Genomic DNA, 56,883 nt, shown 5'->3' on the forward strand with positions numbered 1-56,883 from the left:
TGCTGGACTTGAATCATGGCAAACACGAGCGTTCACGTCGTCGATCACCCGCTGGTCCAGCACAAGCTCTCCTTGATGCGCGAGCGTGACCGCTCGACCAAGGGCTTCCGTGAGCTGTTGAACGAGATCGGCATGCTGCTAGCCTACGAGGTCACGCGCGACCTGCCGCTCGAGCTGGTCGACATCGAAACGCCGATCGCGCCGATGAAGGCGCCGAAGATCGCCGGCAAGAAGCTGACGCTTGCGCCAATCCTGCGCGCCGGCGTCGGCTTCCTCGACGGCATGCTGGCGCTGATGCCGTCCGCGCGCATCGCCCATATCGGACTCTACCGCGATCCCAACACGCTGCAGGCCATCGAGTACTACTTCAAGGCGCCGCAGGACCTGAGCGACCGCACGGTGATCCTGATGGACCCGATGCTCGCGACCGGCAACTCCGCCTGCGCGGCTGCCGAGCTGCTCAAGACGCGCGGCGCCCGCGACATCCGTTTCGTCTGCCTGCTGGCGGCACCGGAAGGCATCGCCAAGTTCGAGAAGGAGCATCCGGACATCCCGATCTGGACCGCGGCGATCGACGAGAAGCTGAATGACCACGCCTACATCGTGCCCGGTCTGGGCGACGCCGGCGATCGGATGTTCGGCACGAAGTGATGGTGCGCGTGCAGTTCAGCAGGACGGTCGCGGTGAAGGGCGAATGACGCTGAAGATGCGACCGTCGATCACCAGCAGCGCACTCCCGATCACCAGCGCGCCGCTGATCTCTCCCAACGAGATGCTTTCGCCGAGCACCAGCGACCCGAGCAGGATTGTCGTCAACGGGATCAACAACGTCACCAGCATCACGTTGGTCGCCCCGGAGCGGCGCAGGATTTGGAAGAACACGATATAGGCGAACGCCGTCGACAGCGCCGCAAGGCTTATGACCGCGACCCAGGTCTGCAGTCCGGGAAGCGGGAGACGCCAGGGCTGGTCGACCGCGCCGGCGACCATCAGCATCATCACGCTGGACGCCGAGAGCTGGAAGGTGGCGGTTGCAAGCGGCGGCGAATGGGCGAGATGGCGGCGCACCAGCAGCGCGGCGATGCCGTAGCTGAGCGACGCGCCAAGACCGAACAGAATGCCGTAGCCGCCTGCCGAGCCGCCGAGCCCCGGTCCGCCCCGCAGGATCACGACCCCGACGAGGCCGACGACCAGACCCGCTGCCCGCCGGGCCGACAGCCTTTCCTCTCCCGCGGCGGCCATCACCACGATTGTGAACAGCGGCGTCGTCGCATTGAGGACAGCAGCAAGGCCGGAGGTGATGAACGTCTGGCCGATCACGATCAGGCAGAATGGCACGACATTGTTGAACAGCGCCACGGCAAGGAACGGCAGCCAGCCGACAATCCCCTTGGGAAAGCCGAGCCCACGCAGTCGCGCCACCGGCAGCAGAATCGCCGCCGCCAGCACGATGCGCAGCAGCACCAGCGTCAGCGGGGGCAATTCCTTCAAGGCGAGGCCGTTGAAGATGAACGATCCGCTCCACAGCAGCGAGAGCAGGCAGAGCAGCGACCAGTCCCGCGCGTCCATGCTCTCGTTCTGGGATGTCATCGCCGCAAACCGCTGTTTCATCTGCGCGAGCCTTGCAGGCGAAGCCTCGCGCCGTCCACCCGCTTTCCGTTGGTGTGCCTACGGCATGGATCTCGGCCGCGACACCAGCTCGATCATGCGGCCTTCGTCCTCATCCGGCATCGCCGCCTTCGCCCGCGCATAAGCATCGACGGCTGCCTGGGCCATGATGGGACGCTCACCAAGCAGCTGCTCGGCGAGCTGCAGCGCATAGGCTGCATCCTTGTGACGGAGCGCCGCGGTGAAGCTTGCATCGGCGAAGTTGCGCGCGATCATGCGCGGCGCGTGGCGCAGAACCTGGGGGCTCGCCGCGACGCCGCTCTGGATTGCCTCCAGCACGAGCTTCATGTCGAGGCCGGCCTGCTCGGCGATTGCGAGCCCCTCCGCAAGACCTGCGATCTGCATCGCGCCAAGCAGGTTGTTGATCAGCTTGTAGACTGTCCCGGCGCCCACGGGCCCGAAATGGCGAATGGTCGAGCCGATCGGCGCCAGATACGGCCGCGCGCGGTCGAGATCGGCAGCGTCGGCACCGACCAGCAAGGTCAGCTTGCCGCTCGCGGCCGCGTCGGGCAGCCCGGTCACCGGGCAGTCGAGATAGGTCACGCCGCGCGCATCCAGCTCGCGCGACAGACGCAGCGCATGGTCGCGCGATACGGTCGAGCATTCGATCGCGATCGTGCCGACCCGCATGGTGGCCGCGGCGCCATCCGGCCCGAGCCAAACCGCGCGCGAGGCGTCGTCATCAGCCACCATCGTAACGACCGCATCGGCATCGATTGCCGCATCAGCTGGCGAGGTCGACCAGCGCGCGCCGCGCGCGATCAGATCCTCCGCCTTCGCCCGGCTGCGATTCCAGACCGCCACGGAATAGCCTGCGTCGAGATAACGACCGGCCATACCATGGCCCATGCGCCCGAGCCCGATGAAGGCAACGCGCGCCACGCTCAATCGACGTCCTCGATCGCAGCGCCTGGCGTCGTGCCGAACGCGCGCTGCGCCAGCGTCGCCGCCATGAACTCGTCGAGATCGCCGTCGAGCACGCCGGCGGTGTCGGACGTCTGCACGCCCGTGCGCAGATCCTTCACCATCTGATACGGCTGCAGCACGTAGGAGCGGATCTGGTGGCCCCAACCGATCTCGGTCTTGGCCGCCTGGTCGGCCGCAGCTTTCTCCTCGCGCTTCTTCAGCTCGATCTCATAGAGGCGTGCGCGCAGCATGTCCCAGGCCTGGGCGCGATTCTTGTGCTGTGACCGGCCAGCCTGACAGACCACGGCAACGCCGGTTGGGATGTGCGTCAGCCGGACCGCCGATTCGGTCTTGTTGACGTGCTGGCCGCCGGCGCCACCGGACCGCATGGTGTCGACGCGGACATCGGACTCCTTGATGTCGATCTTGATGCTGTCGTCGATGACCGGGAAGATCTGCACCGAAGAGAACGAGGTGTGGCGGCGTGCATTCGAATCGAACGGAGAGATTCGGACCAAGCGATGCACGCCGGCTTCAGTCTTCAGCCAACCATAGGCATTATGCCCGGAGATCTGGATGGTCGCCGACTTGATGCCGGCCTCTTCGCCCAACGATTCTTCGAGATACTCGATCTTGAAACCGTGCTTCTCGGCCCATCGGGCGTACATGCGCAGCAGCATCTGCGCCCAGTCCTGGCTCTCGGTGCCGCCGGCGCCGGCATGGACCTCGAGATAGGTGTCGAACTTGTCGGCTTCGCCGGACAGGAGCGCCTCGAGCTCGCGCCGCGCGACCTCCTTCTTCAGCTCCTTCAGCGCATTCTCGGCTTCAGTGACGACACCGGGATCGTTCTCGGCCTCGCCAAGCTCGATCATCTCGATATTGTCGCTGAGCTCACGTTCGACCTTGCCAATGCCGGTGAGCGAATCCTCCAGCGAGGTCCGCTCCTGCATCAGCCGCTGAGCTTTTTGGGGGTCGTTCCAGAGATTGGGGTCTTCGGCGAGCTTGTTCAGCTCGGCCAGCCTTGCCGTCGATGTCTCGACGTCAAAGATGCCTCCTCAGCAGCCCGACCGACTGCTTGATCTCTTCTACGATTTTCTCGATTTCCGCGCGCATGTCGCTCTCTTCAGGCCACGGCTCGAAGCGCCGCAGCATCGTCTCTCACAGGGGATGTAACGGCGCTCGGCGCAAAGCGCAATCGCTCTGCACCGCACCGACATCAGTTTCAGCCGGCCCAATGCCTAATAGAGGCTTCCCGTGCCTGGACGGATGATGAAGCTGCCAGCATCAGGCTGGCCGCCGCTCTGCGACGGCATCACGCGTCCATCGGCGTCGGCGACACCGATGACCGAGTAGTTGTCCGGCGGCGCCGTACCAGGTTTGAACGCTTCCATGATCGTGCGGCCGCCGTCGCCAGGGCTCGCGCGCATGCCAGTCTTGGCATCGACACGGACCAGCTTGATGCCGGCCGGGATCTTGAAGGGCGTGGCCGGCTTGTCGGCCAGCGCGAGCTTCATGAAGTCTTTTGCGATCGGCGCGGCCAGATGACCGCCGGTCGCAGCATTACCCCTACCGAGCGGCCGGGGCTTGTCGTAACCCATGTAGATGGCGACGGCGAGGTCCGGCGAGAAGCCGACGAACCATGCGTCCTTGGCCTCGTTGGTGGTGCCGGTCTTGCCGGCGATCGGCTTGCCGACCTCCTTCAGCACGGTCGCCGTGCCCGCCTGCACCACGCCCTCGAGCATCGAGGTGATCTGGTAGGCCGTCATCGTATCCAGAACCTGCTCCCGGCGGTCGACCAGCTGCGGCTCGCTCTGGTTCTTCCAGCCGTCCGGTGCGTCGCAGCCGCGGCACTCGCGGGCATCATGCTTGAAGATGGTGTGGCCGTAGCGGTCCTGGATGCGGTCGATCAAGGTCGGCTTCACCCGACGGCCGCCATTGGCGATCATCGAATAGGCCGTGACCATGCGCATGGCCGTGGTTTCGCCGGCGCCGAGGGCGTAGGAGAGGTAATTCGGCAGCTCGTCATAGACTCCGAACCGCTTGGCGTATTCGGAAATCAGCGGCATGCCGACGTCCTGCGCGAGACGCACGGTCACCGTGTTCAGCGACAGACGCAGCGCGTTGCGCAAGGTCGTGGGCCCGAGATATTTGCCGTTCGAGAAGTTGTCGGGGCGCCAGACCTGCCCGCCCTGCCCCTGGTCGATCTCGATTGGTGCGTCGACGACCTGGGTCGACGGCGTATAGCCGTTGTCGAGCGCCGAAGAATAGACGATCGGCTTGAATGACGATCCGGGCTGCCGGTAGGCCTGTGTTGCGCGGTTGAACTGGCTCTGGTCGAAGGAGAAGCCGCCGACCATCGCGAGCACACGGCCGGTGTTCGGGTCCATGGCAACCATCGCGCCGGACACTTCGGGCAGTTGCTCGAGGCGATACTGGCCTTCGACCGGATTGCCTTCCTTGTACAGCGGATCGGCATAGATCACGTCGCCCGGCTGCAGCACCTGGGCGACCGACGTCGGCACCTTGCCACGGCCATTAGCCGTCGCAGCCCGCGCCCATTTCACGCCGTCAAGCGTGATCAGGCCAGTCTGGCGTTCCTTGCTGACGGCGCCGCCGAGTTCGCGCGGCGGCTGGAAGCCGATGCGGGCGGACTGGTCACTGGTCTCGAGCACCACGGCCATCCGCCACGGTGAGATGTCCGAGAGCGATTTGATGTCGGCGAGCTTCACCCCCCAATCGCCCGAAGTATCGAGCTTGGAGACAGGCCCGCGATAGCCCTGCTCCTGGTCGTACCTCACGAGTCCGGCGACCATGGCCTTGCGCGCCATGACCTGAATCTTCGGATCGAGCGTCGTCCGGACGGACAGGCCGCCTTCGTAGAGCTTCTTCTCGCCATAGCGCTCGAAGATGTCGCGGCGAACTTCCTCGGCGAAATATTCACCCGCAAAGATGTGGGCGCCGGTGTTGCGGCTCGCGATCGTCAGCGGATCCTTGCGCGCCTTGTCGGCGTCGGCCTGCTTGATCCAGCCGTTCTCGAGCAGACGATCGACGACGTAGTTGCGGCGCTCGATGGCGCGGTCGCGATTGCGGATCGGATGCAGGCTGCCCGGCATCTTCGGCAGCGCGGCGAGATAGGACGCCTCCGCCACGGTGAGCTCGTTCACCGACTTGTCGAAATAGACCAGCGACGCCGCGGCGATGCCATAGGCGCCCGAGCCGAGATAGATCTCGTTGAGATAGAGCTCGAGAATCTTGTCCTTCGAGTAGGTGCGCTCGATGCGCATCGCCAGCAGCGCTTCCTTGATCTTGCGGGCGAACGACACCTCGTTGGTCAACAGGAAGTTCTTGGCGACCTGCTGGGTGATGGTGGAGGCGCCCTGCGGACGGCGATTGGAGCCGAAGTTCTGGGCGTAGACCACGGCGGCGCGCGCCATGCCGGTGAAATCGATGCCGCCATGCTCGTAGAAGTTCTTGTCCTCGGCGGCGAGGAAGGCGTTGATCACGAGCTTGGGAACCGCCTGGATCGGCAGGTACAGCCGGCGCTCCCGGGCATATTCACCGACCAGCGAGCCGTCGACCGCGTGCACGCGCGTCATCACCGGCGGCTCATAATCCTGCAACTGGGAGTAGTCAGGCAGGTCCTTGGAAAAATGCCAGATCAGGCCGGCCGCTGCTGCCACACCGACCAGGAACAAGACGGTACCGGCCGCGAACAGGAAGCCCAAAAACCGCACCAGAAAGCGCATCGGCGAATATCCGTTCCAACTCTTGTTTCGTCTCTCGGCTCGGACGCGGCGCACCCACAGGCGCTACCGCCAAAAATCACACGGTCGGCTGCAATGCCGCGTGACCCATGCCAGAGAAACGCATGGTCAAGCCTATCAGCGGTCAAGCCTATCACAAGTCTGCCGAGAAGGAATCCTCACTGATTCCGGGTGCCTCGCAGCACGTTTATACGGATGTTGCTGTGGCCAAACTAGGGCTTTGCGCGTACCGCCGCCGGCTTGTCCGGCCTCTCGGGGCCCGCGTTGGCGATGCGCTTGGCCAGAAAGGCATCGATCGCCCGCGCCATTGCGTCCGCCGTGCGCGACCGCCATGCGTCGGAGACCAGGTTCCCCATATCGCCCTTATTGGAGACATAGCCGAGTTCGACCAGCACGGATGGCACGTCGGGCGCCTTGAGCACGCGGAAACCGGCCGATTTCAGCGGGCGCTTATGCATATGCACCGCCGTCTTCATGTCGTTCATCAGCACACGGGCGAACCTGTTGGAAAACGTGCGGGTTTCCCGGCGGGCCAGATCGATCAGGATGTCGGCGACGTCAGCCGGCTCCTCGGTCAGATTGACCCCGCCGATCTGGTCGGCCCGGTTCTCGGCCTCGGCCAGCCGTTCCGCCTCGACGTCGGACGCCTTGTCCGACAGCGTATAGATGGTCGCGCCCTGCGCAGTGCCCTCACCTCGCGGCAGCGCATCGGCGTGGATGGAGACGAACAGAGCCGCCGACTGCTTCTGGGCGATGCGGACCCGGTCTCCAAGCGGGATGAAGGTGTCGTCGTCGCGAGTCATGATCACGCGGAACTTGCCCGACCGTTCCAGCCGGTCGCGCAGCGCCTGGCCGAAGGCGAGCACCAGATTCTTCTCCGGCACCTCGCCGCCCTGGGTGCCGTAGTCGATACCACCATGACCGGGGTCGATCACGACCACGGGCCGGGTGTCCGGCGGACCATCCGTCGGAGGGGGGGCGATGGCGACCGTCGTCGGCGGCGGCCGGACTGCCGGCGCGGGGTTTCCTGCGACCGCGACCGACGCCGTCGCGGAACCTGAATCGGCAGGCCTGGGCGCAAGACGGCTGTCGCTGCCGATGGCGCGGGCGAAGGTCGCCTCGTCGACCTCCTCCAGTTCGAGCACCAGCCGCGGCGGCTGACCGTTGGCGGCATCCAGCACCGTGGAGTTGGCGATTCGAGCCGGGCCGGTGAGATCGAAGACGATGCGGGACCCACCGGGCATCACCATCCCATAGCGGAACGCCTTCACCAAACCACGGCCGCTGGTCCCGGCTCCAGTGGGCAGATGAAAGCTGACCTGGGGCAGGTCGACGACGACGCGATAGGGTTCGCTGAGCAGGAAGGTTCGAAACGGCACCGTCCGGTCGAGATCGAGCACGAATCGGGTCTGTCGGGAATCGCCGGCGACCCGTGCGTCGGTGGCGATGGGGAACCCGGGCCCGACCACGGCAGGCGGCACCTGGCCGACCGGCCCGCTCTGGGCGCGGGCCGGAATGACCGCCGCACATAACATTTGCGTGACGCACAGCGACGCGCATCCCAGCAAGGAAAGGTAATTCGCCCGGCCAATTGCCAAATCGATGCCTCCGCGGGATCGTCTTACCGCAACCAATCCCAGGGGTTAACCGCCAAATTTTGTCATTTTCGTTAAAGGCCACCGATTGTTGCGGTTCCGCGACGCTTCGCTTGCGCGACCTGACCATTCCTCGTATGTACGAAGGGCTGAAGGCTAATCCTTACTGCCGGTTGTGTCGCGTTCAACCTCCGGTGAAACGCCGGAAGCTTCGTGATCGGGGTGCTCGATATCGGGTCCTCGGTCGTTGCGAAGAGTCCAGCGCCTTTCCGACGCTCCACCAAAGCCTGCGCGATCCCGCGCGGCCGCAACGGAGAGCCGGTCACGAGCCGAGTGGCGCCTGTCAGGGCGCCTCCTCGCAGAGACCGCCCGGGCACCAGGTCAGACACGGTATAGCCTGATACCGCACCCGTGACAGGGTGGGTATTCGATCCAGGCAAGCGTTTCGGCGCAATCTGGCCTTCGGCAACAGAGAAGGCGGCACCCGCTGCCGCCCACATATTCCAGACGGGCCGACGCTTGATGCGCCAGACTGAGTTGCCAACCATGACCAGCGGACGATCCGCGCCGATGCGGGGCCAGACCCCCGTCCGGCCAATCGCCCCGCCGGCATCAGGGTTGGCGCGGCGCGACCAGCTGCGTTTAGGCCTTCCCCTCACCCCCGAATCAGGTGGACCGTCGCGTCATCCGACAGCGCGCCACGCGCTCGCGGCCAATCGCGCCCGTCGCCTCCAAGAGTTCCAATATGCCCAACAAGATGTTGATCGATGCTACCCACCCGGAAGAGACCCGGGTCGTTGTCGTCCGCGGCAACCGCGTCGAGGAATTTGATTTCGAAACGGCCCAACGCAAGCAGCTCCGCGGCAACATCTACCTGGCCAAGGTTACCCGGGTCGAGCCCTCGCTGCAGGCCGCCTTCGTCGAGTATGGCGGCAACCGCCACGGCTTCCTGGCCTTCAGCGAAATCCATCCGGACTACTATCAGATCCCGGTCGCCGACCGGCAGGCTCTGATCGAGGCCGAGGAGCGCGCGCACCGCGAAGCCGAAGAGGAAAGCGAGAACCGCTCCAACCGCCGCCGCAACCGGCACCGCAGTTCACGGCGCCGCGGCAGCGGCGAACGGGTCCAGAGCGAGATCGTCGAGGTCGCCGAGGCGGGCCTCCCTGCCCCGACCGAAGGGCACGAGGCCGACCACGAGGCGCAAGACCACCGCGCCTATGCGCAGGACGATCAGCCGCACGCCGACGCGACCGCTCCCAGCGAGGCGCAGGGCTTCTCCGAAGGCCCGGTCGAGGCTCAAGGTCGGGACGCCTCGGGCGAAGCTTGGCAGGGCGCAGCCGACGAATCGCGCGAGCATGCCGACCGCCAGCCTGATGCCGTCGCCGCGCAGGACCATGACGCTGCTGCCGAGCAGCCCTCCGGCGAAGCTGCGGAGGCCGCGAGCGCGCAGACCGGCGGCTCGCACCCTGCCGAGGCGGCCAGCCCGGCTGTCGCGGCAGACGAGCACGACGACGAGCATGACCATGAGCACCACGGTCACGACGAGCATCATGACGGCGAGCACGAGCATGATGAGCACGAACATCACGAATACCACCATCATGAGCATGATCACGATGAGCACGACGACGATGACGTCGCTGCCGTGGGCGAACATGCTGATCACGGCGTCACCATCGTGCCCGGCGACGAGAACGGCTCCGACACCGCGTCCGGCGACCATGAGGACGACGAGGACGACGGCGAGGAGATCGAGGAAGAGCTCGTCGAATCCGTCGGCGGCGATGACGTGCTGGAGGAAGTGCCGGAGCGCACCTTCCGTCCGCGCCGGCAGTACAAGATCCAGGAAGTCATCAAGCGCCGCCAGGTGATGCTGGTGCAGGTCGTGAAGGAGGAGCGCGGCAACAAGGGCGCGGCGCTGACGACCTATCTGTCGCTGGCCGGCCGCTATGCCGTGCTGATGCCCAACACGGCGCGCGGTGGCGGCATCAGCCGCAAGATCACCTCGGCGCAGGACCGCTCGCGCCTGAAGGAAGTGGTGCAGGACCTCGACGTGCCCGAGGGCATGGGCGTGATCCTGCGCACCGCCGGCGCCAACCGCACCAAGCCCGAGATCAAGCGCGACTTCGAATATCTGCTGCGTCTCTGGGAAACGGTCCGCGACATGACCCTGAAGTCGCAGGCCCCGACCCTCGTGTATGAGGAAGGCTCGCTGATCAAGCGCTCGCTGCGCGACCTCTACAACAAGGAGATCGACGAGATCCTCGTGGCCGGCGAAGACGGCTACCGCGAGGCGCACGATTTCATGAAGATGCTGATGCCGACCAATGTCCGGGCGGTGAAGCAGTATCGCGACGGCCAGCCGCTGTTCTCCCGGATGGGCGTCGAGAGCCAGCTCGACGCGATGTTCTCGCCGACCGTGCAGCTGCGCTCGGGCGGCTATATCGTGCTCAACCAGACCGAGGCGCTGGTCTCGATCGACGTGAACTCCGGCCGCGCCACGCGCGAGCATCACATCGAGGACACAGCGCTCAAGACCAATATGGAGGCGGCCGAGGAAGTGGCGCGGCAGCTCCGTTTGCGCGACCTGGCCGGGCTGATCGTCATCGACTTCATCGACATGGACGAGAAGCGCAACAACCGCTCCGTGGAACGCAAGCTGTCGGACTGCCTGCGGCAGGATCGCGCGCGCATCCAGGTCGGCCGGATCTCGCATTTCGGCCTTCTGGAGATGTCGCGGCAGCGCATCCGGGCCAGCGTGCTCGAAAGCTCGACCGAGCCGTGCGCGCATTGCGGCGGCACCGGTCACGTGCGCTCGGTGTCCTCGGTGGCGCTGCAACTGCTGCGCAGCCTCGAAGAGACGCTGATGAAGGGCGCCACCCACAATCTCGTGGTCCGCACCCGCACCGAGGTGGCGCTCTACGTGCTCAATCACAAGCGCGGCCATCTGCGTGACCTCGAGAACAGCTTCAAGGTCTCGCTCGCCGTCATCGCCGATCCGAGCGTGAGCGGCCAGCAATCCTTCATCATCGATCGGGGCGAGCAGGTGCACACGCTCGAGGCCGCCAAGGCGCTGCTCGCCGCGCAGGCCTCCGCCCCGCCGCTGGCGGCCGAGGAAATCTACGACGAGGAAGAACCGTTCGATATCGAGACGGAATCCGAGGTCGAGACCGAGGAGACCGAAGGCCTGTCCGAGGACGCAGCCGACGGCAGCGCAGCCGAAGGCGAGCGGGACGGCGCGCGCCGCAAGCGGCGACGGCGCCGGCGTGGCCGCGGCAGCGAGGCCCGCGAGGGCGCGCTCCCAGAAGGCACGGCCGGACTGCAGCCCGCCGAGCCGGGCTCTGCCGCCGAGCAGTCAGCCGAGGACACCGACGGCGAAGACGACGAGTCGGAGGAACAGCCTGCGTTCGCACAAGGCGAGCAGACGGATCAGCCTGGCGGCGAGCGGCGTCCGCGCCGGCGTGGACGCCGCGGCGGTCGTCGTCGGCGCGGTGGCGCGGAAGAAGGTCTCGCCGCGTCGATCGGCGACGAGCTCGCGCCGGCTTCGGCATCGGAGGCAGAGGCCGCCGTGGCCGATTTCGACGGCAATGGCGCTTCCCACCACGACGAGGAAGAGCCGGCAGAACCTGCGGCGCCGGTCCATGCGTCGGCCGCAACCGAGGCCGATGAGTCAGTCGCTGGCGCCTCCGTGCCCATGCCACAGGCTGCTCCGGGGCAGCCCGAAGTGCAGCAGAGCGAGGCTCCGAAGACGGAATCCGAGAAGACCCCACGCCGTTCGACGGTTCGCGAGAAGGTCAGCTTCCTCACCGAGCCGAGGCCGGAGGGCGCGGTTTCAGCCGTCAACGTCGCCGAGAGCAGCGCACCCACTCCGGCTGTCGACGTCGCGGCGTCCGGACCGGTTGCCTCCGAACCGGCGGCCACCGATTCCTCGTCCCCTGCGGCCCCGCGCCGGGCCGGCTGGTGGTCCCGCCGTTTCGGTGGCGGGCAGTAAGCCCCCGCTCTCCGACGCTTCGATGCAAAACGCCCGGCCAGATTGGCCGGGCGTTGTTCATATGGCGTTCTTCGTATGGCGATCGTTCTTGACCGTGACGACCGACCGGAGGCCGCTCAGCCGGTCGTCACGGCCGGCTCGACATCCGACGGATCGATCTGCTGATTGAGCCGTCGCTGCAGGAGATCATGGTCGAGTTCGTCTTCGCGCCACGAGACGAACACGGCGGCGATGCCGTTGCCGATGATGTTGGTCAGTGCACGCGGCTCGCGCGCCCTAGCCTAACCAGCGCGCGATCCGGGCCACCGCCTCACGCATGTCCTCGGCCGAACGCGCATAGGAAAAGCGCACGAAGCTGCGGCCGTGGATCGGATCGAAGTCGACGCCCGGCGTGGCCGCCACATGGGTCTCCTCCAGCATCCGCTTGGCGAAGTCGAAACTGTCGGAGGTGAAGTCGGACACGTCGGCATAGAGGTAGAAGGCGCCGTCGGCCGGCAGGAACCGGGTCAGGCCGGCCTTCGGGAAACCCTCGATCAGGATGTGCCGGTTCTCCTGGTAACCGTGCTTGATGGCCTCCATTTCGGTCCGGCCGTCGAACGCCGCTTCCGCCGCGATCTGCGACAGGGTCGGAACCGAGATCGCGAGGTTCTGTTGCAGACGCTCGATCGGCCGCACCAGCGCATCTGGCACCACCATCCAGCCGATGCGCCAGCCCGTCATGCAGAAGTACTTCGAGAACGAGTTGATGATCAGGGCCTCGCGCGACAGCTCCGCCGCCGTCACCGCCGGAAACGCGTAGTCCAGACCATGATAGATCTCGTCGGAGATGAAGCGGATGCCGGCGTCGCGTGCGGCTGCGATGACACCGCCCAGCGCCTCACGCGACATCATGGTGCCGGTCGGATTGGCGGGACTTGCCACCAGCACACCCTTCAGCGGCGTCTTGCGGTGCGCGGCGAGCAGCGCTTCGCCGGTCAGGGCGTGACGGTTCTCCGCCGTGGTCTCGATCAGCACCGGCTCGCAGCCCAGCGCCGTCAGGATATGGCGATAGGGCGGATAGCCCGGCACGGTCACGGCCACGCGGTCGCCGGGCTCGAACATGGCCAGGAACGCCAGGATGAATCCGGCCGAGGATCCCGTCGTGATCACGATCCGCGCCGGATCGACCTCGCAAGCGTGCGTCTCGCGATAGTGCCGCGCGATTCGCTGTCGCAGCGACAGCAGACCGAGCGCCGAGGTGTAGTCGATGCGGGCCTGATCGAGCGCGGCATGCGCGGCCGCAATGGCCGCTCGTGGCGCAGGCGCCGCCGGTTGGCCGACCTCCATGTGGATGACATGTCCACCGCCCGCCTCGATCCGCTCGGCCGCAGCCATCACGTCCATCACCATGAACGGCGGAACATTGCTGCGCGCGGACGGTGCCGTCAGGTCGGCGATCCGCTGTTCCAATGTCGGTATCACTGTCGCATCCACCATCGATATCTGCTATTGACCCCGGCTGTTCGGACCCGCTCCGTGAACCGGTCGGGGTCAGCCCATGGGCCTCGTTCGCCGCAGATGAGCCGCATTCCGCCGTTTGGTGGGCAATAGCCCGTCTCGCGCCTCGCGCCAATTGCAAAGATCGCCTGATGTCGCTCCGTATCGTGCTTCGCAAGAAACTGTCCGGCGGGCTTGCCGCGGTCGTCGCGGCGGCCGTGACGCTGGCGCCGCTCGCGCCTGCATCGGCGCAGCAAGGCAAGGGACCGCCGATCCTGCGCGACACCGAGACCGAGGTGCTGCTGCGTGAATATACCCGGCCGATCCTGCGCGTCGCCGGGCTCGAAAAGCAGAACATCCAGATGGTCATCATCAACGATGCGTCCTTCAACGCGTTCGTTGCCGACGGCCGCCGCATCTTCGTCAATTACGGCGCCATCCTGCAGTCGGAAAATCCGAACCAACTGATCGGCGTTCTCGCGCACGAGACCGGCCATCTCGCCGGCGGCCATCTCGCCAAGCTGCGCCAGCAGCTCGCCACCGCCCAGACCCAGATGATCATCGCCACCATTCTCGGCGCCGGCGCCCTCGCGGTCGGCGCGCGCGGCGGCGGCAGCGGCCTTGCCAATGCCGGCGCCGCGACGCTGTCGGCCCCGGGCGAGGTCATCCGCCGATCGCTGTTGTCGTATCAGCGTCAGCAGGAGGAGAACGCCGACCGTGCGGGGGTGAAATTCCTCACTGCGACAGCGCAATCGCCGAAGGGCATGTACGAGACGTTCAAGCGCTTCACCAATGAGAGCCTGTTCGCCGCGCGCGGCGCCGACCCCTATCTGCAATCACATCCGATGCCGGCCGATCGCGTCGAGGCGCTCGAGGGCCTCGCGCGTCAAAGCCCCTATTGGGACAAGAAGGACGACCCCGCATTGCAGCTCCGCCACGACATGGTCCGTGCCAAGATCTCGGCCTTCATGGAACGGCCGGACACGGTGGCACGGCGCTATCCATTGTCGGACACCGGCCTGCCCGCCCGCTACGCCAGGGCAATCTCCACCTACCTGCATGGCGACCTGCGCAGCGCCCTGAGCCAGATCGATGCCCTGATCCAGGTGCAACCCAACAACGCCTATTTCTACGAGGTCCGCGGCCAAGCCCTGCTGGAGGGCGGCCGCCCCACTGAGGCGATCGCTCCGCTGCGCAAGGCGGTGCACCTGTCCAATAACGCCCCGCTCATCGAGATGTTACTTGGTCAGGCCTTGGTGGCATCCGAGAACAAAGCCTACACTGACGAGGCGATCTCGATCTTGCGCGCGGCGGTCGCGCGCGAATCCGAGGCGCCGCTCGGCTATTCCCAGCTCGCGATGGCCTACGGTCGCAAGGGCGATTATGCGGAGGCGGATCTCGCCTCGGCGCAGGCCGCCTTCCTGCGTGGCGACAACAAGACGGCGCGCGAGCTTGCCTCGCGTGCAAAAACCCGCTTCGCGGTCGGCTCGCCGGGCTGGGTCAGGGCCGACGACATCGTCACGGCAAAGCCGCTTTCCGGCCAGTAGGTGTCGGACAGCGGAGTTGGCGCCCGCTGAAGTTTTGAACTACTGCTATCATCCGATCCAGAATATCAAAATACCGTCACGACCATCGACAAGGACCCGATCATTTGACCCAGAGGACCTCCTTCATGCCGTCAGTCCGCACGCTCATTCCCGCGATGTTGCTCGCGCTTTCGCTCTGCGGCGTGCCTCAGCTCGCGTCGGCGGAGAGCTTCTCCGACAGCCAGCGGGGCGAGATCGAGACCATCGTCCGAAACTACCTGATCGCGCATCCCGAGGTGCTCGAAGAGGCGATGGCCGAGCTGCAGAAGCGCCAGACGGCAGCCGAGGCGGCCAAGCACGAGGCCAGCGTCAGCAAGAACGCCGAGACCATTTTCAACTCGCCGCGCGGCGTCGTGCTCGGCAACAAGGATGGCGACGTCACCTTCGTCGAGTTCTTCGACTACAATTGCGGCTACTGCAAGCGCGCGATGGCCGACATGATGGAGCTGATGAAGAGCGACCCGAAGCTGAAGGTCGTGCTCAAGGAATTTCCCGTGCTGAGCCAGGGCTCCGTCGAGGCCGCGCAGGTCGCCGTCGCCGTTCGCATGCAGGCCCCGCAGAAATATCTCGACTTCCACCAGAAGCTGCTGGGCGGCCGCGGCCAGGCCGACAAGGCCCATGCGCTCGCGGTCGCCAAGGATCTCGGGCTCGACATGGCGCGCGTCGAGAAGGACATGGCGAGCCCCGAGGCCAAGGCGACGATCGAGGAAAACTTCAAGCTCGCCGAGGAGATGGGCATGAACGGGACGCCGAGCTACGTGATCGGCAAGCAGGTCGTGATCGGCGCCGTCGGCGTCGAGGGCCTGCGCGAGAAGATCAGCGCGGCCCGCTGCGGCAAGGCGAGCTGCTGAGCATCTCTGCCAAAGCGTCTCGCCATCACGGGATCAATCGAAGGCCGGCTGTCTCAGCCGGCCTTCTGCTTTTGCCGTGAGCCGGTGGCGAAGCGGCAGCCGGGTGGCGGCAGCGCCCTCGCCTATCCCTTCAGCTTCATGCCGAGCCGGGTTCGAAGTGCCTCGCGGATGTGCCCGCGTGCAATCGCCTCGGCCCGATCGGGATCGCGGATCGCGATCGCTTCGATCAGCTCACCATGCTCGGCCGCGGCAGTTGCCGCACGTCCTTCGGCCGCAAACGTCGTGGTTCCCAGCAGCGCTGTCGCGACATGCATGTCCTCGAGGGCGGCATCGAGGTAGCGGTTGCGCGCCGCGCGCTGGATCGCACCGTGCATCAGCCGGTTCAGCCGCGCTAGCTCGGCGGCGTCGTCCCCCCCGCTGACAAAGCGTGCATGAATGTCGCGGAGCGCCGCGATCTCGGCCGACACGGCATACTGCGCGGCGAGCCGGGCGGCGGCGCCTTCGAGAATTTCCCGCATCGCGTACAGCTCGAGGACTTCATTCTCGTCGAGACTGCGCACGATCAGGCCGCGTCCACCAGCCGGCTGCACCCACCCCTTGGCCACCAGCTTGCCGAAGGCCTCACGGACCGGCGTCCGGCTGACGTTCAGCTTCTGGGCGACCTCGTCCTCACGCAGCCGATCGCCGGAGCGATAGAAGCCGTTCTCCAGCGCATGGCACAGCGCACGAAATACCGCTTCGCCGAGAGAGACGTTGTCACGATCGATGGTGAGCGATGGCGCTTCCGAGGACATGGGGTCACCATTTCACAATCTCGTTGCGAACAACAGCCTATCTTGCATATTTTTGTATACAATAGCATACTATTTCTATGCCCACTGTAGCCTTTACTTCCGTACCATCCATCATCGCTTGGCCGACGGCTGACATGCCGATGGCGTTGCTGTGCGGACCAAAGCCGATCCAGGCCCCGCCGCCTTGCGTCCGCGAGGGCCTGCAATGACTGATCAGAGCGATCTCGCCGACCATCCCCTGACCTACGACGTCGTCGTGGTCGGCGGCGGCAACGCAGCCCTCTGCGCCGCCATTGCGGCACGGCGCGCCGGGGCCTCGGTCATCGTGCTGGAGGCCGCCTCCAAGTTCTATCGCGGTGGCAATACGCGCCACACCCGCAACATGCGCTGCGCCCATGACGCGGCGACCGCGACGTTGAGCGGCCCCTACACCGAGGACGAGTTCTGGGACGATCTCCTGCGCGTCACCGAAGGCCAGACCAACGAACAACTGGCCCGCCTGATGATCCGCGAGTCCAAGGACATGCTCGACTGGATCGTCGCACAGGGCGTGCGTTTCCAGCCGTCGCTCGGCGGGACGCTGAGCTTAGGGCGGACCAACTCGTTCTTCCTGGGCGGCGGCCGGGCCATGCTCAATGCGTTGTATCTCACCGCCGAGCGGCTCGGCGTCGACGTGCTGTATGAGGCGGAGGTCGTCGGGCTCGACATCGATGAGACCCGTTTCGACGCTGCGATCATCCGACAGCGTGACGCCAGGACGCGAATCTGCGGCAAGGCGCTGGTTGCGGCAGCGGGCGGCTTCGAAGCCAACATCGACAGGCTGGTCGAGGGCTGGGGCGAGATCGCGCGCAACTTCCTGATCCGCGGCACGCCCAACAATCGCGGTACGGTGCTCGACATGCTGCTCGGCGCCGGCGTCGACAGCATCGGCGATCCGACCCAGTGCCACGCGGTGGCGATCGATGCGCGCGCACCAAAATATGACGGCGGCATCATCACGCGGCTCGACTGCGTCGTGTTCGGCATCGTCGTCAACAACAACGCTGAGCGATTCTACGACGAAGGCGAGGACGTCTGGCCGAAGCGCTACGCGATCTGGGGACGCTTGGTTGCCGCTCAGCCGGACCAGATCGCCTACATCATCTTCGACGCGAAATCGGCGAACCTGTTCATGCCGTCGCTCTACCCCGCGATCGAGGCGGCCAGCATCACCGAGCTCGCCGGCAGGCTCGGCCTCGATCCGGACAAGCTGACCGCCACCGTCGCGCATTTCAACGCATCGGTGCGCGACGGACAATTCAATCCCGACATCCTCGACGATTGCCGCACCGAGAACCTGACGCCGCCGAAATCGCATTGGGCGCGCCGCATCGATAGCGGCCCCTACTACGCCTATCCGGTTCGGCCCGGCATTACCTTCACCTATCTCGGCGTGCGGGTCGATCACGCCGCAAAGATGATGATGAAGTCCGGCGGTCCCGCCGACAACATGTACGCCGCAGGCGAGATCATGGCCGGCAACGTGCTCGGCCGCGGCTATGCCGCAGGAATCGGCATGACGATCGGCAGCGTGTTCGGGCGTATCGCCGGCCAGGGAGCAGCGACACATGCAGCGCAGTGAAGCGTTGACCGAGGCGGATCGGCTGATGACGATCTGCAATTCCTGCCGCTATTGCGAGGGACTCTGCGCCGTGTTTCCGGCAATGGAGATGCGCCGCGCCTTCACCGGCGGCGACCTCAACTATCTCGCCAATCTCTGCCATGCCTGCGGGGCCTGCTACGTCGACTGCCAGTTCTCCCCCCCGCACGAGTTCGACGTCCGCGTCCCCTCCGTTCTGGCCCGGGTGCGGCACGAGAGCTATGCCGACTATGCCTGGCCGCGCGCGCTGGCGCCGCTGTTCAGGCGCAATGGTCTCGCGGTGTCGCTCATCGCGGTGGTCAGCATGGCCGCGTTCATCGTCGGCATCGTGGCCTTCAACGATCCCGCCGCGGTGTTTGCAAGCCGGCACGGCCCCGGCTCGTTCTACGCGCTCATGCCCCACAACGCGATGGCGCTGTTGTTCGGCGCCGCCTTCCTGTGGGCCATCATCGCCTTCATCATGGGCGCTCGGGCGTTCTGGAATGATATCGGCGAGCCGAGCTCGACCTTGACGCGCCCACGTCCACTGCTGCGCGCCGTTCGCGACGCAGCCAGCCTGCGCTATCTCGATGGCGGCGGCGTCGGCTGCTACAACGAGGACGAGCGGCCACGCGACACCCGGCGGTTCTATCACCATCTGACGTTCTGGGGCTTCATGCTCTGCGTCGCATCGACCAGCGTCGCGACGCTCTATCACTATCTTCTGCACCGTGAGGCGCCCTATCCGTTGTGGGACCTGCCGGTCGTGCTCGGCACGCTGGGCGGATTGGGCATCGTGGTCGGTCCGCTCGGACTCCACACCGCCAAGCGCAGGCGTGAGCCTGCGATGATGGATGCGGGCAGTCGCGCCATGGACGTCGCGTTCCTGGCGATGCTCGTCCTTACCGGCGCAACCGGGCTCGCCCTCCTCTTGCTACGCGAGACCAGCACGATGGGCCTGCTGCTCGCGCTCCATCTCGGTGCGGTGTTCGCGCTCTTCATCACGATGCCCTACGGCAAGTTCGTGCACGGCCTCTATCGATTCTTGGCGCTCGTCCGCTACGCGCGCGAACGTCACGGCGCGTAGCTCATGCGAGGTCGCCGGCGACACGCAACGGATCACTGTTGTCGTCATGCAGCATTCATGACCCTGAGCATCCGTTCATAAAGTTGCGATCTGCGACATTTTTCCGGAACGATCAGCGACGCACGGAACGACTCCTACCTCCTGCCGTTGTCGGCGCGGGCAGTGCAAATACGAGGAGGATAGAGGATGACCAATCGCTTGATGGTATCAGTTGCTGCAATCGCGCTCCTGGCGGGTGCAGGTTTTGCTCATGCGCAAGGTACCGGCGGTGCGGGCGGCGCAGCTGGACAGTCCGGCGGCGCAGCCATGCAGGGCGGTGCGACCGGTGGTGCTGCCGGCGGAGCATCGAGCGGTGGCATGAACGCGCCCGGCGGCGCGATGCATCGCGACAGCGGCTCGCCTGCGTCCGACATGCGCTCCAGTCAGTCCGAGCAGAAGCCCGGTGCGACCAAGGGCCAGCGCGCCGAGGAAGGCATGAAGGGTCCGAATGCCAAGGGCGCGACCTCCGAGACCGACAAGGCCGGCTCCAAGAACATGAAGGCCGAGGGTCGCGACAGCAAGAGCGGCACCAGCACGAACGCCGAAACCAAGACCGGCAGCGACCGGTCGCAGACCACCACCGGACAGGCCGGCGCCGGCGCCAAGCTCACCACCGAGCAGCGCACCAAGATCACCAGCGTGATCCGCAGCCAGCGCGTCGAGCCGGTGACCAACGTGAACTTTAACATCTCGGTCGGCACCCGGGTGCCGCGCGACGTTCACTTCCACCGGCTCCCTGCGGAAGTCGTGACGATCTATCCGGAATGGCGCGGATACGACTTCATCTTGGTGCGTGAGCAGATCATCGTGATCGATCCCCGCACCTACGAGATCGTCGCAGTTCTCGACGCCTGATCCCGACCAGGCAGGCGATGAGGACATGGGGCGGGCGGGCAGCAATGCCCGCCCCATTCTATTGCGCAAAGAGCACGTAAGGGCGATCACACGCAGCCCGTGCAGCCCCGTGGACAAACCTGGTTAACCAGCAATTTCGTACACTTAAGACGGTTTTTTCGTCTGACGGACCAAGCCTCGGGCAGCCGGCCCGGCTGCCGAAAGGCTTCCCCTTGGCGGCTTTGTTACCTATAACGCCGCCCACTGCCGCCACACCGCCGGGATGGGAATGGCCGACGCCGCGCACAACACGATCTATGTCCTCAACGGACCCAACCTCAACCTGCTGGGCACCCGCGAGCCGGAGACCTATGGCCATGCCACCCTGGCAGACGTCGAACGGCTCTGCGTCGAGACGGCCGCGCGCTTCGGCCTGACGGCGGAGTGCCGGCAGTCGAACCATGAGGGTGTGCTCGTGGATTGCATCCATGAGGCCCGCAGCCGCGGTGCGGTCGGAATCATCCTCAATGCCGGCGCCTACTCGCATACCTCCATTGCCTTGCACGACGCGCTGATGGGGGTGAAGATCCCCACCGTCGAAGTGCACATCAGCAACATTCACGCCCGCGAGAGCTTCCGGCACCATTCTTTCACCGCGAAGGCCGCGTTTGCCTCGATCTGCGGCTTCGGCATCGACGGCTACCGGCTGGCGATCACCGGCCTCGCCGCCAAGATCGGCGCCAAAGCCGTCACGCAGACCGACATCTAGCGCAAGCCTGACGTCACAGTCCTCACGCACCCAACGTTCCGGATCAGATCATGGCGCCCCAGCCCGACGACAAGACCATCGCGAAATCCGAAGACAGCCAGCTCATTCGCGAGCTCGCAGCGCTGCTGGATGAGACCAGCCTGACCGAGATCGAGCTGGAGCGTGCCGGCCTTCGCATCCGCGTTGCCCGCAACGTGACCGTTGCGGCGGCCGTCCATTCGGCCATCGGAACAGCCGCCGCTGGCGTTCCCGTGGTCGCAGCCGCCACCGCGGCAGCCGCCGGCGCGGACTTGTCAAAACATCCCGGCGTGGTGCCCTCTCCCATGGTCGGTACCGCCTACTGGGCGCCCGAGCCCGGCGCCAAGCCGTTCGTCGAGGTCGGCTCCAAGGTGTCCGTCGGTCAGACCCTGATGATCATCGAGGCGATGAAGACGATGAACCAGATTCCGTCACCGCGCGCCGGGACGGTGACGCAGATCCTGGTCGAGGACGGCCAGCCCGTGGAGTACGGCGAGCCGCTCGTCATCATCGAATAAGCGCGACTAGCGGACGGCGAAAGCGAATGGTCCACCATTCCATGTTCGCCGCTCACTACTCGCCACTCGCGCCCGAGGCACCATGTTCGACAAGATCCTCATCGCCAATCGCGGCGAAATCGCCCTTCGCATCCTCAGGGCCTGCAAGGAGCTCGGTATCTCCACCGTCGCGGTGCATTCCACCGCCGACGCCGATGCGATGCATGTCCGCCTCGCCGACGAAAGCGTCTGCATCGGGCCGCCGCCGTCGAAGGACAGCTATCTCAACATTCCCGCCCTGCTCGCCGCCTGCGAGATCACCGGCGCCGACGCCGTGCATCCCGGCTACGGCTTCCTGTCGGAGAACGCGCGCTTCGCCGAGATTCTCGCGGACCACAATCTGCATTTCATCGGGCCGAAGGCGGAGCACATCCGCCTGATGGGCGACAAGATCGAGGCCAAGAAAACGGCCAAGCGGCTGGGCATTCCCGTCGTTCCAGGCTCGGATGGCGCTGTCACTCCGGACCACGACGCGATGGCGATCGCCAAGGAGATCGGCTTCCCGGTGCTGGTCAAGGCAGCCGCCGGCGGCGGCGGCCGCGGCATGAAGGTCGCCCACACCGAGGCCGACCTGCAGCTGGCGCTGACCACAGCGGCCAACGAGGCGAGATCGGCGTTCGGCGACGCCTCGGTCTATCTGGAGAAGTATCTGCAGAAGCCGCGTCACATCGAGATCCAGGTGCTCGGCGACGGCCGCGGCGGCGCCATCCATCTCGGCGAGCGCGACTGCTCGTTGCAGCGGCGCCATCAGAAGGTCTGGGAGGAAGGCCCCTCCCCGGTGCTTGACGCAGCGGCCCGGGCCAAGATCGGCAACACCGTCGCCAAGGCGATGCAGGAGCTGAAATATATCGGCGTCGGCACCATCGAATTCCTCTACGAGGACGGCGAATTCTATTTCATCGAGATGAATACCCGCATCCAGGTCGAGCATCCCGTCACGGAGATGATCACCGGGATCGACCTCGTGCTGGAGCAGATCCGCATCGCCGCCGGCGGCGACCTGCCGATGACCCAGGACCAGGTTGTCATCAACGGCCACTCCATCGAGTGCCGCGTCAATGCGGAAAACCCTGTCACCTTCCGGCCCTCGCCGGGCAAGATCCTGCAGTACCACCCGCCTGGCGGCCTCGGCGTCCGCATCGACTCTGCCGTCTATCAGGGCTACGTGATCCCGCCCTATTACGACTCGCTGGTTGGCAAGCTGATCGTCCACGGCAAGACCCGGGTCGAATGCCTGATGCGGCTGCGGCGCGCACTGGACGAGATGGTCGTCGACGGCATCGAGACCACGCTGCCGCTGTTCAGGGCCCTTGTCCGCGAGCCGGCCATCATCGATGGCGACTATCACATCCACTGGCTCGAACAGTACCTCGCTGGCCAGAAGGCGGAGTGAGCGGCTAACCGCAAAATTCCACTGACGCGCCGGAACCCTCCAGCCCGCACTGCGTTCTGCTCTTTCGGCGGTTCCGCTGAGGGGGCAGGTATTTCAATTGGCATGCGAGTGAGCGGTGGCGCCTGAGATTGGACAAAGGCGCACGCTGGGACAAATCCTGCTGCTGTCGGCGGGATTCCTGGTGCTGGTCGTCGTCAGCACGGCCTCGGTGCTGCTCGTCAACAAGGCCCGCAAAGACAACGCCTGGGTGGTGCACACCATCGAGGCGGAGAACCAGATCAACGCTCTGCTGCTCGAGGTCCGCCGGGCCGAGAGCGGCGCCCGCGCCTACCTGCTGACCCAGGACAATACGTTTCTGACCGATCACGACGCCGCCGTCACCGCGATCGCGCCGGTGCTCGACAAGCTCGGAACACTCGTGGCCGACAATCCTGCCCAGGTCGAGCTGCTCCGCCAGGTCCGCGCCGAAATCGACACCCGCCTCGGCCAGTTCAGGCGCGAGAAGGAGCTGGCCGCGCAGGGTGACCTCGCCGCCGCCGCCGCGCTCGTGCGGAGCGCCGCTTCCGGCAACACCAGCATCAACATCCGCGATCTCGCCAATCGCATGCGGCTGGAGGAAGAGCGGCTGTTCGTGCTGCGCACCGCCAATGCCGACCGCAGCCAGCAGCTGGCGACCGTCGTGACGGTGACTGGCTCGGCCCTGGTCGTCCTGCTCGCGATCATCTCGGTGCTCCTTGTGCGCCGCTCGGCCAGCGCGCGCGACGAGGCCGAGGCCAGGCTGCGCGAGAGCAACCTCAACCTCGAAGCCACCGTCGACGAGCGCACCGCGGACCTGCGCGAGGCCAATGAGGAGATCCAGCGCTTCGCCTATATCGTGAGCCACGACCTGCGCTCGCCGCTCGTCAACATCATGGGCTTCACCAGCGAGCTCGACGAGCTGCGCAACGACATCTTCCGGCGGATCGCGACGCTGGCGCGGGCGGCCTCCGACGCGCCGCCGCCGGCGGAAGGCGCTGAGCCCGAGCTCGAAGGCGCCGACCAGCAGCTGTCGGAGGATTTCAGCGAGGCGCTCGGCTTCATCAAATCCTCGATCGCCAAGATGGACCGGCTGATCACGGCCATCCTCAACCTGACCCGCGAGGGCCGCCGCGAGTTCGTGCCGGTGCGGATCGATACCCGCGAGCTGATCGAGGGCATCGTCTCGACGCTGGCGCATCAGGCTGCGGAAACCGACACCACCATCCGCGTGGAACCGTTGCCGGCCATCGTCAGCGACCGCCTGGCGCTGGAGCAGATCTTCTCCAACCTGATCGACAACGCCATCAAATATCTCAAGCCGGGCGTTCCCGGCGACATCGCCATTCGCGCCCGTACCAAGCTCGGTTTTGCCATCTTCGAGGTTACGGACAACGGCCGGGGGATTGATCCCAGGGATCATCAACGTATCTTTGATCTGTTCCGTCGCGCCGGGACCCAGGACCGTCCGGGTCAGGGGATTGGATTGGCGCATGTCCGCGCGCTGGTGCGTCGGCTCGGCGGAACCATGTCGGTCGCGTCGGAGCTCGACCAGGGCAGCACGTTCACCATCACGCTCCCGATCAACTGGAACGCCTCAAACCGGAACTCAGACCGATGACCATGCCCGTGACGATCATCATGATCGAGGACGACGAAGGCCACGCCCGCCTGATCGAGCGCAATATCCGCCGGTCCGGCGTCAACAACGAGATCAAGCCGTTCACCAATGGTACAGATGCCGTGAAGTATCTGCTGGGTGCTGACGGCACCGGCCTCGATCACAAGGGGCACGCATTGCTGATCCTGCTCGACCTGAACCTGCCGGACATGACCGGCATCGACATCCTCAAGATGGTCAAGCAGAACAGTTTCCTGAAGAGCGCGCCGGTGGTCATCCTCACCACGACGGATGACTCGCAGGAGATCAAGCGCTGCTACGAACTCGGCTGCAACGTCTACATCACCAAGCCGGTCAACTACGAAAGCTTCGCCAACGCCATTCGCCAACTCGGCCTGTTCTTCTCCGTCATCCAGGTTCCGCCCGCCGCATGAGCTCCGCCGCCCCCACGCTGCTCTATATCGACGACGACGCAGCGCTGGCGCGGCTGGTCGAGCGCGGGCTCAAGCGATTGGGCTTCACGGTGGAACACGCCGCCGACGGCAGCGCGGGCTTGCAGCGGCTGGAGCGCGGCGGCATCGACGTCGTGGCGCTCGACCAGTACATGCCAGGCTTCGACGGACTCGAGACGCTGGAGCGCATCATGGCGCTGCCCGAACCGCCGCCGGTGGTGTTCGTCACCGCCTCACAGGATTCCAAGATCGCGGTCACGGCCCTGAAGGCCGGCGCGGCCGACTACCTCGTCAAGGACGTGCAGGGCGAGTTCATTCCCCTGCTGCAGGTCGCGGCCGAAGGCGCGGTGCGCCAGGCCCGGCTGCAGAAGGCCCGCGACGAGGCGGAGGCGGAAGTGCGGGCATCACGCGACCGCTACGCGGCGCTGGCGGCCGAGCGCGAGGTCCTGCTGCGCGAGGTCAATCATCGCGTCGGCAATTCGCTGCAGATCATCGCCTCGCTGCTGCATCTTCAGGCCAACTCCAGCACCCAGGACGACGTCAAGGCCGCGCTCACCAATGCAATGGGCCGCGTCGCCGCTGTGGCGCAGGTGCACCGCCGCCTCTACACGTCTCAGGATCTCAAGAGCGTGCTGCTCAACCAGTATCTGGATTCGCTGCTCGACGACCTGCGCCGCTCGGCCGAGGGCAACCGGATGTCGCGGCTGACCCTGAAGGCGGAGCCGGTCGAGATCGACCCGGATCGCGCGGTCGCGATCGGTATCGTCGTCAACGAGCTGGTCATGAACGCGGTCAAATACGCCTACCCCGATGGGCCGGGCCCGATCCATGTCGAGCTGAAGCTTGCAGGTGAGGACATCGTGCTGTCGATCGCCGACAACGGCGTCGGCCTCAACGCAACCAGCGATCCGCGCTCGACCGGAATGGGCCAGCGCATCGTCAGCGCCATGGCGACCAAGCTCGACGCCACCGTCGGCCCCGATCCGAGCCATGCCGGCACCAGGATCGTGGTCCGCTTCCGCCTCGAAAAAGATGCTCCCAAGCCCGCGGCTGCCGCGGTCGGCTGAGCCGACGCAGCCGGCACGCAACCATCGCGCGCCCGGCATCGGCCTGCTATGCTGATCCCATGAATACGCGCGACTCTGCAGCGTCCGAGATTACGCCCGAGGTCCTGCTGCGTGCCTATGCCTGCGGCATCTTCCCGATGGCCGAAAGTGCCGACGACCCGACCTTGTTCTGGGTCGAGCCGGAGCTGCGCGGCGTCATTCCGCTCGACGGCTTTCGCGTCGCCTCGCGCCTTGCGCGCACGGTCCGGTCGGACGCCTTCGCCGTGACCGTGAACCAGGCGTTCAAGGCGGTGATGGATGGCTGCGCCGAGCCGCAGCCTGGCCGCGAGGACACCTGGATCAACAAGCGTATCCGCGAGCTCTACACCGGCCTCCACGCGCTTGGCCATTGCCACAGCGTCGAATGCTGGCAGGATGGCGAGCTGGTGGGCGGCCTCTACGGCGTCAGCCTGGGCCGCGCCTTCTTCGGCGAGAGCATGTTTCACCGCACCCGCGACGCCTCGAAGGTCGCGCTCGTGCATCTCGTCGCGCGGCTGATCGCCGGGGGCTTCGAGCTGCTCGACACCCAATACGTCACCGAGCACCTCAAGACCTTCGGCGCCGTCGAGATCCCGCGCCGGCGCTACACCGTGCTGCTCGAAAAGGCCCTGAGGGGGCCTGCCTCCAATTTCGCCAGGCTGGCGGTTGATCGGCCGATCTCGGGCACCGAGGCACTCGCGATCATCGCAGCGCGCGGCTGAGCGAGGTTATCTGAACACTCCGCCGAACGGTCCACCCGCCTGGGGCGGCGGCGGTGGTGGCGGCACCTGCTGGGTCTGATTCTGCTGCGGCGGCGATGGCGGCCTGGGCGCCGCCTGCCGCTGCTGCGGCGGACGCTTTTGCGCAGGCTGCGGCGCCGCGGCCGGCTTCTGATCCGGCGCGGCGGCGCTGACGACCGTGGTCTGCGGCTCTTTGCAGTCAACCAGCCAGATGTCGTAGATCGGGTGCTCGACGCCGTGCAGACCGGGGCTGGCCGCGAACATCCAGCCCGAGAAGATGCGCTTCACCTCGCCCTGCAAGGTGATCTCGTCGACCTGCACGAACGCGTCGGTGTTGGCGGCCTCGGTGGCTGGCCTCGTGTAGCAGGCGTCGGTCTTTACCCGGAGCGCCCCGAACTGCACGGTCTCGCCGATATCCTCGTCGAAATTGATGATGCGGCCGGTGATCTTGTCGAGCCCGGAGAAGCTCGCCTTCTTGTTGACGATCTTCTGCGCCGGCGGTTCGGTCACGACCTCGTCGCCCGGCTGGATGGTGGCCGGGGTCTGCGGTACCGCGCCGTTCGGCGGGATCGCTGCATTCTGGGGTGCGCCGCGTGGCGGTGCCTGCCGCTGACCAGGCGCAGCCCCCGGCTGGCCGGGTGGCGGCACGGCCGCGACCGGAGGATTGTTCTGTGGCAGGATCGTCGTTCCCGGCGGCGGCGCCAGCGGCTGGGATTGGACCGGACCCGGCAGGGCGGCGCCCTGCCCTGGCGGCGGACGGGTTGGCGCCGGCAGCACCCGGCCCTGCGGCAGCTCCGGGATCTCCTCCTCTTCCTCGGGAGGCGGAATCGGCTCGCCACGGCGCGGAATGTTGCCCGGCGGGCGCGGAACGGGATCGGAGAAAATGGTACCGATCTGCGCGCGCGCCGGCACGGACAGCGTGAGGGATGTGGCGGCCAGCAATGCCGCGATACCGGTCAGGACGATTGTTCGGTGCATCTCGCGCGGCTTTATCAGGCGAATCGGGGTTCGGGACAATCAAATCGCGTCATGACCCATCCGCCGCTCTCGATCAGCCCTCCCGTTAACATGTCGAATACGGCGGGGGAAGGGCGAGCTGCCAGCACTCCGCGTGCTGGTCAGCCGGTTCTTCCAATGAGATAGTCGTGATCAAGAGCCGGATCGGAACCGGCGCCAAAGGGAAGGAAATCGATGTCTGATTCGATCCGTCTCGACGGCCGAGTGGCCGTCGTTACCGGCGCGGCCGGCGTCATCGGCGCCGCGACCATGCGGCTGCTGGCCGCGCGCGGGGCCCGCATCGTCGCCGTGGACCGGCGCGAGGCCGATCTCGCCGCCGCGACGGCCGCCCTGCCGGCGAGCGCCGAGGCGCTCGCCGTGGCCGCCGACGTCACCGACGAGGACCAGGTCGCGGCTTATGTGCGACAAGCGTGCGATCGGTTCGGCACCATCGACGTGTTCTTCAACAATGCCGGCATCGAAGGCGAGATCAAGCCGATCACCGCATATCCGCTGGAGGCGTTCCGTCGCGTGCTCGACGTCAACGTCGTCGGCGTCTTCCTCGGCCTCAAGCACGTGCTGCCGGTGATGCTGAAGCAGAACCGCGGCTCGATCATCAACACCGCCTCGATCGCCGGCCTGATCGGCTCGCCGCAGATCGCCGTCTACAGCGCCAGCAAGCACGCGGTCATCGGCCTGACCAAGAGCGCGTCCTGGGAGTGCACCGGCACCAATGTCCGTGTGAACTGCATCTGCCCCGGGCTGATCGAGAGCCGCATGCTGAGCGCGATCATCGAAGGGCGCAGCGGCGCCGCGGTTCCGGCCGACAAGGTGGTCGATCGCGTCCCCGCGCGCCGGCTCGGCCAGGGCGCGGAGGTCGCCTCGATCGTCGCCTTCCTCGCCTCCGACGATGCCAGCTACGTCTCCGGCGCGGCCTACACCGTCGATGGCGGCCGCACCGCCGCCTGACGTCCCTTCAACTTGACCGTCTTTCAACCCGACAGGTTTTTGCAATGCCCGTGCAACTCGATGCCGATGCCGCTACCGTCTACAAAGCATTTCAGGAGGCCGGTCGGCCGGCCTATGAGACGCTGACACCACAGGAGGCGCGGGACTACTATCTGGCCGCGCGCGTCGTGAGCAATCCCGAGCCGCCCGAGCTTGCGGACGTCAAGGACCTCGCCATCCCTGCCCCGCATGGCACAATCCCGGCACGGCTCTATCGGCCAAGGACGGTGCGGCAGAACAACGGTCTTGCACCAGGATTGGTGTTCTATCACGGCGGCGGCTGGGTGATCGGCAATCTGGAGTCGCATGACGTGGTCTGCCGCGCGCTGGCGCACGAAGGCGAACTGATCGTGATCTCGGTCGACTACCGCCTCGCGCCCGAGCACAAGTTTCCGGCCGCGGTCGACGACGCCGCCGCGGCCATACGATGGATCGCCGACAATGCCGCCGCGCTCGGCATCGATGCCGCCGGGCTCAGCGTCGGCGGCGATTCCGCCGGCGGCAATCTCGCCGCCGTCGTCGCGCTCTTGGCGCGTGACGGCAAGGGCCCGAAGCTCTCAGGCCAGGTGCTGATCTATCCGGCCACCGACTTTTCGATGAGCCATCCCTCGCACAGCGAGCCCGAGACCAGCGTGCTGCTGACGCATTCGGTGATCCGCTGGTTTCGCGACCATTATCTCAACAGTGCCGCCGACATCCACGATTGGCGGGCCTCCCCGGCGAAGGCGGAAACCCTAGCCGGGCTACCGCCCGCCTATGTGCTCACGGCCGGCGCCGATCCGCTGCGCGACGAGGGCGACGACTACGCGCGCCGCTTGCGCGAGGCCGGCGTGCCGGTGACGCATCGCAACCATCCCGGCCAGTTCCACGGCTTCTTCACGATGGGCAAGCTGCTCGACCAGGCCAATGTCGCCGCACGCGACATCGGCGCCTGGCTGAAGCAGCTCGACCGGCCCGGCGGCATCTGAGCGTTACCGCGCTGAGCTCAGAACGCACCGACCCGCGAGTTCGCGGGTCGTGCTCACATGCGGCCGAAGTCGTCGCGTGTGAGATCGGCTTGCTCGCGCTCGAGCAGCAGCTACATCCCGCGCAAGCCGGCCGGGACGACTGGACAGCTCACATTTCATTCCTCGCAGCAGGAGACTCCCACATGAAGACCGTGAACCTCGCCGACAAGCTGAGCCAATTCTCAGGCCATTGGGACCCGCACGTGGTCGCGGACTACAACGATAATGACGTGATGGTCGTGAAGTTCATGGGAGAATTCCCGTTCCACAAGCATGACACGACGGATGACTTCTTCCTGGTCCTGGAAGGCGAGATGGAGATGGACATTCAGGGGCAGCCGTCGCGGACGGTGAAGGCCGGCGAGTTGTTCGTCGTCCCCAAAGGGGTCGTCCACCGGCCGCGCGCGGCCAAGGAGGTCAAGGTGCTCCTGATCGAACCCAAGGGCGAACCGAACTCCGGCGACTCCGACCGGGTGCCCGCGCCCAAGCCGCGCATCTGACTCGCCGGAAGGCGTCAGACCTTCGGGCCTCCGCGAGCTTGAGATATCATTCAGAGCGGACAGGTGAGCAGGATAAACATGGAGCCAACTCTGGAGATTGCGCTGGCTTGGTTCAAGCCCGAAGAGTGGGAGGACATCAGGCGGATCTGCCCGGATCTGCACGACACTTATGAAGAATGGCTGGCCAGCGCTCAGGAGGTCATCGACACGATCGGCAGTCGCCCGGACGAGCGGATCGTGAAAGTGATCCTGACCGCGGCCGAGCTTCGGAAATGGCAACGTGCGACAGGCCGCAAAGTCGATGGCAGGGTTCGCTCACAGCTTGCCGCCAGGCGCGCGCGCAAGATCCGCAACGAGTCCCCACAGCCGGCTCCCGAGCCCCGTTCTGGCTCAGAAGGCAGTCGCTGACGCTTGTCGCTCAGTTCGCTCAGGCGGGCCAGGGCAAGTTCTGAGGGCGCAACGGCCGCCCATGCAGCGAACGAAGCGGAGCATCGCCGAAATGTCCGCTGTTCTTGCGCTGCAACCGAGATAGTGTCCCGTCGCCCGCAAGGACGGCTTATGGCCGTCTGGCAGGCCCCTCCTCCAATAGGATCGCTCCGATGTTCGACCGCTTGACCCGCCAGCCCGAGGATCCCCTGCTCGCTCTGATCGGCATCTTCAAGGCTGACCCGAGAGCCGACAAGGTCGATCTCGGCGTCGGCGTGTATCGCGACGAGGCCGGCCATTCGCCGATCTTCCGCGCTGTGAAAGCTGCGGAGCGCATCATCTGGGAGAGCCAGGACAGCAAGAGCTATGTGGCGCCGGAAGGCGACCAGCTCTTCCTCGACCTGTTGTGGTCGCTCGTCGGCGGCCCCGCGCCCTCGGTCCATGCCGCAGGCGTGCAGACCCCGGGCGGCTCGGGTGCGCTCCGCCTCGCCGCCGATTTGATCCGCCAGGCCGGCACCGGCAAGATCTGGCTCGGACTGCCGAGCTGGCCCAACCACGCCGGCATCTTCGCCGCGGCGGGGCTCGAGGTCGAGACCTATCCCTACTTCGACGTTCCGTCGCAGACGCTGCAGCTCGACCGCATGCTGGAGGCGCTGCAGCGCGCCGCGCCCGGCGACGCCGTCCTGATCCACGCCTCCTGCCACAACCCGACCGGCGCCCCGCTCAGCACCGAGGACTTTGCGCGCATCACCGCCGTGATGGCCGCGCGTGGCCTCGTGCCGCTGATCGACTCCGCTTATCAGGGTTTTGGCGCCGGTCTCGAGGGCGATGCCGCCGGCCTGCGGGCAATGGTCGCGGCCGTGCCCGAGGCGCTGCTGGCGGTGTCCTGCTCGAAGTCCTTCGGACTCTACCGCGAGCGGACCGGCGCGCTCTACGCCGTCGCCTCGGCACAGGCCGCAGCCGAGACCGCGCGCTCCAATCTCGTCTCCATCGCCCGCACCAGCTATTCGATGCCGCCCGACCATGGCTCGGCGATCGTCAAGACGATTCTCGACACGCCGGACCTCTATGCCGACTGGAGCAGCGAGCTCGAGACGATGCGCCAGCGCCTCGCCGCGCTGCGCCGCTCTTTTGCCGAGGCGCTCGGCGGGCGCTGGTCCAACACGATCGCGATCGGCGTCCAGGAAGGCATGTTCTCGCTGCTGCCGGTGACGCCGGCCGAGGTCATGACTTTGCGCGAAAAGCACGGCGTGTACATGCCGACCTCGGGCCGCATCAACATTGCAGGCCTGAAGCTCGCCGAGGTCGCGCGCGTTGCCGGCCTGTTCAAGTCGCTTTGAAACATCGCCTGCAAGGATCAAGGCCGTGACAGAGATCGTCGCTCAGGAGCGGCACAAGCTCTACGAGGACGCGATGGCGCTGACGCTGGGCACGCTGTTCGTGTCGCTCGGCATGCTGATCTACAGCAAGACGGTGCTGCTGGTCGGCAGCACCGCCGGTCTGTCGCTGCTGTTGAGCTACATCAGCGGCTATGGTTTCGGCGTCAGCTTCTTCCTGATCAATCTGCCGTTCTATGCGTTGGCCGTCCGGCGCATGGGCTGGCCGTTCACGATCCGCACCTTTGTCGCGGTCGGGCTCGTCGCCCTGTTCTCACGGCTGACGACGTCATGGATCGACATCAGCCATATCGATCCGATCTATGCCACCGTAATCGGCGCCGGCCTGACCGGGACCGGCCTGTTGATGCTGTTCCGGCATCGCACCGGGCTTGGCGGGATCAACATTCTGGCGCTGTATCTGCAGGAGCACTGGAAGATCCGCGCCGGCTATTTCCAGCTCGCCGTCGATTTCCTCATCATGATCGCCGCATTCTTCGTCATCCCCGTGAACCGGCTGGCGCTGTCGATCCTCGGCATCGTGATCGTCAACGTCATCATCGCGATCAACCACAAGCCGGGGCGCTATATGGCGCTGAGCTGAACGGCCGAGCTCCAAGCGCATGGTCGATCTGCGCTCGGATAGCCCACCGTGACACGCGCCGGATGCCGCACGAGTGCGCTGCACCTTGCCAGACGGCGCATTCCGTGGGATGAAAGCTCTGGTATGCCAGCAACCGAGGCAATGGGTTACCGCATCCGTCCGCTCCTGCCGGACGCCTGACGGACTCGTCGGTACGGCTGGATCGCCAACAAGAAACGCGAACGCAAAATCTCGAACCGATCTCTGGGGACGACCAAGGTATGGCACGCAACATTCTGATTCTCGGGGCCTCCTACGGCTCCCTCCTCGGCACCAAGCTGCTGATGGCCGGCCACAACGTGACGCTGGTCTGCCGCAAGAAGACAGCCGAGCTGATCAACCGCGACGGCACGGAAGTCCGCATCAAGCTGCGCGACGAGCCGGCGCATCGCTCGATCTTCTCGCGCGACCTGCCGGGCAAGCTCGACGCGGCCACGCCCGATAGCGTCGACCTGTCGCGCTACGACCTGGTCGGTCTTGCGATGCAGGAGCCGCAGTACACCAACCACACCATTCGCGTGCTGATGGTGAAGATCGCCGAGGCCAAGCTGCCGTGCCTCTCGATCATGAACATGCCGCCGCTGCCCTATCTCAAGCGCATCCCGGCGCTCGCCAACGTCGACCTCGACGAGGCCTACACCAATCCCGCGGTGTGGGAACGCTTCACGCCCGGGCTGGTCACGCTGTGCTCGCCGGATCCGCAGGCCTTCCGTCCGCCGGAGGAAGCCGCCAACGTGCTGCATGTCGGCCTGCCGACCAACTTCAAGGCCGCCGCGTTCGAGGACGAAAAGCACAATGCGCTGCTGCGTGAGCTGGAGCGCGACATCGACGCAGTCAGGCTCGACGGCCAGGACGTCCCCGTGAAGCTGAAGGTGTTCGACTCGCTGTTCGTGCCGCTGGCGAAGTGGTCGATGCTGCTTACCGGCAACTATCGCTGCATCACGCGCGGCGAGCCGCAGGCGATCCGCGATGCCGTTCATGGCAATCTCGCCCAGTCGAAATCGATCTACGAGCACGTCGATGCCATCGCGCGCAAGCTCGGCGCAGATCCGAGCGACCAGGTGCCGTTCGAAAAATACGCCAAGGCGGCCGAGAGCCTGCTCAAGCCGTCGTCGGCCGCGCGGGCCGTCGCCGCGGGCGCGCCGTTCATCGAGCGCGTCGACCTTCTGGTGAAGCTGATCTCGCAGCAGCTCGGCATGCCCAATGCCGAGATCGACCAGACGGTGCAGACCGTCGACTTCAAGCTCAACGAGAAGATCGTGGTCGGCGGCTCCAGCGCGCAGTGATGAGCAGGCGCCGACATCGTCCGTAACCAGATGTGACTTTGCATGAACGCGCGGCCAACGCATGGTTCGCGCGTTCATTGATTCACAGCGTTCGGAATGAAGATGCCGTCCTTCGGGCCTCTCGCTTTTCCTCTGCAGGCCCTGAGCTGGCTCGGCAATCAGGGCACCCGCGCCATCGTCGCGGTGCTGCTGGCGGCGATCGCCGTGCCGCCGCTCGGCGAGCTGGCGCGCCCCTACGTCACGCACGCGATCTTCCTGCTGCTCTGCATCTCGTTCATGCGCGTCGACGTCGCGATGCTAACAGCGCATCTGCGCCGCCCGCTGCTGGTGGTGGCCGCGACGGCCTGGACCACGATCGCCGTGCCGGCGCTGGTCGGCTCGATCGGGCGCATCACGGGCGTCGATGCCACAGCACCCGACCTGTATCTCGCGCTGATGCTGCAGGGGACGGCCTCGCCGATGATGGCCTCGCCCGCGCTCGCCGCGCTGATGGGGCTCGACGCGACGCTCGTTCTCATCACGCTGGTGACCTCGACCGCGCTGGTGCCGCTGACGGCGCCGCTGTTCGCCTATATGTTTTTGGGCGAGACATTGTCACTGTCTCCGGCCGCGCTCGGGCTGAAGCTCGCCGCCATCCTTGCGGGCGCGCTGGCTGCGGCCGCCGCGATCCGCCTTGCCTTCGGCATCGATACGATCCGCCGCCATCGCGCGCCGATCGATGGCGTCAACGTCCTCATCCTGTTCGTGTTCGCCTCCGCCATCATGGCTCATTTCCTGGCCGACCTGACCGCGAGCCCGTTCCGCATGCTGGGACTGGCACTGCTCGCCTTCACCGTGTTCTTGCTGTTGCTTGGTACCACGATGCTGCTGTTTCGCGGCGCGGGCCGCGAACGCGCCATGGCGCTCGGCATGATGGTGTCGCTACGCAACATGGGGCTGATGCTCGCGGCGACCGAGGGCGCGATCCCCGGCACCACCTGGCTGTACTTCGCGATGAGCCAGTTCCCGATCCACCTTGCGCCGCAACTGTTGCGCCCGCTCGCCGAGCGCCTGCGTCCAAGGCCGCTTCCATCGGGCGGGACCGATCACGGCTTGATCAATCCTGCATCGGAATGAGGCAGAGCAGCAACGGCATGCGGCCGCTCCGGCATGACGCGACGGCGAGCCGCTTACTATCAAGGCCGACATGGTTGTTGCTGGCGTGCAAGGCCGGCGCTACGCTCCGTGCCTGTTGGTGCAGGAGGATGATGTGACCACGTCAGACGATCAGAAAATTTCCGAAGACCGCCGCGATGCGCTGCGCTACGCGCTCGCCATCGGCTCCGGTGCCGCGCTTGCGTCCGCCATGACGACGACGCCCGCCTCGGCGCAAGCGGCCGACAACACGCTCGACCGCGTCCGCGCCAACAAGGTGCTGCGCATCGCCGTGCTGCCGGGCGAGCTGCCCTATTTCAACAAGGATCTTGCCACCGGCACCTGGTCGGGCTTCTCGATCGAGATGGCCAACGACATCGCCAAGCTGCTCGACGTGAAGCTCGAATATGTCGAGTCGACCTACGGCAATTCGGTGCTCGACCTGCAGGCCGGCAAGATCGATCTCGGCTTCGCCCTCAACCCGACGCCGCAGCGCGCGCTGGTCATCGACTTCTGCGGCACGGTGTTCCCGCATCCGTTCGGCGCCATGCTGAAGAAGGGCATGGAAGCGAAGACCTGGGCCGACATCAACAAGCCCGAGGTCAAGATCGCCGTCGACGTCGGCTCGGCCAACGAGGCGGTGGCGCGGCGCTTTGCTCCCAACGCCACGATCAAGTCGCTCAAGTCGCGCGACGAAGTGATGCTGGAGATGGCCTCGGGCCGCGTCGACGTCGTCGTCAACGCACTGATCCTGGGCCTCACCGCAATCGCCAAGAACCCCAATCTCGGCTCCTACAAGATCCTGCAGTCGCCCTCGGTCGCGATCCCCTCCAGCATGGGCGTGCGCCGCGAGGCCGACAAGCGCTGGCGCGACTTCCTCGCGGTGTGGATCGACTACAACCGCGGCATCGGCCAGATGCGCGAATGGTTCGTCAAGGGCCTGGGGCTGGCCGGCGTCAAGGCCGAGGACGTGCCGGTCGAGGTGAACATCTAAGCGAAGCCACGCTCTCTCCGAGCGTCATTGCGAGGAGCACAGCGACGAAGCAATCCAGGACCGTTCGTGCCGCCCTGGATTGCTTCGCTCGCAATGACACGGAGGCATTCGATGATGTATCGCCTCACGCCTTGTCGTACGTCATGCCGCGCTCGAAGCGGCGGCCCAGGAGCGTCGCCGGAAACAGGATCGCGAAATAGATCAGCGCGATGATGGTGTAGACCTCGAGCGGCCGATAGGTGTCGGCGTTGATCAGCGTCGCGTTGTAGACGAGATCGGGCACCGCGATCACCGACACCAGCGAGGTGTTCTTCAACTGCGTCACCGACTGGTTGACGTAGGGCGCCAGCATCGGCTTCAAGGCCTGTGGCAGGATCACGAGCCGCATCATCCGCCACGGACGCAGGCCGAGCGCGCGCGCCGCATCCCATTGCCCGCGCGGCACGCTCTCGATGCTGCCGCGCACGATCTCGGCATAGAACGCCCCGGCGTAGAGCGACAGCACGGTGACCGCGGCGACATGCGCCGGAATGTTGACGCCGATCACCACCGGGAACGCGTAGTAGAACCAGATGATCTGCACCAGCAGCGGGGTGCAGCGGAACAGCTCGATATAGCCGATCAGCAGCCAGTCGATCACGACCGGACGGCGCAGCCTGACGATGCCGACGACGAGCCCGATCACCGAGCCGAGCAGGATGGTGCCGAGCGTATACGCCATGGTCCAGCCGAGCCCCAGCCAGAACAGATGGCTGTACTTGGCGAGGATGGCGAAATCCCAGGTATAGTTCATCGCAGCTCCGGCGTGACGCGGTCGCGGCCCCTCACAGATACCGGCTCGGAGCAAAGGCGGAGACGTCGAACGACGGCGCCTCGCCCGTGATCATCGCGGCGATCGCCGCGCCCGTGGCCGGCCCCGTGGTGAAACCGATATGCTGATTGCCGAATGCAAGCCACAGGCCGGAATGGCGCGGCGCCGGCCCGATCATCGGCAGCGAATCCGGCAAGGTCGGCCGCGCGCCGCGCCATGGCTGGGCCACGGCCTCGCCGAACTCGACCACGCCGCGCGCCAGCGGGACCACCTGCTCGAGCTGGGCGAAATTCGACGGCGCATCGCGATTGGTCAGCTCGACGCCGGAGGTGACGCGCACGCCGTTCTCCATCGGCGTCATCAGGAAGCTGCCTTCGGCGTCGTGGATCGGACGGTGCAACATGCGCGCCGGGTTGGGCGTGAACTCCTGGTGATAGCCGCGCTCGAACGCCATCGGCACCCGGTAGCCGAGCGACCTGAGAATGTCCGGCGACCAGGGACCGAGCGCAACCACGACATGACGGGCGCGAATCTCGCCGTCGCCGAGCACGACACGCCAGCCGTCCCCGTCGGACAGCACCGCCCTGATCTCGGACTGCCGCAGCACGCCGCCCGCGCCCTCGAACATCCGCGCATAGGCTTTCGTCACATTGCCGGGCGAGTCGACCGACGCGGTCTGGCTATGCAGCAGTCCCACTTTGTAGACCGGCAGCATATTAGGCTCGAGCGCGGAAATGCCCTGGCGGTCGAGCAGCTCGCTCTTGATGCCGTATTCGGCCAGGAGAGCCTGCTCCGCCTTGGCCGCTCCGACAGCGTCGCTGCGCCACGCCTTGAGCCAGCCGGTCTCGCGGATCCGCTGCGGCTCGCCGGCGCGAACGATCCAGTCGCGATGCAGTTTCAGCGACGCGCCGATCAGGCCATGCAGCGCGGTGGCGCGCGGCTTGACGCGGGACTCCACGGCATTGGCGAGAAAGCGCAGCACCCATTCGACATTGCGCAGCGTCCATGCCGGATCCCAGCGCAGCGCCGCGCTCTTGTTGCCGAGATAGGACGGCAGGGCCTTGAACAGCGAGGGCTTGTTGAGCGGAAGGATCGAACCGGAGGAGAGAATGCCGGCATTGCCGTACGATGTCTCCTCGCCCGGCGCCTTGCGGTCGACCAGCACCACCGAGAGCCCGCGCTCCCGGATGGCGTAGGCGGAGGAGACGCCGACGATCCCCGCTCCCAGCACGACCACGTCGGCTGTCTGCTGCATACGCTCCATCGTCTCTCGATCCATCTGCTGCTTACATCAGGGTCAGGCCGCCATCGACCGGCAGCACCGCGCCGGTGACGTGGCCGGCGTCTTTCGACAGCAGGAAGGTCACGGCCGCGGCGATGTCGTCGGGCTCGGCGAGGCGCTGTTGCGGATTGGCCGCCGCCGCCGTCTGCCACGCGGCCGGATCGAGCGAGCCGAGCCGTCCCGCATCCTTGCGCGTATAGCCGGGCACGACGACATTCGCGGTGCCGCCGCACGCAGCCAGCTCGATGGCGAGGCATTTCACCAGCGCCTCCAGCGCCGCCTTGGCGGCGGCCGAGGCCGGGAAGGTGCCGCCCGGCACGAAGCGGTGCGCGACGAAGCTGGAGATCGCGACCACGCGCGCATGGGTGCTCTGCACGAGGTCAGGGAGCGCGGCGCTGGCGAGCTCATGAAATGCCGCGGGCATCACTGCGAGTGAGCGGTCGAGCCCGTCGCGCGGCAGATCGCGAAAGCTGCGGCGGTCGGCAAAGCCGGCAGCATGCACCACCGCGTCGATCCGGCCGAACCGCGTTCGTGCCGCAGCCGCCAGCTCGGTGGCAACGCCCTGCCTGGCCAGATCGCCGCAATGAAACTCGGCTTCGGCGCCGGCCTCCCGGCACGCCGCGGCGACGTCCCGCAGACGCGCGAGACCTGCTTCGTCAGCCCCCTGCCCGTGCAGCATCAAGGCCTGCCCCGGTGCGGCCACGCGGCGCGCCACCGCAGCGCCGATGCCGGCCCCGCTGCCGGTGATGATGGTGACACGCATCGCGCCTCGTCTACCCCTCGGTTTCGCGGGGCGGACTATAGGTCTCACACCTGCCGATGCCAACACGCGGACGGACATGCGCCGATGTCCGTCGCGCGGGACTTCTTGCGCCTCAGACGTTCAGAACGTCCAGGTCGAACGGCTGAGTTCGCCGCTCAGCACTTGGCGCCGACTTTGCACTTGTTGGTCGACTGTGAAATCGTGCCGCCCTTGCCGCTGCAGGTGGCGGCATAGGCATTCACGCAGGCGACCTTCGCGGATGTGCAGCCCGCATGATCGTTCTTCACGCAGATCGTCTCGCTATAGGTCTCGATCGTGCTGCCGCCTTTCTTGCAGACGCACATTCCGGTGACTTCGGCTTTTGCCGCAAAAGCGCTGTCGACACTGCCGACCGCGGCAGCAGCAAACAAAATCAGGGACAGAAATACGCGCATCGTATCCTCCATGGACAAAGTGGCAATGCGCGTACTATGCGCGCTTCGCGCATGTCACACAACTTTAAATTGTCTCAACTGCCATCGAGGATCGTCGCCCGCGGCCGCTCGTCCACTGATCCAGGTCAGGCGGTGAGGCGTGCCGCGCGCCGCAGGGCCTGCGGCGGCTGGCCGAAGGCGCGAATGAAGGCGCGGCGCATCCGCTCAGGATCGCGAAAGCCGGTCGCCTCGGCCACCAGCTCGATCGGCTGATGCGAAGCCTGCACGCGATCGCGCGCCACCTCCAGCCTGAGACGCTCGATCGCCTTCGACGGCGTCGTGCCGGTCTCGGCCACGAAGGCGCGGGTGAAATGCCGCGTGCTCATGCCGGCACGCTCGGCAAGGTCGTCGACCGTCAGCGGCGCATCGAGATGCTCCCGCGCCCAGGTCAGGAGCTCGGCGAAGCGGCCGCTCGGCGCCTTCAGCTCCAGCAGCGAGGAGAACTGCGACTGCCCGCCGCTGCGGCGATGATACAGCACGAGCTGACGTGCGGTCTTCTGCGCGATCTCCTCGCCGTGATCGTCGGCGACCATGGCGAGTGCGAGATCGATGCCGGCAGTGATCCCAGCCGAGCTCCAGACATTGCCGTCGCGGACGTAGATGCTGTCAGGCTCGAGCTTCACTTGGGGGTAGGCTCGCAGGAACTGCCGCGTGCGCTGCCAATGCGTGGTCGCGCGCCGCCCGTCCAGCAGGCCCGCTTCGGCCAGCACGAAGGCGCCGGAACAGATGCTGGCAAGCCGGGTGCCCCGCTGCGCGACCTTACGAACGAAGTTCAGCGTGCATGCGTTGCGGCTCGCAGCTTCCACGCCCTCGCCGCCGGCGATCAGCAGCGTGGTCAGCGCCGACACCGGACCGAATTTGCGCGCCAGCATTTCGGCCCCTGACGACGACCGCACGGGTCCGGGCGTGGCGGCGACGACCCTGATCGATGGCGCGGCGCGCGCATAACGCGAGGCGATCTCGAACACCGAGATCGGTCCGGCGGCGTCGAGCAGCTGAAAATCGGGGTAGATGAGCACGCCGATCATGGTGGATGGCTCCGTGAGCCTAAGTGTGAAATCCCAAGCCCGTCCGGAAACGAGGGAACTTTGGCATATGCGCCATCCAGCGGACCATGCAGAATGCCCGCCGTCAAGCACCACACCTGCGAGCACCGCCATGGCCCAACCGCTCTCGATCGCTCTCGTCCTGTTTCCACATCTGACCCAGCTCGATCTCACCGGTCCGGTGCAGGTGTTCTCCAGCGTGCCGGGGGCGACACTGCATCTGGCGTGGAAGAGGATCGAGCCGATTCCGACCGACTCGGTCCTCACACTGATGCCGACCACCACCTTCGCTGACTGTCCGCAGGCGGACGTGATCTGCATTCCCGGCGGCTTCGGCGTCGACGCCATCCTCGATGACACCGAGGTCATCGGCTTCATCCGCCGCCAGGCCGAAGGAGCCAGGTACGTCACCTCGGTGTGCACGGGCTCGCTCGCGCTCGGCGCCGCCGGCCTGCTGGATGGCTATCGCGCGGCGACCCATTGGAGCGCGCGCGAGTGCCTGCCGCTGTTCGGGGCAACCGTCAGCACCGAGCGCGTCTGCATCGACCGCAACCGGATCACCGGCGGCGGTGTCACGGCCGGCATCGACTTCGCGCTGACCCTGGTGGCGCAGTTGGTCGATCGTCAGACGGCGGAGGCAATCCAGCTCAGGCTCGAATACAATCCGGCGCCCCCTTTCACCGCTGGATCCCCCGACACGGCGCCGTCCGAGGTGGTGTCACGCATGCTGGAGCGGATCGCACCGTTCCGGAAGCGGCGAATCGAGGCGGCGGAGCATGCGGCGGCCGCCCTCAGGACCAACCCGGCGTAGCGCAGGCTTGGCAGGCTCCCGAAAGTAAAGAGGCCGCCCGGAGCTCGGGGCGGCCTTTTCCGATCGGGTCATCTCGAGCGAAATCGAATCAGCCGCCAGGAGTCCAGGGCTGATAATCACCGGTGGCCTTTGGCCTGCGACCGCTGCCCAAGGTCGAGCCGGCCGGGCGATACGCCAGCGCAGTCCCCGTCAGGTTCGGCTCATGCGGCTTTTCCCACTCGCGCGGCTTGTAGCCCTCCTGAGTCGGCGGCACGTCGACCATATGATGCATCCAGCCGTGCCATTCGGGCGGAATACGGCTGGCTTCGGCCAGGCCGTTATAGATCACCCAGCGCCGCTCGAAATGCAGCACCGGGTCGATCTTGCCGCCGGCAGTCCGATAATAGCGGTTGCCCTGTGCATCCTGCCCCACGAGCTCGCCGAAGCGCCAGGTCCACAATTGCGTGCCGAAAGTCTGGCCGTTCCACCACGTGAAGAGCTTGAGAAAGAACTGTTTCATGGGCTTGGGGCCGGTTCTGTGAAGGTCCCGGTTCTGATGCCACCCCGCCCGCATCTTGTCCAGTGTTGCACCGCCTCCGCCCGCGACGATGTATCGGTTCGCGGCGGGGAACGACATCCGCGGGCCTGCGGTTAGGTCACTTTCCCCCCCTGATGGAGCGATAGCGATGACCAGACTGAAGAGATGGAGCACTGCGGCGGCAGTGGCGCTGATTCTGCCGCTGGCGGCAGCGACGACAAGCTTTGCCCAGGGTCCCGGCGGCGGCGGTCGTGGTCCGGGCGGCGGTGGTGGTGCCGCCGTCGGCGGGGGCGGTGGCGCGGCCGTCGGTGGTGGCGGCGGCGGAGCGATCGGCGGCGGCGGACGCGGCGGCTTTGCGGCGGGCCCGGGTGGCGCCGGGATGAGCGGCGGCAGCTTCGCCGGACGCGCAGCCGTTGGCGGCGCAGCGCTGGCGGGTCGCGGTCCGGCGGCCGGCGCCAACGTCGCCGTCAACACGGGTGGCGGCCGCGGCAACTGGAGCGGCGGCAATTGGAGTGGCGGCGGCTGGCAGGGCGGTCACCGTGGCGGCTGGCATCACCGCGGCGGCGGCTTCTGGCCGGGTGTCGGCGTTGGCGTCGGGATCGGATTGGGCAGCAGCTATGCCTACTACAACGATCCGTATTATTACGGGCCCGACTATTACTCCGACTACTCGTACTATGACGACTCCGCGCCTGTCGCCATCGTTGGAACCGAAGGCGTCGACCCGAGCTACTGCGCACGCAGGTACCGCTCGTATGATCCGGCTTCGGGAACCTATCTCGGTTATGATGGCTTTCGCCATCCATGTCCGTAAGAGTCTGACATAGTAGCTGCGACAACAGAGGGCGGCGAGCCTATGCTCGCCGCCTTTTTCGTGCCGTATTGTTGTTTGTTCTGTGTCTAATGCGCCACGTTGCAGGCCGATTTTCGCCCATATTCCAAAATGTGCCCCGCGACGTGCAGATGATCGTCCCGTTTCGGTCCAATATTGTTTGAGCTCGTGATTCTGCCCGTTTGGCCGCTTCGCAGGCTTGGTTGATATCAGTTGATGGACACATGGATTTTCGCGGGACTCGCGCAGTGCAAACGCCGCGGGTGAGCAGCTTGGGCCTGCCGCCCGCGAACGCGCCAAGAACTTCGAACAAGGAGGCGCGCCTTGCCGACATATCTTCACTGCTTGGACGCAGCTGCATCGAAACTCGGATGCATGGGGCTGGCCGCGATGATCCCCGGCCCAGCTGGCGGACATGTCGATGATTGAGAAACGCAGATGACCTATCAGCGCCTCGCATTGGGGCTCGGTCTTGGAACGCTGCTGGCGATCGGGGCCGCGTCCACGGCGCTCGACATCAAGTCGCGCCACGACGCGGCCTGGGTGAATTCATCGCTCGACATCCTGCAGAAGACCTCCGATCTGCGTCTGCTGCTACGCGAAGCGGAAGCGACCTCTCGCGGCTACGCACTCGTCGGTGACGATCAATTCAGGACGGAGTTTGCCGATGTCAGCACGAGAATTCCGGTCGCCATGGCCGAGCTGCGGCGCGCCGTGGCCGACAATCCCGAACCGCTGAAGCTTCTGACCGAGACCGAAGCCCTGATTGTCCGCAGGGTCGAGCTCGCTGCGGAGTTGATCCGGTTGCACGCCGCCTCGGATCGTGCGGGGCTCGAAGCCCTCAGAAGCCGCGCCGAAGGGCCGGCGACCATGAGCGAGATCACGGCCCATCTCGACCGTTTCGTTGCCGATCAGCGCAAGCTGCTGACGCAGCGTTCGATGACGTCGAAATCCACCGGATCGCTGCTGCTCACGATCGACCTGTGCGGTCTCGCGCTGCTGCTGATCATCGCCTTCTACCTCATCCGGCGGACCTATCTCCACGATCGTGCGCTGCGCGCGTCGCTGGTCCGCTCCGAAGCCGAGGCCAACTCGCTGGCGGAAAAGGCCGAGCAGCAGCATCTCGACCTGATCGCCGCCCATGAGAAGCTGCGCCATTCCGCCGAGATCCTGCAGAACACGTTCAACAGCATGGCAGAGGGTGTGCTCGTCATCGATGCCACCGACACCGTGGTATTCTCGAACCCCGCGGTCGAACATCTGCTCGGCTACAGCCCGGAAAAGAATCTGGCCGACGTCCGCGCGCGCCTCCGCGTCTACGAAAGCGACGGCGTGACGCCTGTCGCAGCACACGACCTGCCGACGCCGCGAGCGTTGCGGGGCGAGAGCTTCGACCGCCGCGAGCTGATCGTCTACCGGCCCGACCGGGACGAGACGCTGCGGCTGATGATCTCCGGCCGCCCGCTGCGCGACGCCGCGGGCGGCATTACCGGCGCGGCGATGGTCTATCACGACATCACCACGGCGCACGAGACCGAGCGGCTGCTGCAGCAGGCGCAGAAGCTGGATGCGATCGGCAAGCTCACCGGCGGCGTCGCACACGACTTCAACAACATGCTGACGATCATTACCGGCACCATCGAAACGCTGGCCGACGAGGTGAAGGACCGCCCCGCCGCCGCGGCGACCGCGGCGCTGATCGGACAGGCGGCAGACCGCTGCACCGAGCTGATCCGGCATCTGCTCGCCTTCGCCCGCAAGCAGCCGCTGCATCCGCGCGACAGCGACGTCAACAGCACGATTCTCGACATCGCAAAGCTGCTGCGTCCGACGCTCGGCGAGCAGATCGAGATCAACTCGATCCTCGAAGAGGAGACGCTGATCACGCACATCGATTCGGCGCAGCTCGCCAACTCGCTGGTCAACATGGCGATCAACGCCCGCGACGCGATGCCCAATGGCGGCAAGCTGCTGCTGGAATCGCGCAGGGTGGAGCTCGATGAGGCCTATGCCTCAGCCAACGCCGGCGTGACGCCCGGCCCCTATGTCATGGTCGCCGTCAGCGACACGGGTACTGGCATGTTGCCGGAGGTCCGCGACCGCGCCTTCGAACCCTTCTTCACGACGAAGGAAGCCGGCAAGGGCTCCGGCCTCGGCCTCAGCATGGTCTACGGCTTCGTCAAGCAATCCGGCGGCCACATCAAGATCTACAGCGAGGAAGGACGGGGCACCACGATCCGGCTCTACATCCCTGTGCCCAAGGGACAGGCTGCGAGCCCTGCTCCGCCCGAGCCCCCGCCGCCGCGCGGCGAGGAGACCATCTTCATCGTCGAGGACGATCCACTGGTGCAGGACTTCGTCGTCTCACAGTTGCAGAGCCTCGGCTACAAGACCATCACCGCATCGACCGGGGTCGAGGCGCTGGCCAAGATCGACTCCGGCCAAAGCTTCGATCTCCTGTTCACCGACGTCATCATGCCCGGCGGCGTCAACGGCAAGGAGCTCGCCGAGGAGGCGCTGCGGCAGCGGCCCGGCACCAAGGTGCTGTACACGTCCGGCTATACCGACAATGCGATGGTCGAGCACGGTCGCCTCGACCAGGCTGCGCTGCTGCTCACCAAGCCCTATCGCAAGTCGGAGCTCGCCAAGATGGTGCGGCTGGCGCTGGCAGGCCCCGTGGATGACGCCTTGGCCGATGATGCCTTGGCCGAGAACGCCTTTTCCGAGGACGCGCCGACGCGCGCTCACTTCTCCTGACTTGACCATCGCGCAGATCGGAACTGCGATCGTCACGGAGCTGGGCGCCACAAATTCCAATGGAAACCTACCCCATGCAATTGGCAGGACGCGACGGCATCCCGCGCCATTGGAGGCCACCGATGATCCGCCGGCGGGTGGTGATCGGGCTTGGCCTTGGAACCCTGCTCGCGATCGGCGCCGCGTCGACGGGACTGGACATCAAGGCGCGCAACGATACCGCCCTGGTCGAGCACACGATGGAGGTGCTGGAGAAATCCTCCGAGCTCCGCGCCCTGCTGCGACAGTCAGAAGCCGCCTCGCGCGGCTTCGCATTGTCCGGAGCCGACCGGTTCATCGCAGAGTTTCAGGCGACGAGTGGACTTATTCCTGCGGCCTGGGCGGACCTGCGAGAGCTCGTCCGGGACAATTCCTCGCAGAGCGAGCGGCTGCGATCGATTTATGGCATCGTGCAGCGGCGTATTCAGCTTGCCGGCGAGCTGATCCGTCGCCACGCGGCGAACGATCGCGACGGCCCGGAGGCGCTGGCGGCGAGCGCGGCCGGTCCGGCGGCGATGACGACGATCAACCAGGCGCTCGACGCCTTTACCGATGAGGAGCGCCGGCTGCTGGCGGACCGCGCCACGATCTCGCGACGAACCGGATCCTGGCTGCTGGCGATCGACCTCGCCGGCGTCGGCCTGCTGCTCCTGATGTCGGCCTATCTCGTCCGGCGCGCTCATCTTTCCGACCGGGCGCTGCGCTCGTCCCTCACCCGGTCACGGGAGACCGCGACCTCGCTGGAAGCCCAGGCCGTGCAGCAGCGCAGCGATCTCGCCGCCGCCTATGACGCGCTGCGCCGCTTCTCCGCCATTCTCACGAACACCTTCAACAGCATGGCCGAGGGCGTCCTCGTCGTCGATCCCGAAGGCACGATCATGCTGTCGAACCAGGCGATGGGACGTTTCCTGGGAACGAATGTGGGCAAGACCTTCGCCGAGATGCAGGCTGCCAACCAGTTCTACGAGAGCGACGCCGTCACCCGCATCGTCGACGAGGAGCTCCCGATCGCGCGCGCCTTGTGCGGGCTGTCGTTCGACCGCCGCGAGGTCGTGGTCAAGCCGACCGACGGCCGGCCGCAGTTTCGCCTGATGGTCAGCGGGCGGCCGCTGCGCAATTCCGCAGGCGCGATCAGTGGCGCCGCGCTGGTGTATCACGACGTCACCGACGTGCACGAGACCGAGCGCCTGCTGCAGCAGGCGCAGAAGCTCGATGCCATCGGCAAGCTCACCGGCGGCGTCGCGCACGACTTCAACAACATGCTGACGATCATCACCGGGTCGATCGAGGTCCTGATCGACGCGGTGCAGGACCGGCCGGCGGCGGCCGAGTTCGCAGCCCTGATCGGCAGGGCCACCGATCGCTGCACCGAGCTGATCCGGCATCTGCTCGCCTTCGCCCGCAAGCAGCCGCTGCGTCCGCGCGACATCGACGTCAACGCCACGGTGGAGGACATCGCCAAGCTGCTGCGGCCGACCCTCGGCGAGCAGGTCGAGATCAGGACCGTTCTCGCCGACGAGGATCTCATCGCCCATGTCGATTCCGCGCAGCTCGCGAACGCGCTGGTCAACATGGCGATCAACGCGCGCGATGCGATGCCCGATGGCGGCAGGCTGCTGCTGGAGACGGCGAAGACCACGCTCGACGCGGCCCATGCAGCGGCCAATCCCGGCATCGTGCCCGGTTCCTACGTCATGGTCGCGGTCAGCGACACCGGCAGCGGCATGCCGCTGGAGGTGAAGGACCGCGCCTTCGAGCCGTTCTTCACCACCAAGGATGCCGGCAAGGGCTCCGGTCTCGGCCTCAGCATGGTCTATGGCTTCGTCAGGCAGTCCGGCGGCCACGTCAAGCTTCAGAGCGAGCAGAACCGCGGCACGACGATCCGGCTCTATCTGCCGGCGGCGCAGGCGACGCAGCAGATCGAGACGGAGCACGAGCAGGCGCTGCCGCATGGCCGCGAGACGATCCTGGTGGTCGAGGACGATCCGCTGGTGCGCGACTTCGTGCTCGCTCAGTTGCAGGGCCTCGGCTACACCACCCTCGTCGCCTCGCAGGCCTCGGAGGCGCTGGCCATCGCCGCGCGGAACCAGCCCTTCGACCTGCTGTTCACCGACGTCATCATGCCCGGCGGCATCAGCGGCCGGCAGCTCGCCGAAACCATCATGACCACGCGCCCCGCGCTCCCAGTACTCTACACCTCCGGCTATACCGGCGATGAGATGGTCGAGAACCGGCAGCTCGTGCCGGACGCGCTGCTGCTGACCAAGCCCTATCGCCGCGCCGAGCTCGCGCAGATGGTGCGGCGGGCGCTGGACGGCAAGCCGGCGGCCGGCTGGCGTTAGCCGCGGGTCGCCATCGCCACCGCGGCCAGCGTGAAGGCCAGCGCGGCCACCTGCCCTGCCCCGAGGGGCTCGCGCAGCGCGATCGCAGAGGCCAGGACGCCGATCACCGGCACCGCCATGGTGCCGATCGCCGCCACCGAGGCCGGCAGCCGCGACAGCGCCGCGAACCAGGCGACATAGGCGACGCAGAACTGGATCACGGTGGAATAGAACATCAGCGCCCAGTCGAGCTGATCCAGCTTCGTCCAGTCGGAATGTTCGACCGCGAAGCCCACGAGCACGATCGGCACGCAGCCGATGCCGATCTGCCAGGCCGCCGCCGACAGCGGCGGCAGCCTGATCGGGAGCTTCTTGGCCATGACCGTGCCGAGCGCGAAGCCGAACGCGCCGCCGAGCACCATCAGGATGCCCGGCAGCTTGTCGCGGCTGGCGGTGAGCCCGTTGCTGCCCATGATCGAAGCCAGTCCCGCGAACGCCAGCACCAGCGCGAGCACGCGCAACAGCGTCGGCCGCTCGCCGAGGATCGGCCAGGCCAAGAGCGAGGCCCACACCGGCATGGTGTAGGCGATCAGCGCCGCCTCGCTGGCCGGCAGCCACAGCAGCGCCAGCCCCATCAGCACCATCCAGGCGGTGACGTTGAGCATCCCGGCCAGGATCAGCCGCGGCCAGACCTCCCGCGGCACGGCGAGGCTCTGGCTGCGGATGACGGCCAGCAGCGCCAACAACACCGCGCCCACCACCCCGGTGGTGCCGCGCAGGGTGAGCGGCGGCAGCACGCCGACCAGATGCTTGGTGACCGGCCAGTTGAAGCCCCAGCCGAGCGAGGTGATGGCGAGGAACATCAGCCCGGCGGGCGTGATCCGCCCGCTGGCCACTGGCTTGTCTGTCATGGAATCACCGGCGCCGTCCGTGGGACGATGAGCTTGCCGGCGTTTTCCGGGCCACACCAGGGATTGTGGGGCATGCCTGCCCCGCGAACGCTCCGTAGGCGCCCGTGAGTCCCGCTGATGCAAGCGAAACACGTCATTCGCACGCGAATAAATCTGCCCCTGTGAACAGCGGGACGAAGCGCTGTGGACAGCCTGCGGCACAAATTTTTTCGGTTTCGAATCCGCGAGGACTCGCCGATAGTTACGGCCATCACGATACCGGCACACGCCCTGGTTATCCCGTACTTTCCCCCATATTTAGTGTTTGGTTTAGGAACCCGTACTAGTCCTTGACGGGTGGAGCGGAGTCGTCCTAGCTTCCGGCCCGGTTCGGCGCACAGTCATGTTTCGGGTCTGGCCGGCCGCTTCCCTCGAGAGGGTTCGAAGACGACCACGCCGCCGTCGCCACGGCAGCGGGCGTGGGTCGCCGTCTGCCCTGTAGACCATCGCTGCGCCGACGCGCCCCAACGGGGAACCCACTAGATGTGGGGCCTCCCCTGCAGGGACGACGGAGCAGAACGGCGGGAGTGACGCGTTGAGAACGGACGGTGCGGGCAGCGGACGGGCTGCACGCCCCGCGCAGGAAGACGGGGCGAGACGCCGGACAACGGCGCAAGGCCTTCGTCTTCGAGGCTGAACAGATGCGGACCGGGCAACCGGTTGAACTGCGGCGGCAGACGAATTTTCCGGCAGCGTCCGGGGACTTCCAGCCGTCGCCCTTGGATGCAATGATCCCGGCCGCAAAGCGCGGTCCGGCAAGAACTATTGGGGCTCGCGATGCGGATTGAACGGCGCAACACCACCGAAGGACAGTCGCCCTATGCAGGGATCGACTTCCGCCTGACCACGTCCGAGATCAAGAATCCGGATGGCTCCGTGGTGTTCCGGCTCGAGAATGTCGAGGTCCCCGAGTTCTGGTCGCAGGTCGCCTCCGACGTGCTGGCGCAGAAGTATTTCCGCAAGGCCGGCGTTGCCGCCAAGTTGAAGAAGGTCGAGGAAGAGAGCGTGCCGTCGTGGCTGTGGCGCTCGGTGCCCGACACCGAGGCGCTGGCCGCGCTGCCTGAGAACGAGCGCTACGGCAGCGAGCGCTCGGCCAAGCAGGTGTTCGACCGTCTCGCCGGCTGCTGGACCTATTGGGGCTGGAAGGGCAACTACTTCTCCTCGGAAGCGGACGCGCAGGCGTTCTATGACGAGCTCCGCGTCATGCTCGCCAAGCAGATGGTCGCGCCGAACTCGCCGCAATGGTTCAACACCGGTCTCCATTGGGCCTACGGCATCGACGGCCCCGGCCAGGGCCACTATTACGTCGACTACAAGACCGGCAAGCTGACCAAGTCGAAGTCGTCCTACGAGCATCCGCAGCCGCACGCCTGCTTCATCCAGGGCGTCGAGGACGACCTCGTCAATGACGGCGGCATCATGGACCTGTGGGTGCGCGAGGCGCGCCTGTTCAAATACGGCTCCGGCACCGGCTCCAACTTCTCGCGGCTGCGCGGCGAAGGCGAGCGGCTGTCGGGCGGCGGCCGCTCGTCCGGCCTGATGAGCTTCCTCAAGATCGGCGACCGCGCTGCCGGCGCGATCAAGTCGGGCGGCACCACCCGCCGCGCCGCCAAGATGGTGGTGGTCGACGCCGACCATCCGGACATCGAGGCCTATATCGACTGGAAGGTGAAGGAGGAGCAGAAGGTCGCGGCGCTGGTCACCGGCTCCAAGATCAACCAGAAGCACCTCAAGGCCGTGATGAAGGCCTGCGTCAATTGCGAGGGCTCCGGCGACGACTGCTTCGATCCCGAGAAGAACCCGGCGCTCCGCCGCGAGATCAAGCTCGCGCGCCGCGCGCTGGTGCCCGACAACTACATCAAGCGGGTCATCCAGTTCGCCAAGCAGGGCTACAAGGACATCGACTTCCCGATCTACGACACCGACTGGGATTCGGAAGCCTATCTCACGGTGTCCGGCCAGAACTCCAACAACTCGGTGTCGCTGAAGGACGACTTCCTCCGCGCGGTCGAGACCGACGGCGACTGGAGCCTGATCGGCCGCACCAACAAGAAGGTCGTCAAGACGCTGAAGGCCAGGGACCTCTGGGAGAAGATCGGCCACGCCGCCTGGGCCTCGGCCGATCCCGGCCTGCACTTCAACACCACGATGAACGACTGGCACACCTGCAAGGCGTCCGGCGACATCCGCGCGTCCAATCCGTGCTCGGAATACATGTTCCTGGACGACACCGCGTGCAACCTGGCCTCGGCCAATCTGCTGACGTTCTACAACACGGAAACGAAGCACTTCGACGTCGGCGCCTACGAGCATCTCTGCCGGCTCTGGACGGTCGTGCTCGAGATCTCCGTGCTGATGGCGCAGTTCCCGTCGAAGGCGATCGCCGAGCTGTCCTACGAGTTCCGCACACTGGGCCTCGGCTATGCCAATATCGGCGGCCTGCTGATGACCATGGGCCTGTCCTACGACTCCAAGGAAGGCCGCGCGCTGTGCGGCGCGCTCTCGGCGATCATGACCGGCATCGCCTACAAGACCTCGGCCGAGATGGCCGGCGAGCTCGGATCCTTCCCCGGCTACAAGAAGAACGCCGCGCACATGCTGCGCGTCATCCGCAACCATCGTCGCGCCGCGCGCGGCGAGGCGACCGGCTATGAGGCGCTCTCGGTCGCCCCGGTGCCGCTCGACCACGCCCACTGCCCGCAGGTCTCGCTCGTCAGCCACGCCATCCAGGCCTGGGACGACGCGCTCGCGCTCGGCGAGACCAACGGCTACCGCAACGCCCAGGTCACCGTGGTCGCCCCCACCGGCACCATCGGCCTGGTGATGGATTGCGACACCACCGGCATCGAGCCTGATTTCGCGCTGGTGAAGTTCAAGAAGCTGGCCGGCGGCGGCTACTTCAAGATCATCAACCGCGCGGTGCCCGCGGCGCTGCGCGTGCTCGGCTATCGCGAGAGCGAGATCGCCGAGATCGAGGCCTATGCGGTCGGTCACGGCTCGCTGTCGAACGCCCCCGGCGTCAACGCCACCACGTTGAAGGCCAAGGGCTTCACCGACGAGGCCATCGCCAAGGTCGAGAAGGCGCTGCCGACCGCGTTCGACATCAAGTTCGTGTTCAACAAGTGGACGCTCGGCGAGGACTTCATCGTCAAGCAGCTCGGCGTCACCACTGAGGCGATCGCCGCCCCCACCTTCGACCTGCTCACCGCGATCGGCTTCACCAAGCGCGAGATCGAGGCCGCCAACGTGCACATCTGCGGCGCGATGACGGTCGAGGGCGCCCCGCATCTGAAGGCGGAGCACTATTCGGTGTTCGACTGCGCCAACCCCTGCGGCAAGATCGGCAAGCGCTATCTCTCGGTCGAGAGCCACATCCGCATGATGGCGGCGGCGCAGCCGTTCATCTCGGGCGCGATCTCCAAGACCATCAACATGCCGAACGACGCCACGGTCGAGGACTGCAAGGCGGCATATCTGCTGTCGTGGAAGCTCGCGCTGAAGGCCAACGCGCTGTACCGCGACGGCTCGAAGCTGTCGCAGCCGCTCAACTCGCAGCTCATCGCCGACGATGACGACGAGGACGATGCGGTCGAGTCCTTCTACGACAAGCCGATGGCGGCGCGCGCCACGCAGGTCTCGGAGAAGATCGTCGAGAAGCTGGTCGAGCGCATCGTCGTGATGCGCGAGCGCGAGAAGATGCCGGATCGCCGCAAGGGCTACACCCAGAAGGCGGTCGTCGGCGGCCACAAGGTGTATTTGCGCACCGGCGAGTATGACGACGGCCGCCTCGGCGAGATCTTCATCGACATGCACAAGGAGGGCGCGGCGCTGCGCTCCTTCATCAACAACTTCGCCATCGCGGTGTCGCTGGGTCTCCAGTACGGCGTGCCGCTGGAGGAGTATGTCGACGCCTTCACCTTCACCCGCTTCGAGCCGGCCGGTCCCGTGCAGGGCAACGACTCGATCAAGTATGCGACATCGATCCTCGACTACGTGTTCCGCGAGCTCGCCGTCAGCTACATGTCGCGCTTCGACCTCGCCCATGTCGATCCGTCCGAGAGCAATTTCGACGCGCTCGGCCGCGGCGTCGACGAAGGCAAGCCGTCGGAGGACGGCCCGAGCCAGCAGGCCACGAAATACGTCTCGCGCGGCCTGACCCGCTCCCGCACCGACAACCTCGTGGTGATGCGCGGCGGCTCCTCGTCCCCCTCCCCTGCAGGGGGAGGGTCGATCGGAAGCTCCGCTTCCGATCGGGGTGGGGTGAATCTCACCGCCCTCTCCCACGCCCGCGCCGGCGACTCCCTCGACGGCGCCGTCGCCCTGAAGCAGGAGCCGCAGCACGACCTCTCGCCTACCGAGAAGCTCGAGGCCCTGCAATGGAGCAAGGCCGGCACGGCAAACACCCAAGTGGCCTCCAAGGCCGAGCGCCGCGCCGAAGCCAAGGCCAAGGGCTACGAAGGCGAGATGTGCTCGGAGTGCGGGAATTTCACGCTGGTGCGGAACGGGACCTGCATGAAGTGCGATACGTGCGGAAGCACGACGGGGTGTTCGTGACAAAATTTGGAATTGGAAATGCCCGGGTAAACGCCCGGGCATTTTACAATATAGGTGTCTGAGGGGGGCCAATTCAAAAGCGAGGTAGCTGATGTCAGCCGACGACTATTTGGTTGATCCACTGCGGGATATAGAAATTCGCGCTCACGCAAAGACCCAACGCCGGTCTTTAGGACTTGGCGATGCCGTACGTATAGATCCACTGATACTTGAGCAGATTCCAAACATCTGGACTATTCACGGACCAAAGCCATTTAAGCTTGAAGTCACCTCAGACGAAGATCTGCCCGGCGATTCGGGGCTGACCACCTATGACGGATCGCGGGTCTTGATAAAGATCCCGAGGCGCATCCGGCACAAAGCCTTTTTGGGTGACGGATACGCGAGGTTCACAATTTGCCACGAACTCGGGCACGCGACCCTGCATATAACCAAGCTCATGCAAGGCGCAGCGCTGCCAAGACGTCGCAGCGGAAACTCGACGTCTCGGTGGATTCCTAAATTCAAATCCGCCGAGCATCAAGCCATGGTTTTCGGAGCAGCCTTTCTCGTCAACGACGAAACGGCTCGCCAGGCGCTATCCGCGGACGAACTCTCAGTCCAGGCCGGCATCAGCCTAGCAGCAGCACGCATTTACTTCGAACAACTGCAAGAGGAACTAGAACGGCCTGCTGCTGCTGCGAGAGTTCGCAAGATCGTGGATGAAGCACGAGCAGTGTTGACCCCAAAACCTCAACCGCACGCAACCACCTTCCTCGCGGAGCTTTGTACATACTGCCAACAACAGAAGCTCTTCCCGGTCGGAAACAAGTTCATGTGCCAGGGCTGTGATGCGGTCTATGATCGCTTTCAAGACGGCGACTCTGTCCAATAGCTGACACACCACTAGGACGAGACATGATCGAGGGCATTCACTGCACTTGGGAAGAGTTCAAGGCCGAAGCTGCACAACTCCGTCAAGCGGCCCCATCATTCTCGCCAATGCTATTTCGAGGGCAATCTAACGCGAGCTGGGATCTTGAGACGACATTGGAGCGAAGTGGCCACGGCGAAACCGTATCCGAATATTATCATCTGATACTCCGCATCAAAGCGGAAGCAGAAGTGGCAACAAACAACAAATGGGCCGACCTCCCCTTTATTCCAGAAATTGATGTACTGGCTCGCGATTACGATGAATTCAGCAGAGCACTAAGCAATTTGCCGCACTACGCGTATATGGCTTACCTCCGGCATCACAGCTTTCCGAGCCCGCTCCTAGATTGGTCAAACTCTCCCTATGTAGCGGCTTATTTCGCATTCCGGACAGAAACAGGCCCGGAGCAAGAGGTAGCGATTTTTGCTTACACGGAGCGAACTGGCTCGCTTAAGATTTCTTCCTCAGAACACCCTCAAATCCATCGACTTGGCCCGTATGTTAACGCCCACAAGCGACACTTCTCTCAGCAATCCGAATATACAGTTTGCGTCCATTTCTTAAACGGACGCTGGACTTTCGTCCAACACTCAAACGTATTCGATAGCTCACCGGAGGGGCGTGAGCAGGATGTTCTGAAGAAGTTTGTCATCAAAGCCACTGAACGCAAGGCTGTGTTGCGGGAGCTATCGGATTACAATCTTAACGCCTACACGCTCTTCGGCTCTGAAGAAGGTCTAATGGAGAGCCTCTCCAATCGAGAGGAGATTAGAGACTAACGGAGGTATAGCACGTAAACCCGATCGGCGCGTTAGTCGTCGCTGGCGTGCCATACGGATGCTAGCTCGGGAGTTACGGTGACGCTGCACTTTACTCGATCTGTTTGCGCTCGAACGTCCTCACCCACTCCCGCTGATCTTCCGTATCCGGCACGCGCACGCCGCGTGCGGCGGCGATCCGGTCGAAGGCCTCAGCTCCATCAATGCCCAGCCGAATCATCACGCAGGCCGCGATGACGGCGGAGCGGCCGATGCCGGCGCGGCAATGGATCAGGACCGTCTGGCCGTCCGTCAGCCGTGCGGCGAGGTCGTGCGCGAGCTGCAACGCTACGCTGCGGCTCTCAGGAAGACCACGGTCGGGGATCGGAAATGACACGAAGGCCATGCCGTGTGACTGGCACAGCGCGGCCTCGCGCTGAAGGCCGAGGTCATGAACCTCAGCCGGCTCTAGCAGGCTGACGACGACGGCGATGCCCTCGCCCACCCAGGCGGCGATGTCCTCCGCCAGCCAGTCCTCCGCCCTCGGCCGCGCCGCGATGGCGAGGCGGCCGGCGGTGGGCAGGTCGATCCGGTGCAGGCGGGACATGGTGATGGTCCTGTCATGAATGAGCGTTCGTAACCCGGATGAGCGAGAGCGACATCCGGGATCGCGGTTGCCGAGACGGATGCACTCTCAGTCCGCCCGAACATCATACCGCGTCCGCTACACGATCCCCAGGATTTGCCGGTGCAGCGGAACGATCGCCGACACGCCGCAGTTTGCTACGAACCCAACAACGAAGGAGGTTCGTTCATGAAGATGGCAATCGTCTTGACGGCGGCTCTGTTCGCCGCTTCGCCGGTGTTCGCCGCAGAGACCGGCGCAAGTTCGCACGGCGCGTCGAAGAAAGCGCCCGGCCAGCAGATGCAGCGTAGCAAGACGTCGACGGCGCCCGGCGCTTCGGAGTACGCGCCCGGTCATCAGAGCAACACCGCCGCCGGCCCGGGGCATTCCGAGAGCGCTCCCGGCCAGCGCATGACGACCACCGGCTCCAGCACGCATAGGAAGTAGTGGGCGCGCGAACGGGATACGATCCCGCTTCTCGGCCCCCCTTTCGCTTGAAGACACAGAAAAGCCGTAAGCCTCTCAGTTCATCTTCCAGACATCCGAGGGAGTCACATGCGCAAAGCGATCTTCATCTTGGTAACATCGATTTCAACCGCGCTGATCGTGCCCGCCAGCGCGTTGCCTCGCGCTCCCCTTCAGGTCGATCGCGGCGCTTCTGATCTCATCGAGGTGAGAGGCGGTCATGGCCATGGTCATGGTCATGGCTGGGGCCGCGGCGGCGGTCACCGGGCCTTCGGCTGGAGTCGCGGCCGAAAGGTGGGTTGGCGCGGCCATCACTGTCCGCCGGGCCACTGGAAGAAGGGATGGTGCTGATCAGCCGGACCAAGAGCGTTAGCAAGCGTAGGGCGGATGAGCGGAGCGTAATCCGCCGCTCGACCAGATCGGCGCGTTACGCTTCGCTAACGCGCCCTACGCAGCGAGCCCTGGGCTCCACCTCCCTGCCCGCCATGAACCTCCACATCGTGGCGCGCCGATCGTCATGGTGATAGGCAACCATGAATTTGATCACCGCATCTATCCTGAGGAGCTGACGCTGGCGCGCGCCGAGGCGGCGCGGTTCGGCGTGCATCTGCTGGAGAACGAGGCGGGCGTGCTGGCGGGCGTACGCTTTGCGGGCGCCACGCTGTGGACACGACCACGCGCTTCCCGCGCGCTTTGGTTGACTTGCATCAACAGGGTCGAAGTGAATCCGCATC

The 56,883-nt window shown here is 65.7% G+C and carries 47 protein-coding genes and 2 pseudogenes; 32 read left to right on the forward strand and 17 right to left on the reverse strand.

The genetic code is table 11. The annotated features are described in order from the left end of the window. Positions 1–15: 15 nt before the first annotated feature. Positions 16–651: a uracil phosphoribosyltransferase gene (gene upp / locus ACQR0U_RS07460; RefSeq protein ID WP_315751689.1), complete on the forward strand. Its 636-nt coding sequence runs from the start codon at positions 16–18 to the stop codon at positions 649–651. Between the two features lie 15 nt (positions 652–666). On the opposite strand, the gene ACQR0U_RS07465 is transcribed toward upp, so the two are convergent. The 5 genes and pseudogenes from ACQR0U_RS07465 to ACQR0U_RS07485 form a co-directional block, all read right to left on the reverse strand. After that, entirely contained in the window at positions 667–1,611 is a 945-nt protein-coding gene (locus ACQR0U_RS07465; RefSeq protein ID WP_434842987.1) for a DMT family transporter, read from the reverse strand. 57 nt (positions 1,612–1,668) lie between these two features. Then, positions 1,669–2,574 (reverse strand): annotated as a pseudogene (locus ACQR0U_RS07470) (NAD(P)-dependent oxidoreductase); the annotation flags it as partial. Beyond that, a protein-coding gene (gene prfB / locus ACQR0U_RS07475) for a peptide chain release factor 2 (protein WP_315712184.1) occupies positions 2,553–3,687 on the reverse strand; the annotation gives its coding sequence in 2 pieces (ribosomal slippage) (positions 2,553–3,617 and positions 3,619–3,687; 1,134 coding nt in all). The gene prfB and the pseudogene ACQR0U_RS07470, both read right to left, overlap by 22 nt. Before the next feature lie 125 nt (positions 3,688–3,812). Continuing rightward, complete coding sequence (locus ACQR0U_RS07480) at positions 3,813–6,320, reverse strand: penicillin-binding protein 1A (protein WP_315712186.1); 2,508 nt, start codon at positions 6,318–6,320, stop codon at positions 3,813–3,815. A gap of 230 nt (positions 6,321–6,550) precedes the next feature. Beyond that, the gene (locus ACQR0U_RS07485; RefSeq protein ID WP_315751757.1) at positions 6,551–7,873 is read right to left on the reverse strand and encodes an N-acetylmuramoyl-L-alanine amidase; all 1,323 of its coding nucleotides are present in this window, start codon (positions 7,871–7,873) and stop codon (positions 6,551–6,553) included. An 805-nt stretch (positions 7,874–8,678) separates the two neighbouring features. On the opposite strand from ACQR0U_RS07485, the gene ACQR0U_RS07490 reads away from it, so the two are divergent. Continuing rightward, entirely contained in the window at positions 8,679–11,924 is a 3,246-nt protein-coding gene (locus tag ACQR0U_RS07490; protein WP_316225436.1) for an Rne/Rng family ribonuclease, read from the forward strand. 116 nt (positions 11,925–12,040) lie between these two features. Here the strand turns inward: ACQR0U_RS07490 and ACQR0U_RS07495 are convergent. Together ACQR0U_RS07495 and ACQR0U_RS07500 are read right to left on the reverse strand one after the other, a co-directional pair. Further along, positions 12,041–12,193 (reverse strand): annotated as a pseudogene (locus ACQR0U_RS07495) (dicarboxylate/amino acid:cation symporter); the annotation flags it as partial. Positions 12,194–12,200: 7 nt separating this feature from the next. Continuing rightward, positions 12,201–13,400 (reverse strand): pyridoxal phosphate-dependent aminotransferase, encoded by a 1,200-nt coding sequence (locus tag ACQR0U_RS07500; RefSeq protein ID WP_315826864.1) that lies wholly within the window; start codon positions 13,398–13,400, stop codon positions 12,201–12,203. A gap of 152 nt (positions 13,401–13,552) precedes the next feature. Between ACQR0U_RS07500 and ACQR0U_RS07505 the strand changes: the two genes are divergently transcribed. Next, positions 13,553–14,947 (forward strand): M48 family metalloprotease, encoded by a 1,395-nt coding sequence (locus ACQR0U_RS07505; protein WP_316191228.1) that lies wholly within the window; start codon positions 13,553–13,555, stop codon positions 14,945–14,947. Positions 14,948–15,072: 125 nt separating this feature from the next. Further along, a complete protein-coding gene (locus ACQR0U_RS07510; protein WP_315712195.1) occupies positions 15,073–15,837 on the forward strand; it encodes a DsbA family protein in 765 nt (254 codons plus the stop codon). 122 nt (positions 15,838–15,959) lie between these two features. Here the strand turns inward: ACQR0U_RS07510 and ACQR0U_RS07515 are convergent, their stop codons facing one another. Continuing rightward, the gene (locus ACQR0U_RS07515; protein WP_315712636.1) at positions 15,960–16,631 is read right to left on the reverse strand and encodes a GntR family transcriptional regulator; all 672 of its coding nucleotides are present in this window, start codon (positions 16,629–16,631) and stop codon (positions 15,960–15,962) included. A gap of 205 nt (positions 16,632–16,836) precedes the next feature. Here ACQR0U_RS07515 and tcuA point away from each other — a divergent pair, with 205 nt between their 5' ends. From tcuA to aat, 10 genes are all read left to right on the forward strand, one after another. After that, entirely contained in the window at positions 16,837–18,252 is a 1,416-nt protein-coding gene (tcuA, locus tag ACQR0U_RS07520) for an FAD-dependent tricarballylate dehydrogenase TcuA (RefSeq protein WP_316173741.1), read from the forward strand. Next, entirely contained in the window at positions 18,239–19,336 is a 1,098-nt protein-coding gene (tcuB, locus tag ACQR0U_RS07525; protein ID WP_434841008.1) for a tricarballylate utilization 4Fe-4S protein TcuB, read from the forward strand. Before tcuA ends, tcuB begins: the two co-directional genes overlap by 14 nt. 186 nt (positions 19,337–19,522) lie before the next feature. Further along, entirely contained in the window at positions 19,523–20,230 is a 708-nt protein-coding gene (locus ACQR0U_RS07530; protein ID WP_316192618.1) for a DUF1236 domain-containing protein, read from the forward strand. Positions 20,231–20,498: 268 nt separating this feature from the next. Then, positions 20,499–20,978 (forward strand): type II 3-dehydroquinate dehydratase, encoded by a 480-nt coding sequence (gene aroQ, locus ACQR0U_RS07535; RefSeq protein WP_315712200.1) that lies wholly within the window; start codon positions 20,499–20,501, stop codon positions 20,976–20,978. A gap of 50 nt (positions 20,979–21,028) precedes the next feature. Continuing rightward, positions 21,029–21,514 carry an acetyl-CoA carboxylase biotin carboxyl carrier protein gene (accB, locus tag ACQR0U_RS07540; protein ID WP_316164755.1) on the forward strand — a complete coding sequence of 162 codons (486 nt, stop codon included), beginning with the start codon at positions 21,029–21,031 and terminating at the stop codon, positions 21,512–21,514. Positions 21,515–21,596: 82 nt separating this feature from the next. Next, the gene (gene accC, locus ACQR0U_RS07545; RefSeq protein ID WP_315712202.1) at positions 21,597–22,946 is read left to right on the forward strand and encodes an acetyl-CoA carboxylase biotin carboxylase subunit; all 1,350 of its coding nucleotides are present in this window, start codon (positions 21,597–21,599) and stop codon (positions 22,944–22,946) included. 115 nt (positions 22,947–23,061) lie between these two features. Beyond that, positions 23,062–24,582, forward strand: coding sequence for a sensor histidine kinase (locus ACQR0U_RS07550; protein ID WP_316184967.1), 1,521 nt, complete (start codon positions 23,062–23,064; stop codon positions 24,580–24,582). After that, a complete protein-coding gene (locus ACQR0U_RS07555) occupies positions 24,579–25,016 on the forward strand; it encodes a response regulator (RefSeq protein ID WP_172109443.1) in 438 nt (145 codons plus the stop codon). The genes ACQR0U_RS07550 and ACQR0U_RS07555 overlap by 4 nt, the downstream gene beginning before the upstream one ends. After that, positions 25,013–26,101 (forward strand): sensor histidine kinase, encoded by a 1,089-nt coding sequence (locus ACQR0U_RS07560; RefSeq protein WP_315712206.1) that lies wholly within the window; start codon positions 25,013–25,015, stop codon positions 26,099–26,101. Before ACQR0U_RS07555 ends, ACQR0U_RS07560 begins: the two co-directional genes overlap by 4 nt. A 59-nt stretch (positions 26,102–26,160) precedes the next feature. Further along, positions 26,161–26,841, forward strand: coding sequence for a leucyl/phenylalanyl-tRNA--protein transferase (gene aat, locus ACQR0U_RS07565; RefSeq protein ID WP_434841007.1), 681 nt, complete (start codon positions 26,161–26,163; stop codon positions 26,839–26,841). Between the two features lie 6 nt (positions 26,842–26,847). Here aat and ACQR0U_RS07570 read toward each other — a convergent pair whose 3' ends face one another. Next, positions 26,848–27,837: a DUF2155 domain-containing protein gene (locus ACQR0U_RS07570; protein WP_316164753.1), complete on the reverse strand. Its 990-nt coding sequence runs from the start codon at positions 27,835–27,837 to the stop codon at positions 26,848–26,850. A gap of 213 nt (positions 27,838–28,050) precedes the next feature. Between ACQR0U_RS07570 and ACQR0U_RS07575 the strand changes: the two genes are divergently transcribed. From ACQR0U_RS07575 to ACQR0U_RS07615, 9 genes are all read left to right on the forward strand, one after another. Then, positions 28,051–28,824 (forward strand): SDR family NAD(P)-dependent oxidoreductase, encoded by a 774-nt coding sequence (locus tag ACQR0U_RS07575; RefSeq protein ID WP_315712210.1) that lies wholly within the window; start codon positions 28,051–28,053, stop codon positions 28,822–28,824. A gap of 44 nt (positions 28,825–28,868) precedes the next feature. Further along, a complete protein-coding gene (locus ACQR0U_RS07580) occupies positions 28,869–29,831 on the forward strand; it encodes an alpha/beta hydrolase (protein WP_434841006.1) in 963 nt (320 codons plus the stop codon). 182 nt (positions 29,832–30,013) lie between these two features. Next, complete coding sequence (locus tag ACQR0U_RS07585; protein WP_315712213.1) at positions 30,014–30,370, forward strand: cupin domain-containing protein; 357 nt, start codon at positions 30,014–30,016, stop codon at positions 30,368–30,370. A gap of 78 nt (positions 30,371–30,448) precedes the next feature. Then, a complete protein-coding gene (locus ACQR0U_RS07590; protein WP_315712215.1) occupies positions 30,449–30,778 on the forward strand; it encodes a hypothetical protein in 330 nt (109 codons plus the stop codon). 191 nt (positions 30,779–30,969) lie between these two features. Beyond that, positions 30,970–32,136, forward strand: a complete 1,167-nt coding sequence (locus ACQR0U_RS07595) for an amino acid aminotransferase (protein ID WP_434841005.1) — start codon at positions 30,970–30,972, stop codon at positions 32,134–32,136. 25 nt (positions 32,137–32,161) lie between these two features. Further along, on the forward strand, positions 32,162–32,776 hold the full coding sequence (locus ACQR0U_RS07600) for a YitT family protein (RefSeq protein WP_315712219.1): 615 nt from the start codon (positions 32,162–32,164) through the stop codon (positions 32,774–32,776). Positions 32,777–33,036: 260 nt separating this feature from the next. Continuing rightward, a complete protein-coding gene (locus tag ACQR0U_RS07605; protein ID WP_315826854.1) occupies positions 33,037–34,101 on the forward strand; it encodes a ketopantoate reductase family protein in 1,065 nt (354 codons plus the stop codon). Positions 34,102–34,203: 102 nt separating this feature from the next. Next, positions 34,204–35,217 (forward strand): Na+-dependent transporter, encoded by a 1,014-nt coding sequence (locus ACQR0U_RS07610; protein WP_434872118.1) that lies wholly within the window; start codon positions 34,204–34,206, stop codon positions 35,215–35,217. A 133-nt stretch (positions 35,218–35,350) separates the two neighbouring features. Further along, positions 35,351–36,229, forward strand: a complete 879-nt coding sequence (locus ACQR0U_RS07615) for a transporter substrate-binding domain-containing protein (RefSeq protein WP_315712225.1) — start codon at positions 35,351–35,353, stop codon at positions 36,227–36,229. A gap of 124 nt (positions 36,230–36,353) precedes the next feature. Here ACQR0U_RS07615 and ACQR0U_RS07620 read toward each other — a convergent pair whose 3' ends face one another. From ACQR0U_RS07620 to ACQR0U_RS07640, 5 genes are all read right to left on the reverse strand, one after another. After that, positions 36,354–37,022 (reverse strand): amino acid ABC transporter permease, encoded by a 669-nt coding sequence (locus ACQR0U_RS07620; RefSeq protein WP_315712227.1) that lies wholly within the window; start codon positions 37,020–37,022, stop codon positions 36,354–36,356. A gap of 31 nt (positions 37,023–37,053) precedes the next feature. Beyond that, the gene (locus ACQR0U_RS07625) at positions 37,054–38,304 is read right to left on the reverse strand and encodes an NAD(P)/FAD-dependent oxidoreductase (protein ID WP_316170457.1); all 1,251 of its coding nucleotides are present in this window, start codon (positions 38,302–38,304) and stop codon (positions 37,054–37,056) included. A gap of 22 nt (positions 38,305–38,326) precedes the next feature. Next, positions 38,327–39,085 carry an SDR family NAD(P)-dependent oxidoreductase gene (locus ACQR0U_RS07630; protein ID WP_315751710.1) on the reverse strand — a complete coding sequence of 253 codons (759 nt, stop codon included), beginning with the start codon at positions 39,083–39,085 and terminating at the stop codon, positions 38,327–38,329. A gap of 155 nt (positions 39,086–39,240) precedes the next feature. Next, entirely contained in the window at positions 39,241–39,519 is a 279-nt protein-coding gene (locus ACQR0U_RS07635) for a hypothetical protein (protein WP_315712234.1), read from the reverse strand. Between the two features lie 125 nt (positions 39,520–39,644). Next, on the reverse strand, positions 39,645–40,586 hold the full coding sequence (locus ACQR0U_RS07640; protein ID WP_315712236.1) for a GlxA family transcriptional regulator: 942 nt from the start codon (positions 40,584–40,586) through the stop codon (positions 39,645–39,647). A gap of 130 nt (positions 40,587–40,716) precedes the next feature. Here ACQR0U_RS07640 and ACQR0U_RS07645 point away from each other — a divergent pair, with 130 nt between their 5' ends. Continuing rightward, positions 40,717–41,415 (forward strand): DJ-1/PfpI family protein, encoded by a 699-nt coding sequence (locus ACQR0U_RS07645; RefSeq protein ID WP_316170456.1) that lies wholly within the window; start codon positions 40,717–40,719, stop codon positions 41,413–41,415. Between the two features lie 88 nt (positions 41,416–41,503). Here the strand turns inward: ACQR0U_RS07645 and ACQR0U_RS07650 are convergent, their stop codons facing one another. Then, positions 41,504–41,914 carry an NADH:ubiquinone oxidoreductase subunit NDUFA12 gene (locus ACQR0U_RS07650; RefSeq protein WP_315712239.1) on the reverse strand — a complete coding sequence of 137 codons (411 nt, stop codon included), beginning with the start codon at positions 41,912–41,914 and terminating at the stop codon, positions 41,504–41,506. Between the two features lie 166 nt (positions 41,915–42,080). On the opposite strand from ACQR0U_RS07650, the gene ACQR0U_RS07655 reads away from it, so the two are divergent. The 3 genes from ACQR0U_RS07655 (at position 42,081) to ACQR0U_RS07665 (ending at position 47,902) form a co-directional block, all read left to right on the forward strand. Next, on the forward strand, positions 42,081–42,746 hold the full coding sequence (locus ACQR0U_RS07655; protein WP_316170455.1) for a BA14K family protein: 666 nt from the start codon (positions 42,081–42,083) through the stop codon (positions 42,744–42,746). Between the two features lie 456 nt (positions 42,747–43,202). After that, entirely contained in the window at positions 43,203–45,521 is a 2,319-nt protein-coding gene (locus tag ACQR0U_RS07660) for a CHASE3 domain-containing protein (protein WP_316170454.1), read from the forward strand. Positions 45,522–45,643: 122 nt separating this feature from the next. Beyond that, entirely contained in the window at positions 45,644–47,902 is a 2,259-nt protein-coding gene (locus ACQR0U_RS07665) for a CHASE3 domain-containing protein (protein ID WP_316192626.1), read from the forward strand. Here the strand turns inward: ACQR0U_RS07665 and ACQR0U_RS07670 are convergent. After that, positions 47,899–48,792: a DMT family transporter gene (locus ACQR0U_RS07670; protein ID WP_434842983.1), complete on the reverse strand. Its 894-nt coding sequence runs from the start codon at positions 48,790–48,792 to the stop codon at positions 47,899–47,901. The two genes, ACQR0U_RS07665 and ACQR0U_RS07670, sit on opposite strands and share 4 nt — an antisense overlap. Positions 48,793–49,608: 816 nt before the next feature. Between ACQR0U_RS07670 and ACQR0U_RS07675 the strand changes: the two genes are divergently transcribed. From ACQR0U_RS07675 to ACQR0U_RS07685, 3 genes are all read left to right on the forward strand, one after another. Then, positions 49,609–53,385: a vitamin B12-dependent ribonucleotide reductase gene (locus tag ACQR0U_RS07675; protein ID WP_434842982.1), complete on the forward strand. Its 3,777-nt coding sequence runs from the start codon at positions 49,609–49,611 to the stop codon at positions 53,383–53,385. Between the two features lie 91 nt (positions 53,386–53,476). Beyond that, positions 53,477–54,259: an ImmA/IrrE family metallo-endopeptidase gene (locus ACQR0U_RS07680; RefSeq protein WP_434840995.1), complete on the forward strand. Its 783-nt coding sequence runs from the start codon at positions 53,477–53,479 to the stop codon at positions 54,257–54,259. 23 nt (positions 54,260–54,282) lie between these two features. After that, positions 54,283–55,080 carry an FRG domain-containing protein gene (locus ACQR0U_RS07685; RefSeq protein ID WP_434840994.1) on the forward strand — a complete coding sequence of 266 codons (798 nt, stop codon included), beginning with the start codon at positions 54,283–54,285 and terminating at the stop codon, positions 55,078–55,080. 91 nt (positions 55,081–55,171) lie between these two features. Here ACQR0U_RS07685 and ACQR0U_RS07690 read toward each other — a convergent pair whose 3' ends face one another. Then, on the reverse strand, positions 55,172–55,666 hold the full coding sequence (locus tag ACQR0U_RS07690) for a phosphatase domain-containing protein (RefSeq protein ID WP_315774609.1): 495 nt from the start codon (positions 55,664–55,666) through the stop codon (positions 55,172–55,174). A 207-nt stretch (positions 55,667–55,873) separates the two neighbouring features. Here ACQR0U_RS07690 and ACQR0U_RS07695 point away from each other — a divergent pair, with 207 nt between their 5' ends. Beyond that, complete coding sequence (locus ACQR0U_RS07695) at positions 55,874–56,131, forward strand: hypothetical protein (RefSeq protein ID WP_315751721.1); 258 nt, start codon at positions 55,874–55,876, stop codon at positions 56,129–56,131. A gap of 108 nt (positions 56,132–56,239) precedes the next feature. Beyond that, positions 56,240–56,500, forward strand: a complete 261-nt coding sequence (locus tag ACQR0U_RS07700; RefSeq protein ID WP_316188384.1) for a hypothetical protein — start codon at positions 56,240–56,242, stop codon at positions 56,498–56,500. Positions 56,501–56,883: the final 383 nt, after the last annotated feature.

Source organism: Bradyrhizobium sp. HKCCYLRH3097, from assembly GCF_051167875.1.
Lineage (GTDB): Bacteria > Pseudomonadota > Alphaproteobacteria > Rhizobiales > Xanthobacteraceae > Bradyrhizobium.

What these genes read in the sequence shown, in the direction of transcription:
- ACQR0U_RS07590 (WP_315712215.1), top strand. Translation starts at nt 30,449, where the DNA reads ATGGAGCCAACTCTGGAGATTGCGCTGGCTTGGTTCAAGCCCGAAGAG.
- ACQR0U_RS07505 (WP_316191228.1), top strand. Translation starts at nt 13,553, where the DNA reads ATGTCGCTCCGTATCGTGCTTCGCAAGAAACTGTCCGGCGGGCTTGCC.
- accB (WP_316164755.1), top strand. Translation starts at nt 21,029, where the DNA reads ATGGCGCCCCAGCCCGACGACAAGACCATCGCGAAATCCGAAGACAGC.
- ACQR0U_RS07695 (WP_315751721.1), top strand. Translation starts at nt 55,874, where the DNA reads ATGAAGATGGCAATCGTCTTGACGGCGGCTCTGTTCGCCGCTTCGCCG.
- ACQR0U_RS07500 (WP_315826864.1), bottom strand. Translation starts at nt 13,400, where the DNA reads ATGGTGGATGCGACAGTGATACCGACATTGGAACAGCGGATCGCCGAC.
- ACQR0U_RS07580 (WP_434841006.1), top strand. Translation starts at nt 28,869, where the DNA reads ATGCCCGTGCAACTCGATGCCGATGCCGCTACCGTCTACAAAGCATTT.
- ACQR0U_RS07635 (WP_315712234.1), bottom strand. Translation starts at nt 39,519, where the DNA reads ATGCGCGTATTTCTGTCCCTGATTTTGTTTGCTGCTGCCGCGGTCGGC.
- ACQR0U_RS07665 (WP_316192626.1), top strand. Translation starts at nt 45,644, where the DNA reads ATGATCCGCCGGCGGGTGGTGATCGGGCTTGGCCTTGGAACCCTGCTC.
- ACQR0U_RS07645 (WP_316170456.1), top strand. Translation starts at nt 40,717, where the DNA reads ATGGCCCAACCGCTCTCGATCGCTCTCGTCCTGTTTCCACATCTGACC.
- ACQR0U_RS07670 (WP_434842983.1), bottom strand. Translation starts at nt 48,792, where the DNA reads ATGACAGACAAGCCAGTGGCCAGCGGGCGGATCACGCCCGCCGGGCTG.
- ACQR0U_RS07515 (WP_315712636.1), bottom strand. Translation starts at nt 16,631, where the DNA reads ATGTCCTCGGAAGCGCCATCGCTCACCATCGATCGTGACAACGTCTCT.
- ACQR0U_RS07620 (WP_315712227.1), bottom strand. Translation starts at nt 37,022, where the DNA reads ATGAACTATACCTGGGATTTCGCCATCCTCGCCAAGTACAGCCATCTG.
- ACQR0U_RS07700 (WP_316188384.1), top strand. Translation starts at nt 56,240, where the DNA reads ATGCGCAAAGCGATCTTCATCTTGGTAACATCGATTTCAACCGCGCTG.
- ACQR0U_RS07570 (WP_316164753.1), bottom strand. Translation starts at nt 27,837, where the DNA reads ATGCACCGAACAATCGTCCTGACCGGTATCGCGGCATTGCTGGCCGCC.
- tcuA (WP_316173741.1), top strand. Translation starts at nt 16,837, where the DNA reads ATGACTGATCAGAGCGATCTCGCCGACCATCCCCTGACCTACGACGTC.
- ACQR0U_RS07555 (WP_172109443.1), top strand. Translation starts at nt 24,579, where the DNA reads ATGACCATGCCCGTGACGATCATCATGATCGAGGACGACGAAGGCCAC.
- ACQR0U_RS07585 (WP_315712213.1), top strand. Translation starts at nt 30,014, where the DNA reads ATGAAGACCGTGAACCTCGCCGACAAGCTGAGCCAATTCTCAGGCCAT.
- ACQR0U_RS07485 (WP_315751757.1), bottom strand. Translation starts at nt 7,873, where the DNA reads ATGTTATGTGCGGCGGTCATTCCGGCCCGCGCCCAGAGCGGGCCGGTC.
- ACQR0U_RS07630 (WP_315751710.1), bottom strand. Translation starts at nt 39,085, where the DNA reads ATGCGTGTCACCATCATCACCGGCAGCGGGGCCGGCATCGGCGCTGCG.
- ACQR0U_RS07680 (WP_434840995.1), top strand. Translation starts at nt 53,477, where the DNA reads ATGTCAGCCGACGACTATTTGGTTGATCCACTGCGGGATATAGAAATT.
- ACQR0U_RS07685 (WP_434840994.1), top strand. Translation starts at nt 54,283, where the DNA reads ATGATCGAGGGCATTCACTGCACTTGGGAAGAGTTCAAGGCCGAAGCT.
- ACQR0U_RS07640 (WP_315712236.1), bottom strand. Translation starts at nt 40,586, where the DNA reads ATGATCGGCGTGCTCATCTACCCCGATTTTCAGCTGCTCGACGCCGCC.
- ACQR0U_RS07530 (WP_316192618.1), top strand. Translation starts at nt 19,523, where the DNA reads ATGACCAATCGCTTGATGGTATCAGTTGCTGCAATCGCGCTCCTGGCG.
- ACQR0U_RS07465 (WP_434842987.1), bottom strand. Translation starts at nt 1,611, where the DNA reads ATGAAACAGCGGTTTGCGGCGATGACATCCCAGAACGAGAGCATGGAC.
- ACQR0U_RS07660 (WP_316170454.1), top strand. Translation starts at nt 43,203, where the DNA reads ATGACCTATCAGCGCCTCGCATTGGGGCTCGGTCTTGGAACGCTGCTG.
- ACQR0U_RS07655 (WP_316170455.1), top strand. Translation starts at nt 42,081, where the DNA reads ATGACCAGACTGAAGAGATGGAGCACTGCGGCGGCAGTGGCGCTGATT.
- ACQR0U_RS07610 (WP_434872118.1), top strand. Translation starts at nt 34,204, where the DNA reads ATGCCGTCCTTCGGGCCTCTCGCTTTTCCTCTGCAGGCCCTGAGCTGG.
- ACQR0U_RS07510 (WP_315712195.1), top strand. Translation starts at nt 15,073, where the DNA reads ATGCCGTCAGTCCGCACGCTCATTCCCGCGATGTTGCTCGCGCTTTCG.
- ACQR0U_RS07625 (WP_316170457.1), bottom strand. Translation starts at nt 38,304, where the DNA reads ATGGAGCGTATGCAGCAGACAGCCGACGTGGTCGTGCTGGGAGCGGGG.
- ACQR0U_RS07595 (WP_434841005.1), top strand. Translation starts at nt 30,970, where the DNA reads ATGTTCGACCGCTTGACCCGCCAGCCCGAGGATCCCCTGCTCGCTCTG.
- ACQR0U_RS07575 (WP_315712210.1), top strand. Translation starts at nt 28,051, where the DNA reads ATGTCTGATTCGATCCGTCTCGACGGCCGAGTGGCCGTCGTTACCGGC.
- ACQR0U_RS07490 (WP_316225436.1), top strand. Translation starts at nt 8,679, where the DNA reads ATGCCCAACAAGATGTTGATCGATGCTACCCACCCGGAAGAGACCCGG.
- tcuB (WP_434841008.1), top strand. Translation starts at nt 18,239, where the DNA reads ATGCAGCGCAGTGAAGCGTTGACCGAGGCGGATCGGCTGATGACGATC.
- ACQR0U_RS07480 (WP_315712186.1), bottom strand. Translation starts at nt 6,320, where the DNA reads ATGCGCTTTCTGGTGCGGTTTTTGGGCTTCCTGTTCGCGGCCGGTACC.
- ACQR0U_RS07690 (WP_315774609.1), bottom strand. Translation starts at nt 55,666, where the DNA reads ATGTCCCGCCTGCACCGGATCGACCTGCCCACCGCCGGCCGCCTCGCC.
- aroQ (WP_315712200.1), top strand. Translation starts at nt 20,499, where the DNA reads ATGGCCGACGCCGCGCACAACACGATCTATGTCCTCAACGGACCCAAC.
- ACQR0U_RS07675 (WP_434842982.1), top strand. Translation starts at nt 49,609, where the DNA reads ATGCGGATTGAACGGCGCAACACCACCGAAGGACAGTCGCCCTATGCA.
- accC (WP_315712202.1), top strand. Translation starts at nt 21,597, where the DNA reads ATGTTCGACAAGATCCTCATCGCCAATCGCGGCGAAATCGCCCTTCGC.
- ACQR0U_RS07650 (WP_315712239.1), bottom strand. Translation starts at nt 41,914, where the DNA reads ATGAAACAGTTCTTTCTCAAGCTCTTCACGTGGTGGAACGGCCAGACT.
- ACQR0U_RS07605 (WP_315826854.1), top strand. Translation starts at nt 33,037, where the DNA reads ATGGCACGCAACATTCTGATTCTCGGGGCCTCCTACGGCTCCCTCCTC.
- ACQR0U_RS07560 (WP_315712206.1), top strand. Translation starts at nt 25,013, where the DNA reads ATGAGCTCCGCCGCCCCCACGCTGCTCTATATCGACGACGACGCAGCG.
- upp (WP_315751689.1), top strand. Translation starts at nt 16, where the DNA reads ATGGCAAACACGAGCGTTCACGTCGTCGATCACCCGCTGGTCCAGCAC.
- aat (WP_434841007.1), top strand. Translation starts at nt 26,161, where the DNA reads ATGAATACGCGCGACTCTGCAGCGTCCGAGATTACGCCCGAGGTCCTG.